This is a genomic window from Polyangium jinanense, assembly GCF_028435365.1.
The window spans coordinates 1-57,671 of sequence record NZ_JAGTJJ010000054.1; the positions used below are offsets into that span (position 1 = coordinate 1).

The 57,671-nt window shown below is 69.2% G+C and carries 46 protein-coding genes and 1 tRNA gene (1 of these 47 running past the window's edge); 26 read left to right on the plus strand and 21 right to left on the minus strand.

Going from position 1 to position 57,671, the window contains the following annotated elements:
* Positions 1 to 308 precede the first annotated feature (308 nt).
* The gene (locus tag KEG57_RS43965; RefSeq protein ID WP_136934646.1) at positions 309 to 944 is read right to left on the minus strand and encodes a response regulator; all 636 of its coding nucleotides are present in this window, start codon (positions 942 to 944) and stop codon (positions 309 to 311) included.
* A gap of 461 nt (positions 945 to 1,405) precedes the next feature.
* On the opposite strand from KEG57_RS43965, the gene KEG57_RS43970 reads away from it, so the two are divergent.
* Positions 1,406 to 2,299 carry a lysophospholipid acyltransferase family protein gene (locus tag KEG57_RS43970; RefSeq protein WP_272426026.1) on the plus strand — a complete coding sequence of 298 codons (894 nt, stop codon included), beginning with the start codon at positions 1,406 to 1,408 and terminating at the stop codon, positions 2,297 to 2,299.
* A 309-nt stretch (positions 2,300 to 2,608) separates the two neighbouring features.
* On the opposite strand, the gene KEG57_RS43975 is transcribed toward KEG57_RS43970, so the two are convergent.
* The 3 genes from KEG57_RS43975 to KEG57_RS43985 form a co-directional block, all read right to left on the minus strand.
* Positions 2,609 to 3,358 carry an ABC transporter ATP-binding protein gene (locus KEG57_RS43975; protein ID WP_272426027.1) on the minus strand — a complete coding sequence of 250 codons (750 nt, stop codon included), beginning with the start codon at positions 3,356 to 3,358 and terminating at the stop codon, positions 2,609 to 2,611.
* A gap of 17 nt (positions 3,359 to 3,375) precedes the next feature.
* Positions 3,376 to 4,938: a serine/threonine-protein kinase gene (locus tag KEG57_RS43980; RefSeq protein ID WP_272426028.1), complete on the minus strand. Its 1,563-nt coding sequence runs from the start codon at positions 4,936 to 4,938 to the stop codon at positions 3,376 to 3,378.
* 126 nt (positions 4,939 to 5,064) lie between these two features.
* Complete coding sequence (locus KEG57_RS43985; RefSeq protein WP_272426029.1) at positions 5,065 to 5,289, minus strand: hypothetical protein; 225 nt, start codon at positions 5,287 to 5,289, stop codon at positions 5,065 to 5,067.
* A gap of 141 nt (positions 5,290 to 5,430) precedes the next feature.
* On the opposite strand from KEG57_RS43985, the gene KEG57_RS43990 reads away from it, so the two are divergent.
* The 9 genes from KEG57_RS43990 (at position 5,431) to KEG57_RS44030 (ending at position 13,596) form a co-directional block, all read left to right on the plus strand.
* The gene (locus KEG57_RS43990) at positions 5,431 to 6,717 is read left to right on the plus strand and encodes an AAA family ATPase (RefSeq protein WP_272426030.1); all 1,287 of its coding nucleotides are present in this window, start codon (positions 5,431 to 5,433) and stop codon (positions 6,715 to 6,717) included.
* A gap of 3 nt (positions 6,718 to 6,720) precedes the next feature.
* On the plus strand, positions 6,721 to 7,257 hold the full coding sequence (locus tag KEG57_RS43995) for a hypothetical protein (RefSeq protein WP_272459620.1): 537 nt from the start codon (positions 6,721 to 6,723) through the stop codon (positions 7,255 to 7,257).
* A 368-nt stretch (positions 7,258 to 7,625) separates the two neighbouring features.
* Positions 7,626 to 8,729, plus strand: a complete 1,104-nt coding sequence (locus KEG57_RS44000) for an alpha/beta hydrolase family protein (protein ID WP_272459621.1) — start codon at positions 7,626 to 7,628, stop codon at positions 8,727 to 8,729.
* 54 nt (positions 8,730 to 8,783) lie between these two features.
* Positions 8,784 to 9,113, plus strand: a complete 330-nt coding sequence (locus tag KEG57_RS44005; RefSeq protein WP_272459622.1) for a hypothetical protein — start codon at positions 8,784 to 8,786, stop codon at positions 9,111 to 9,113.
* Positions 9,092 to 9,745, plus strand: coding sequence for a GGDEF domain-containing protein (locus tag KEG57_RS44010; protein WP_272459623.1), 654 nt, complete (start codon positions 9,092 to 9,094; stop codon positions 9,743 to 9,745). The genes KEG57_RS44005 and KEG57_RS44010 overlap by 22 nt, the downstream gene beginning before the upstream one ends.
* A 50-nt stretch (positions 9,746 to 9,795) precedes the next feature.
* Complete coding sequence (locus tag KEG57_RS44015; protein WP_272459624.1) at positions 9,796 to 11,157, plus strand: glutamine synthetase family protein; 1,362 nt, start codon at positions 9,796 to 9,798, stop codon at positions 11,155 to 11,157.
* A gap of 20 nt (positions 11,158 to 11,177) precedes the next feature.
* The gene (locus tag KEG57_RS44020; RefSeq protein ID WP_272459625.1) at positions 11,178 to 12,320 is read left to right on the plus strand and encodes an iron-containing alcohol dehydrogenase; all 1,143 of its coding nucleotides are present in this window, start codon (positions 11,178 to 11,180) and stop codon (positions 12,318 to 12,320) included.
* Between the two features lie 254 nt (positions 12,321 to 12,574).
* Positions 12,575 to 13,195 carry a sterol desaturase family protein gene (locus tag KEG57_RS44025; protein WP_272426037.1) on the plus strand — a complete coding sequence of 207 codons (621 nt, stop codon included), beginning with the start codon at positions 12,575 to 12,577 and terminating at the stop codon, positions 13,193 to 13,195.
* Between the two features lie 68 nt (positions 13,196 to 13,263).
* Positions 13,264 to 13,596 carry a hypothetical protein gene (locus KEG57_RS44030; protein WP_272426039.1) on the plus strand — a complete coding sequence of 111 codons (333 nt, stop codon included), beginning with the start codon at positions 13,264 to 13,266 and terminating at the stop codon, positions 13,594 to 13,596.
* Here the strand turns inward: KEG57_RS44030 and KEG57_RS44035 are convergent.
* On the minus strand, positions 13,593 to 13,838 hold the full coding sequence (locus tag KEG57_RS44035) for a hypothetical protein (protein WP_272459626.1): 246 nt from the start codon (positions 13,836 to 13,838) through the stop codon (positions 13,593 to 13,595). The genes KEG57_RS44030 and KEG57_RS44035 overlap by 4 nt on opposite strands.
* Before the next feature lie 181 nt (positions 13,839 to 14,019).
* On the opposite strand from KEG57_RS44035, the gene KEG57_RS44040 reads away from it, so the two are divergent.
* Positions 14,020 to 14,496, plus strand: coding sequence for a hypothetical protein (locus KEG57_RS44040; RefSeq protein ID WP_272459627.1), 477 nt, complete (start codon positions 14,020 to 14,022; stop codon positions 14,494 to 14,496).
* A gap of 353 nt (positions 14,497 to 14,849) precedes the next feature.
* Here KEG57_RS44040 and KEG57_RS44045 read toward each other — a convergent pair whose 3' ends face one another.
* Positions 14,850 to 16,190 (minus strand): hypothetical protein, encoded by a 1,341-nt coding sequence (locus tag KEG57_RS44045; protein ID WP_272426045.1) that lies wholly within the window; start codon positions 16,188 to 16,190, stop codon positions 14,850 to 14,852.
* 159 nt (positions 16,191 to 16,349) lie between these two features.
* Between KEG57_RS44045 and KEG57_RS44050 the strand changes: the two genes are divergently transcribed.
* The 3 genes from KEG57_RS44050 (at position 16,350) to KEG57_RS44060 (ending at position 19,775) form a co-directional block, all read left to right on the plus strand.
* Positions 16,350 to 16,425 (plus strand) — tRNA-Gly (locus tag KEG57_RS44050).
* A 208-nt stretch (positions 16,426 to 16,633) separates the two neighbouring features.
* Positions 16,634 to 18,043: an oligosaccharide flippase family protein gene (locus KEG57_RS44055; RefSeq protein WP_272426047.1), complete on the plus strand. Its 1,410-nt coding sequence runs from the start codon at positions 16,634 to 16,636 to the stop codon at positions 18,041 to 18,043.
* Positions 18,044 to 18,326: 283 nt separating this feature from the next.
* Positions 18,327 to 19,775, plus strand: coding sequence for a serine/threonine protein kinase (locus tag KEG57_RS44060; protein ID WP_272426049.1), 1,449 nt, complete (start codon positions 18,327 to 18,329; stop codon positions 19,773 to 19,775).
* 75 nt (positions 19,776 to 19,850) lie between these two features.
* On the opposite strand, the gene KEG57_RS44065 is transcribed toward KEG57_RS44060, so the two are convergent.
* The 3 genes from KEG57_RS44065 to KEG57_RS44075 all read right to left on the minus strand — a co-directional run bounded on the left by KEG57_RS44065 (position 19,851) and on the right by KEG57_RS44075 (position 22,251).
* Entirely contained in the window at positions 19,851 to 20,108 is a 258-nt protein-coding gene (locus KEG57_RS44065; RefSeq protein WP_272426051.1) for a GlsB/YeaQ/YmgE family stress response membrane protein, read from the minus strand.
* 147 nt (positions 20,109 to 20,255) lie between these two features.
* Positions 20,256 to 20,705 carry a hypothetical protein gene (locus KEG57_RS44070; RefSeq protein WP_272459628.1) on the minus strand — a complete coding sequence of 150 codons (450 nt, stop codon included), beginning with the start codon at positions 20,703 to 20,705 and terminating at the stop codon, positions 20,256 to 20,258.
* Between the two features lie 94 nt (positions 20,706 to 20,799).
* Positions 20,800 to 22,251, minus strand: a complete 1,452-nt coding sequence (locus KEG57_RS44075; protein WP_272426054.1) for an alpha,alpha-trehalose-phosphate synthase (UDP-forming) — start codon at positions 22,249 to 22,251, stop codon at positions 20,800 to 20,802.
* A 103-nt stretch (positions 22,252 to 22,354) separates the two neighbouring features.
* Here KEG57_RS44075 and KEG57_RS44080 point away from each other — a divergent pair, with 103 nt between their 5' ends.
* Positions 22,355 to 23,392 (plus strand): peptidase associated/transthyretin-like domain-containing protein, encoded by a 1,038-nt coding sequence (locus KEG57_RS44080; protein WP_272426055.1) that lies wholly within the window; start codon positions 22,355 to 22,357, stop codon positions 23,390 to 23,392.
* A 298-nt stretch (positions 23,393 to 23,690) separates the two neighbouring features.
* Here KEG57_RS44080 and KEG57_RS44085 read toward each other — a convergent pair whose 3' ends face one another.
* Entirely contained in the window at positions 23,691 to 25,181 is a 1,491-nt protein-coding gene (locus KEG57_RS44085; RefSeq protein WP_272422995.1) for a serine/threonine-protein kinase, read from the minus strand.
* Between the two features lie 182 nt (positions 25,182 to 25,363).
* Here KEG57_RS44085 and KEG57_RS44090 point away from each other — a divergent pair, with 182 nt between their 5' ends.
* A complete protein-coding gene (locus KEG57_RS44090; protein ID WP_272422997.1) occupies positions 25,364 to 27,889 on the plus strand; it encodes a hypothetical protein in 2,526 nt (841 codons plus the stop codon).
* Positions 27,890 to 28,246: 357 nt separating this feature from the next.
* Here the strand turns inward: KEG57_RS44090 and KEG57_RS55950 are convergent, their stop codons facing one another.
* The 4 genes from KEG57_RS55950 to KEG57_RS44110 all read right to left on the minus strand — a co-directional run bounded on the left by KEG57_RS55950 (position 28,247) and on the right by KEG57_RS44110 (position 31,162).
* Positions 28,247 to 29,473, minus strand: coding sequence for a phosphodiester glycosidase family protein (locus KEG57_RS55950; RefSeq protein WP_272459629.1), 1,227 nt, complete (start codon positions 29,471 to 29,473; stop codon positions 28,247 to 28,249).
* Positions 29,474 to 29,534: 61 nt separating this feature from the next.
* Positions 29,535 to 30,026, minus strand: a complete 492-nt coding sequence (locus tag KEG57_RS44100; RefSeq protein ID WP_272423000.1) for a hypothetical protein — start codon at positions 30,024 to 30,026, stop codon at positions 29,535 to 29,537.
* Positions 30,023 to 30,583: a hypothetical protein gene (locus KEG57_RS44105; protein WP_272423001.1), complete on the minus strand. Its 561-nt coding sequence runs from the start codon at positions 30,581 to 30,583 to the stop codon at positions 30,023 to 30,025. Before KEG57_RS44105 ends, KEG57_RS44100 begins: the two co-directional genes overlap by 4 nt.
* Positions 30,584 to 30,616: 33 nt before the next feature.
* Positions 30,617 to 31,162: a hypothetical protein gene (locus KEG57_RS44110; protein ID WP_272423003.1), complete on the minus strand. Its 546-nt coding sequence runs from the start codon at positions 31,160 to 31,162 to the stop codon at positions 30,617 to 30,619.
* Positions 31,163 to 31,342: 180 nt separating this feature from the next.
* Between KEG57_RS44110 and KEG57_RS44115 the strand changes: the two genes are divergently transcribed.
* Positions 31,343 to 32,644: an aminopeptidase P N-terminal domain-containing protein gene (locus KEG57_RS44115; RefSeq protein ID WP_272423004.1), complete on the plus strand. Its 1,302-nt coding sequence runs from the start codon at positions 31,343 to 31,345 to the stop codon at positions 32,642 to 32,644.
* An 11-nt stretch (positions 32,645 to 32,655) separates the two neighbouring features.
* Positions 32,656 to 33,777, plus strand: coding sequence for an A/G-specific adenine glycosylase (gene mutY, locus KEG57_RS44120; protein WP_272423006.1), 1,122 nt, complete (start codon positions 32,656 to 32,658; stop codon positions 33,775 to 33,777).
* Between the two features lie 10 nt (positions 33,778 to 33,787).
* Here the strand turns inward: mutY and KEG57_RS44125 are convergent, their stop codons facing one another.
* Entirely contained in the window at positions 33,788 to 34,381 is a 594-nt protein-coding gene (locus KEG57_RS44125; protein WP_272459630.1) for a hypothetical protein, read from the minus strand.
* Between the two features lie 83 nt (positions 34,382 to 34,464).
* Here KEG57_RS44125 and KEG57_RS44130 point away from each other — a divergent pair, with 83 nt between their 5' ends.
* From KEG57_RS44130 to KEG57_RS44150, 5 genes are read left to right on the plus strand one after another with little or no spacing between them, the layout of a single operon-like run.
* Positions 34,465 to 35,139, plus strand: coding sequence for a hypothetical protein (locus tag KEG57_RS44130; RefSeq protein ID WP_272423008.1), 675 nt, complete (start codon positions 34,465 to 34,467; stop codon positions 35,137 to 35,139).
* Positions 35,136 to 35,528 carry a hypothetical protein gene (locus KEG57_RS44135; protein ID WP_272423009.1) on the plus strand — a complete coding sequence of 131 codons (393 nt, stop codon included), beginning with the start codon at positions 35,136 to 35,138 and terminating at the stop codon, positions 35,526 to 35,528. Before KEG57_RS44130 ends, KEG57_RS44135 begins: the two co-directional genes overlap by 4 nt.
* Positions 35,525 to 36,535 carry a hypothetical protein gene (locus KEG57_RS44140; RefSeq protein WP_272423010.1) on the plus strand — a complete coding sequence of 337 codons (1,011 nt, stop codon included), beginning with the start codon at positions 35,525 to 35,527 and terminating at the stop codon, positions 36,533 to 36,535. The genes KEG57_RS44135 and KEG57_RS44140 overlap by 4 nt, the downstream gene beginning before the upstream one ends.
* Positions 36,536 to 36,586: 51 nt before the next feature.
* Positions 36,587 to 37,948, plus strand: coding sequence for a serine/threonine-protein kinase (locus KEG57_RS44145; protein WP_272423011.1), 1,362 nt, complete (start codon positions 36,587 to 36,589; stop codon positions 37,946 to 37,948).
* A gap of 40 nt (positions 37,949 to 37,988) precedes the next feature.
* Positions 37,989 to 39,356: a sigma 54-interacting transcriptional regulator gene (locus tag KEG57_RS44150; protein WP_272423012.1), complete on the plus strand. Its 1,368-nt coding sequence runs from the start codon at positions 37,989 to 37,991 to the stop codon at positions 39,354 to 39,356.
* A gap of 123 nt (positions 39,357 to 39,479) precedes the next feature.
* Here KEG57_RS44150 and KEG57_RS44155 read toward each other — a convergent pair whose 3' ends face one another.
* Genes KEG57_RS44155 through KEG57_RS44165 form a run of 3 tightly spaced genes read right to left on the minus strand, consistent with a single transcriptional unit; the run spans position 39,480 to position 43,188 of the window.
* On the minus strand, positions 39,480 to 41,165 hold the full coding sequence (locus KEG57_RS44155; RefSeq protein WP_272423013.1) for an acyl-CoA mutase large subunit family protein: 1,686 nt from the start codon (positions 41,163 to 41,165) through the stop codon (positions 39,480 to 39,482).
* Between the two features lie 19 nt (positions 41,166 to 41,184).
* On the minus strand, positions 41,185 to 42,840 hold the full coding sequence (locus KEG57_RS44160) for a GspE/PulE/PilB domain-containing protein (RefSeq protein WP_272423014.1): 1,656 nt from the start codon (positions 42,838 to 42,840) through the stop codon (positions 41,185 to 41,187).
* A gap of 48 nt (positions 42,841 to 42,888) precedes the next feature.
* A complete protein-coding gene (locus tag KEG57_RS44165) occupies positions 42,889 to 43,188 on the minus strand; it encodes an FtsB family cell division protein (RefSeq protein WP_272423016.1) in 300 nt (99 codons plus the stop codon).
* Between the two features lie 207 nt (positions 43,189 to 43,395).
* Between KEG57_RS44165 and KEG57_RS44170 the strand changes: the two genes are divergently transcribed.
* The 3 genes from KEG57_RS44170 (at position 43,396) to nth (ending at position 51,743) form a co-directional block, all read left to right on the plus strand.
* Complete coding sequence (locus KEG57_RS44170) at positions 43,396 to 48,732, plus strand: protein kinase domain-containing protein (protein ID WP_272423018.1); 5,337 nt, start codon at positions 43,396 to 43,398, stop codon at positions 48,730 to 48,732.
* Between the two features lie 249 nt (positions 48,733 to 48,981).
* Positions 48,982 to 50,769 (plus strand): Fic family protein, encoded by a 1,788-nt coding sequence (locus KEG57_RS44175; protein WP_272423020.1) that lies wholly within the window; start codon positions 48,982 to 48,984, stop codon positions 50,767 to 50,769.
* Positions 50,770 to 50,891: 122 nt separating this feature from the next.
* Entirely contained in the window at positions 50,892 to 51,743 is an 852-nt protein-coding gene (gene nth, locus KEG57_RS44180) for an endonuclease III (protein ID WP_276073679.1), read from the plus strand.
* Here the strand turns inward: nth and meaB are convergent.
* From meaB to accC, 3 genes are all read right to left on the minus strand, one after another.
* Positions 51,740 to 52,756, minus strand: coding sequence for a methylmalonyl Co-A mutase-associated GTPase MeaB (gene meaB / locus KEG57_RS44185; protein ID WP_272423021.1), 1,017 nt, complete (start codon positions 52,754 to 52,756; stop codon positions 51,740 to 51,742). The two genes, nth and meaB, sit on opposite strands and share 4 nt — an antisense overlap.
* Positions 52,757 to 52,769: 13 nt before the next feature.
* Positions 52,770 to 56,549 (minus strand): FAD-dependent oxidoreductase, encoded by a 3,780-nt coding sequence (locus tag KEG57_RS44190; RefSeq protein ID WP_272423023.1) that lies wholly within the window; start codon positions 56,547 to 56,549, stop codon positions 52,770 to 52,772.
* Positions 56,550 to 56,667: 118 nt separating this feature from the next.
* Positions 56,668 to 57,671, minus strand: the 3' portion of a protein-coding gene (gene accC, locus KEG57_RS44195; protein ID WP_272423025.1) for an acetyl-CoA carboxylase biotin carboxylase subunit. 334 nt of this gene lie beyond the right edge of the window; the window shows 1,004 of its 1,338 coding nt (coding positions 335-1,338); its start codon lies off the right edge, out of view; its stop codon occupies positions 56,668 to 56,670.

Sequence of the window (57,671 nt, forward strand, 5' to 3'; positions counted from 1 at the left end):
GACCCGGACCAGCGCAAGCGCTGGACCCGGGGTCGATGAACTGCGCAACGCGCAGTTCATCGAACAGGCCAGGTCAAGACCGGCGACGGGCTTGCCAGTCAAAACCGCAGCGCTGACGTGTCTGCTTCGGAGGACGGTGCTGCCGCCTCGGCTGGCAACGTGGTCGGTGGTCTTGCCACCTGCCCGTCGGAGAAACCGCGCATCGCGCGGTTTCTCCGCCTTCGGTCCAGGCCGTGCCTGGTCCGGGGTGCAGGGGGCGGACAGCCCCCTGCTGGGGTGCGGGGCAACGCCCCGCTCCGCGCGCCGTCTCAAATATCGATGAGGCCGGCTCGTACGGCGAGGCGGGTCAGGTCGGCGACGCTGTGGGTTGCGACCTTGGCGCAAAGGCGTGCGCGGTGTGTCTCGACTGTTTTTACGCTGATGGCGAGGTGGGCGGCGACCTCCTTTGCGCTGCTGCCCATCGCGAGCAGGCGTAACACCTGACGCTCGCGCTCGCTGAGGGATGCGAGCACGTCTCCGCGGGCGGCGTCGCGCCGCTGGAGGGCGCGTACCATGGCTGCGCTCACGTCGGGTGAGACGGCGGTCCGGCCTTTGGCCACGGTCCGTATTGCGTCGATGAGCTCCTTCATGCGGCAGCGCTTCGACAGATAACCGTCGGCGCCGGCGCGCATCGCCTCGCCTACGCGGAACTCGTCTCGGAAGGTGGAGAGCACGAGCACGCGCGTCTCGCCGAACGACTTGAGCTGCCGGATCAGCTCGGTCCCGCAACGGTCCGCGAGCGACAGCTCGATCACGACGACGTCGAAGGGCTGCCGGTTCTTCTGCGAGAGCGCGTCACGCGCGCTCTCTGCCTCCACGACGAGCGTGACATCGGGCTCGTCCCGCAGGGCCTTGGCCAGCGATTCCCGTACGACATTCTGATCATCGACCAGCAAGAGTTTCATGGTTTTCCCCCTCGCCCCACCATTAGCGTAAGATCCCCCTCGAAATGAACCCGCTTTTAGGGTCGGGTTTGCCCCGTCAGGAGGGAAAAACCCCTATCCGAGCGTGACGGAACGCCCGGACGAACCACCGGGCAAACCCTTTTCCTGTACACATGCGCCGGTTTCACCTGCACACCTGCGCCGGTTTCACCTGTACACATGCGCCGCCCCCCCGGGGCGTTCCGCTCCGGCTGCCGCGCCAGCCTCCGTCTGAGAGGGTGTTCGACTTCCGGACCTCACCCACCCCAACCCTCCCTCTCCACACCGTGGAGAGGGAGGGAGTTTCCGGCTCGCTCCAGCGCCAGTCGCCCCCTCTCCGCCGCGCGGAGAGGGGGTCGGGGGGTAAGGTTCTGGGGCCGACGACGCCTGTGGAACTCCCTCTCACATCTCCCGGCAAACTGCTAATGCAGGGCGAACTCCCCATGCAGAGCGGCATCCGGCACATCGCGGAGGGGCTCCGCTCCGACTCCGCGTTCCTCCGTCGGCTGATGGTCCAGGCCGTGACGCACGGCCCCGAAGCGTTGCTCCGCTACGGCCCGCTGCTCTTCGGCCCCGCCTTCGCCGCAGGCCTGCACGAAAAACGCGCCTGCGTGCGCCGAAACCTGCGCCGCGTGCTCGGCCCGCGCCCCCCGCTCGAAGAGCTCGCCAACGTCGCAGCCGTCTTCACGAACTACGCAAGCTGCATGACCGAAGCGATGCTGCTCGGGTCGCCGCGTGGTCGGGAGCTCGGGCTGCTCTCGAACGCGATCGGCGCCGCCAACTACGAGGCATGCGCCGCCGAGGGGAAGGGGATCGTCATCGCCACCGCACACCTCGGCGGCTGGGAAGTGGCAGGCCCCATGCTGAGCCGCGTGCACGCAAAGAACGTGGTCGTGGTGATGGCCCGCGAGCGCGACGAGCGAGCCCGCGCAATGCAAGACGAGCTGCGCGAGCGCTCAGGCGTCAAGGTCGTCCACATCGGCGAGACGGCGCTCGACGCGCTGCCGCTCCTCAGGCACCTGCAGCAAGACGACGTCGTAGCGATGCAGATCGACCGCGTGCCCCCCGGAATGCGCGCGCGCACGGTCGAGCTCTGCGGCGAGCCCTTCCAGGTGCCCGAAGGCCCGCTGATGATCGCCGCGCTGAGCGGAGCGCCCATCATGCCCGTCTTCACGCGAAGGCTCGGCTTCATGCACTACGAAGCCCACGTGCTCCCGCCGATCCACGTCCCACGCCGCCCAGCCGCGAGCGACCTCGACAAGGCCGCGCAGCGCTTGATGGACGACCTTGGCGCGTTCCTGCGAGACAACCCCACGCAGTGGTTTCACTTCGTGTGAAGCGTAGCGCCGGGGTTTCACCCCGGGCCCGACCAGGGGCTATCCGCCCCTGGACCCGGACCAGGGCAAGCCCTGGACGCGGGGCGACAGCGCGCGATGCGCGCTGTCGACAGCGATGACGTCTCCAGCGGGCGGGGCAGCGCTGCTGTCTCAGCTGGCAAGCCGGTGGCTGGTCTTGCCGCGGGCCCGTCGGAGAAACCGCGCATCGCGCGGTTTCTCCGCCCTCGGTCCAGGCCGTGCCTGGTCCGGGGTGCAGGGGGCGGACAGCCCCCTGCTGGGGTGCGGGGCCACGCCCCGCGCATCCCAGCTTCACAGCGGGCCTTCCGTGAGTCCGTGAACGAACTGGCGGACGTAGGGGTCGTTGCTCGTTTTCGCTTCTTCGGTCGTGCCGTCGAACACGAGTCGGCCGCGGTAGAGCATGCCGACACGATCGGTCACGGTGAGCAGCCGATCGAGATCACTCGACACCATCACCACCGTCGCCCCCGCAGCGCGCTGCTCGTCGCGGAGCATCTCGAAGATGCGCTGCGACGTCACGGGATCGAGCCCCGCCGCAGGCTCGTCGTAGAGCACGATCTCCGCCTTCGTGATCGTCGCCCGCGCCACACCCACGCGCTTCTTCTGCCCGCCCGACAGCCCCGCCGGCAAACGATCCTCGAACCCAGGCAACGACACCACGCGGAGCCGATCCGCCACCCGCTCGGCGATCTCGTCCTCGCGCAAATCGAAGAGCCGGCGCAGCGGAAACGCGATGTTCTCGCCCACGGTCATGTAGTCGAACAGCGCGTTGTTCTGGAACAACATGCCAAAGCGCAGCCGGAACTTCTGGAGCTCCAGCTCGCTCATCTTGTGCACGTCCTGCCCCTCGACGAGGATGCGCCCCGCGTCGGGCCGATAGAGGCCCGTGATGAGCTTGAGCAAGACACTCTTGCCCGACGCACCAGGACCGATGAGGCCGTACAAGCAGCCGCGCGGGATGGAGAGGTTCACCCCGCGCAGCACGGTCCGCGCGCCGAAGCTCTTCGTGATGTCCTCGATGCGGATGAGCGGCTCGGTCATGGGACGGCCGCAGAGAGCTAGTTCGCGGCGAACGTCGTGGTGGTGACGTCGAGACGAGGATGCGCCGGGAACGAGAGCGCGCGCACCTGGCCAGCAACGCAGGAGTTGATGCCCGGGTTCGAAGGCTTCGTCGAGACGGTCACGCCGACCGCGCGGCCATTCTGGATCGCCGCGCAGATGCTCACCTCGGTCGAGGGGGGCACGCTGCACGAGTTGAGGTAATTGCCGCGGTTCAGCACGTTGCCGAACGAGCCCGCGCTGAGATCGGGCGGCGCATCCTTGCTGTAGTCCTCGATGTACTTGGCGCGCGCGCCCTCGCAGCTCATGCCGCCGCCGAGCACCGGGTACTTGCCGCCACCACCGCCGCCAATCGCACCGCCGCCCGCGGGACCCGACTTGCCCTTGCCGAGCCCGGCGTCGATCTCGACCGCGACGACCGTGTCGCCCTGGACCTCTTTGTCGTCCTTCTTCGACCCGCGCTGCGAAAGCAGCCAGCCGGCGAACCCCGCGCCGAGCACGCCGACCACGGCGAGGCCAACGAGCGCCTTGTACTGCGTGCCCTTGCGCTCGGCGACGACGACGGCCTCGAGGTTCTTCTTCTCCTGCTTGATGTCGCGATTCAGCTTCGCCTGCTCGGCGTACGGAGCGAACTGCTCCCAGTCCTTGATGAACTTCTCCTCGTTGAGGATGGAGTCACGCAAGGGGTTGTCGCCGGTGAAGTTGCCCGTGGCGATCTGCTGCAAGACCTCGACCGCGGAGAACGGGCCGTGGTCCATGCCGTCCTTGATGACCACGTAACGAGGGCGAGGATCGGACTCGAGCGCGGCCTTGAGATCGGCGAGGCGCTGGGTGGGATCGTTGGCGTTGCGGACCTGGGGCGCCTGGACGACGGCGATGGGGAAGGGGCCATCGTGCACGGGCGCGGCGGCAGCAACGGGAGCGCCGGCGCCGGGGATGTTCGGAGCCCGCGGCGCGGCGGGAATGGCGACGCCGCCGGTCGCGGTGGCCGGGGGGATGAGGGACATGGCGACGTCGACTTCGACGCCGTCATCGAGGCCCGCGTCCGTGGGCGGCGGCGCGACGGAGGCGCCGGGCGCGACGTTGTGGAGGGCCTGCGCGAGCGCGCCGAGATCGGCGGGGCGATGCTTCGCGTCGGCGACGAGGGCCTTGCCGAGGATCATCTCGAACGCGGCGGGCAGGTCGGGCACGACGTCCGTGGGCCGCTTCATGCCCGGACCAACGCTGCCGCCGGTGAGCATCTCGTAGAGGATGGCTCCGATGCTGAAGACGGTCGCGCGCGCGTCCCCGGGCGTGCCCTTGCGAGACTCGGGCGCGATGCAGGCGCGATCGGCCGGCAGCGTGGGGAGCGCCTCGGCCTTGTCCTCGAGCAGGCTGACGGCGGAGCCCGTGTAGAGGATGGCGGAGGGGTGGACGAAGAGCGCTTTGCCCTCGCGATGCAGCTCCCCGATCTCGGTGCAGAGCGGCACGAGGACGGAGAGCGACTCTTTCAGATCGAAGGTCCGTCCGGAGGCTCGACGCGCCTCCATCTCGGCTCGGAGTGTACCGGGCGTGATGGACATCGGCGCCACCTTAGCGCCGAAGGCCAGCGGCACTCAACATGAGCCGGAGGTGGTGGGGACGTTGGGCGGATCCGACGGAGAATCACGCCGCGCGAAGGAGGGTGGTCGCGGAACTTTCCAGCCAGCTCAGGAGAGCTGAGAGGGAGGCGTCTTGTTGGAGCGCTCTTCCTCGATGAGGATCGTGAAGACAAGCCCGGCGCCGAGGATGGGCAGGAGCCAGATGAGCTGGGACTGAAGGATCTTCTGCTTGCGCTCGAAGAGGCGGCTCTTCCAGACGCGAACCGTGAGCCAGGTCTGGAAAGCAGCAAGAGCAAGGAGAAGGGCGCCGAGGATGCCGTCGAAGAGGTCCATGAGGGTCGGGGGAACCTAGCCAGTCAGCCTGGTCTTTCAAGGAGGGGGGTGGGCGATTTCAGGCACGAGGGCGCGGACGGAGGTGGAAACGGCGGGGGGTACCGTCTTGACCCGGTATCCGGCCGTTGCTCTGCTTCGCGCGTGAATCCCCGCGCCACGCCGTCGCTCCGCATCTCCCGGCTGGTCGTCCAGAACTTCCGCACGTTCCACGGCCCGACCGAGATCCCGCTCGCGCCCGCGGGAGGCGCGGCGGACGAGGTCGCGGTGTTCCACGGGGGGAACGGGAGCGGGAAATCGAACGCGCTGGCGGCGCTGGAGTTGTTCTTTCGGGCGGCGATCTTCTGGCTGCGCAGTCGCGCCAACGAGAAGTCCAGCACGATCACGCGCGGCTGGAACAGCGCGGAAGCGACATCGCTGTTGTTCGTCTCTCCTCGGGATTGGCCCCCCGGCATCCGCGCGCCCATGCGGATCGAAGTGCACTTCAGCCACAGGGACCGGCCGATCACAGTCGAGCTAATCCAGGCTGGGAACGAGTTCCAACTCATCCTGGCCGGCGTCAGGTTCGAGGTTGAGAGCCTTTCTACGGTCCGCACACAACTGGAATCCCCTCTCGGGACCGGCAGCCAACCCTTCTTTCGTCTCGATGCGCGTCGCCGCGAGGCACGCTTCTACAGCGGTTTCGAGCAGCAAAACAGGCCACCGAGGACGAACGCCCCTGACAGCCCTCTGTCTACCGACCTAGCCACGCGCTTGCTCGATCTCGCGACCTCCCTCGACCCGCTCGACACCGAGCGCTGGCGCGCCTTCACGCAGCTCCTGTCACGCTTCGAGACGCTGAAGGGCCGCGAGGTCAACATCCTGCGCCTCCCCGACGGAAGCGCCGATCTCCGCTTCGAGATCCGCGGCAAGCAGATCCTCCGCGTCTCCGAGCTGAGCTCGGGCGAGCAGCAGGTCGTGGCCCTCTGTGCCGCCGTGCTCACCTCGCGTGCGGCCATCGTGGCCATCGAGGAGCCGGAGATCAGCCTGGATCCGAGCTACCAAGAGCTCCTCCGCGACTTGCTGCGCGAGCAGGTACGGAGCGGGCTCGTCGACCAGATCATCCTGGAGAGCCACGTTCCGATCTTCGATGGCCCCGAGGTCGTTCGCTTCAGCCGATCGCCGGAAGGCGTCACCTCCGTCGTGCGGCAGCCATCCGACCTCGTCGGCGCCGACCTCCGCGAGCGTGCACGTGCGCGTGGCGCCGAGGATCAGTGGGTCACGCCGGAGGGCTACACGAAGCTACCGAAACTCATGCTCGACAACCTCGGGCTCCAGGCCGGTGGTCACCTCTGGTTTCTGCGCTCCGAGGAGAAGGGGCGTTGGGAAGCGTGGACCGCTCCAGAGCTCGACCAAATGTTCGGGTTCCCCGGCACGGACGAGACGAAGTAGCCGATGCAGCTCTGGATCGATACGAACTGCGCGCGCAGCGTCGTTGATCTGAGGGAGATCGCCCGTCTCGCCCGCGGGAAGGGCATCACGCTCGTCATCCACCCGCAGGTCTACCTCGAACGACGCCGGCAGATGCGCGTGGAGAAGGGTGCACAGTTCAAGGCAGCCGCCTTCGATGGGTTCCTCGCGCAAGAAGAGATCCGCGTACCACCGTTCGTGCTCGATCAGCCCCTCGCCGCCACCTGGGCTGACGCGCTTTACGAGCGGTACCGGACGATCGAAGCGTGGGAAGGGGCGAAGCAGAGGACGCTCGGCGGTGTGCTCCGGGGAGGATTCGCAGTTCTTCCGGGCGACATGCCCATGACCACCGACTGGCTCATCTCCCTGCTCGTCGCGAGCGATCCCTCCGCGCGGATCGTCACCCATGACGACGGCGAAGAGTGGCGCGCGCTTCGGGAAGCCAAGCAGGTCCTCTCCTGGAACGAGGCCATGACGTGGCTCGAAGCCCTGCCCCCCGCCAGACCAGCCTCCCCGACGTAGAAACGCACCCCGCTTCGTCGCAACGGGCATTCCCCTTTGTCTCAACGACCCCCGGATCCGCATCCGCGAGCGTTCCCCTTTCTCTCAACGCTCCCAGATCCGCATCCGCGAGCGTTCCCCCTTTCTCTGAACGCTTCCGGATCCGCATCCGCGAGCGTTCCTCTTTCTCTCGACGCTCCCGGATCCGAAGCGGGGAGCATTCCCCTTTCTCTCAACGCACCTCGCTCACGGCTCCGGGCACGTTTCCCTTTCTCTCAACGCCCCCGGAGCCAAATCCCGGCACGTTTCCCTTCCGCGCAACGCCCGTTGCTCCGTGTCGCGGTGCGTTGACGCTTCGCGAAGCGCTCTTCTTGGCTAGAGTGTCGCCCGTGCGGCTCCGGATTTTCGCCTGCGCGCTCGCTCTCGCCGCGCCGCTCGCCATCCCAACGCTCTTCGGCGCGGGGTGCTCCTTGCCTTCCTCCGATGTCGACGGCGGCGATCTGCACGGCGTCTTCGATCGCGACGCGGCAGCCGCCGACGCCGCCGCGACCGACGCGGGCGCCAAGAACGCAGGCCGCAAGGATGGCGGGGCCGCGCCGGTTCCCGTGATGACGGCGTCGGCCGCGGCCAAGCCCGTGACGCGCCCGCCCACCGAAGGGAGCTGCGTCGCGGTCGACGGACTGCCCGATCGCGACATCAAGCGCACGATCGGAAGGCCGCCTTGTCCCGGCGCCGAGGTCCTCGAGTGGAAGGACGCCGCAGGCGCGCCGCGTTACGCGTGCGTCATCACGCCCAAGGGCATCGAGACGCGTGCGCCCGTGCCGCTCCTCGTCTTCTTCCACGACGCCGGCGACAACCCGCGCAGCGTCGACAAGGAGACCTCGCTCCGCAAGCTCGCCGCACGCTTCGATCTGACCGGCGACCCGGCGCACGCAGGGTTCATCGTGGTCGCCCCGCAAGGCCGCGCGCTGCACGGCAACCGCGAAGGCGCGATGTTCGACATCGACTACACCGGCGAGGACAACGTCGACGTCGCCACCGCGGATCACTTCGTGTCGGTGCTCACGACACGTGGACACGTCGACCGTCGCAGGATCTACGCCGTCGGCGCCGGGCACGGCGGGCACATGGCCGCGACGTACGCGATGATGCGCGCCGATCGCATCGCCGCGTTCGCCACGTACGGCAGTGACGCACCGCGCGCCGCGTGGTCGTGCCCGGGTCCGCCGCCGCCGGCGTTCGTGATGTACCGCGCGTGTGATCAGATCGCGCCTTGCGCGTCCGTCGAACGATGGCTGCGGGCGCGCGACGCGATCGCGGCCGAGACCACGGGGATGCGGCTCGGCGCGGCGAACGGCGAGGAGCCGTCGTGCGCGATCGACAAGAAGTGCACGAAGATCGTCGGCACGGCGCTGCACGGGCGCTGGCCCAAGGGGCGTGAAGAGGACCTGCTCCGGTTCCTGTCGCGACACACGCTCTCCGTCGCGCCCTGATCCAGCGCCTCGAAGTGGTCCGGAGCGAGCCCCGGGTGGTACCCTTCGAACGCGATGTCGTCACGACCGACCCACCCTTCCGACCTCGCGCTCGAAACGCTGCTCGACGTCCTCGACGAGGCCGTGCTCGTCTTCGATGAAGCCCTCGTGTGCCGCGCCGCGGGACGCCGCGCGGCCGCGCTGCTCGGGCTCGATCCAGGATCGTGCGTGGGAGAAGGTCGCGCGCATCTGCTCGCGCGGATCACGCACGCCGCGCCCGAGCTTGCCGGTCCGCTCGCGGCGCTCGAAGCCTGTGCGCTCTCGCCCGAGCGCGTGGAGATCGACCCGCTGGAGATCACGGGGCCGCCGCCGCGATCGTTCGTGTGGACGAGCGCGCCGTCGTGAAGGACGGCGTGGTGGTGGGGCGGATCGACGTGGTGCGTGATCAGAGCGCGTCCGCGGCGATGGCGCGCAAGCTCGACGAGGTGTCGCTGGTCGACACGCTGACGGGGCTCTCGAACCGGCGTCGCTTCGAGGAGGAGTGCGAGCGCGAGCATCGGCGCGCGCAACGCGTGTGGGACTCGTACGCCGTGGCGCGCGTCGACGTCGACGGCATGGGCGCAGTGAACGAAGCGCTGGGCAGGGAGAAGGGCGACGCGCTCCTGCGGCTGCTCGGCGAGGCGCTCCGCTCGTCGCGGCGTCAGTACGACGTGGTCGCGCGGTGGGGGAACGACGACTTCGTGTTGCTCTTGCCGTGCGTCGACCATGCCGCCGTGAAGAGCGTGCTCGCGCGCGCGGCGACGCACATGGTGTCCGCGGCGAAAGACGCGGGGTACGTGATCACGTTGCGCGTGGGCGTGGCCGTCTGGAGGCCGCCTTCGAGCGACAGCGCTGCGGACGTGCTCGGCCGCGCCGCGGCCGCCCTCGACGCAGCCAAGCGTCGAGAGCCCGGCGCGATCCTCGTCGATCTCGGCGGGACGAACATCAAGAGCGACCTCGAGCACGCCGCGGACGAACCTCCCGAGCGCATCGAATGAGCCCGTAGCGCCGCGCGCCTGTGCCGCGAACTCGTGGTACGAACTGCGGCATGGGTGGGGCATCGTATGACGAGCTCTTGGGAGAGCTCGAAGGGCGAGGTGTTCGGCGGGCGAAGATCGGCGGGTTCGACGTCGATGGCGTGCTTCGAGGCAAGTACGTGTCGATGGAGAAGCTGCGCTCGGCGCTCTCCGGCGGCTTCGGGTTTTGCGACGTCATCTTCGGCTGGGACATCGGCGACGTCCTCTACGACAACGCGCGCGTGACCGGCTGGCACACGGGGTATCCCGACGCGCACGCCGTGCTGGATCCCTCGACGAGGCGGCTCGTGCCGTGGGAGCCCGGCACGGTCGCGATGCTCGCGGACTTCCGTGACGCGGAGGGCGGCGCGCATCCGGCGTGTCCACGCTCGGCGCTGAAGCGCGTCATCGCGCACGCGGAGTCGCTCGGGTATTACCCGAAGCTCTCGGCCGAGTACGAATTCTTTCTGTTCAAAGAAACGCCGGCGTCGCTTCACGAAAAACGGTTCCAGAAGCTCGAGTCGCTCTCGCCGGGGATGTTCGGCTACTCGTGGGTGCGCGAGGGCCAGCACAAGGATCTGATGGCCGCGATCTTCGACGGCATGCGCGCCTTCGACATCGAGCTCGAAGGGCTGCACACGGAGACGGGGCCGGGCGTGTACGAGGCCGCGATCCGGTACGACGACGCCCTGCGCGCGGCGGACAAGGCGGCGCTCTTCAAGGCCGCGATGAAGCAGCTCGCCTACGAGCACGGGCTCAGCGTGACGTTCATGGCGAAGTGGAACGCGAAGCTGCCGGGCTCGTCCGGGCACCTGCACCAGAGCCTCTGGAAGGACGGGGAGAACGTGTTCCAGGGGCCGCCGTCGGAGGGCGGGATCTCGCGGCAGATGCGCCACTACATCGGCGGGCAGCTCGCGTGCATGCGCGAGATGACGGCGCTCGTGTCGCCGACAGTGAACTCGTACAAGCGGTACGTGCCCGGCGTGTGGGCGCCGCTCACGGCGACGTGGGGCTTCGAGAACCGCACGGCAGCGCTACGGATCGTGGGCGCGGGGACGAAGTCCGCGCGGGTCGAGGTGCGGCAAGGGGCGGCCGACATCAACCCGTACATCGCGATGGCCGCGACGCTCGGCGCCGGGATCTACGGCATCGAGAACGCGATCGATCCAGGCGCGCCGATCACGGGCGACGCGGGCGAAGGCGGCGAGGGGCGCGAGCGTCTGCCACGCACGCTGACCGAGGCGACGGCGCTGCTCGCGGAGAGCCAGCGCATGCGGAAGATCCTCGGCGAGGGGTTCGTCGATCACTACGTGCGCACCCGGCAGTGGGAGGTGCGCCAGTACGAGCGCGCGGTCACGGACTGGGAGCTCGCGCGGTATTTCGAGGCGATCTGAGACGGTGGAGGGGGACACGCATGGGACATCTGTCGATCTGGAGCTTCCCGACGCGCATCGTGTTCGGGGCAGGGGCCGCGAAGCAGACGGGCGCCGAGGCCGCACGGCTCGGCAGCAAGCACGCGCTCGTCGTGACGGACAAAGGCGTCATGGGGGCGGGGCTCTTCGCGCCGATCGAAGCGTCGCTGCGCGAGGCGGGGATCACGTGGACGATCTTCGATGGCGTGCTCGGCAACCCCATCGAGGCGAACGTGCACGACGGCGTGCGCGCGTTCCAGGAGTCGGGCGCGGACCTCGTGATCGCGATCGGCGGTGGCTCGCCACTCGACGTGGGCAAGCTCGTGCGCCTCGGCATCCACCACCACCGGCCGCTCGCCGAGTACGACGACGCGATCGGCGGCGATCGGTACATCACGGCGAACGTGCCGCCCATGCTCGCGCTGCCGACCACGGCGGGCACGGGCAGCGAGGTCGGGCGATCTGGCGTGGTGACGCTCGACGTGAATCATCGGAAGACCGTCATCTTCTCGCCGCACCTGCTCGCGAACGCGGCGATCCTCGATCCCGAGCTCACGCGCTCGATGCCGGCGTTCCTCACGGCGGCGACGGGCATGGACGCGCTCACGCACTGCCTCGAAGCGTACGTGGCGAAGGGTGATCACCCGATGGCGGACGGCATCGCGCTCGAAGGGATCCGGCACGTCGGGCGCTACCTCGAGCGGGCCGTGAAACACGGCGTCGACCTCGAGGCGCGCGGCGGGATGATGAAGGCGGCGATGATGGGCGCGGTCGCGTTCCAGAAGGGGCTCGGCGCGTGCCACTCGCTCGCGCATCCGCTGTCGAGCGAACACGGGACGCACCACGGCCTGGCGAACGCGCTCTGCCTGCCGGCGGTGTGTGCGTTCAACGCCGAGGTCGCGGGGGCGCGCCTTGCGGAGGTCTCGGCCCTGCTCGGCGGCGAGGCGAGCCCGGCCGGCTGCGTCGAGGCCGTGCGCCGGCTGCGCGAGCGGATCGGGCTTCCGGGGACGCTCACGCAGGCGGGCGTGCCGCGCGGGAACCTCGATCGACTCGCCGACCTCGCCTTCCAGGACGCCTGCCATCAGTCGAACCCGCGGCCCTGCACCCGGGACGACCTCCGCGCGCTCTACGAGGCGTGTTTCTGAGCCTTTGCCCCGTGCCCCTCAGGCAGGACGCGAGGGATGTTCCGCTTGCCGCGTTCCTCGCGTCCCACCTCGACTCCGCAGCACAAGCTCCTGAAATCGTTCCTTGAATCGCCGACGTGACGTCCGCGCGGCTCGAACCTCGCCGTGCGCTGTCACGGCGCCCAGGTGGAGGTGTCCTGCCTCTCCATTCGCCAGGGTTTGCGCGCCTTGCGTACTCTGGCGATTCTTTCCGGAATGCGTTAGGAGTCGGGTCGATGGTAGCCACGGCCCCGGATCGCGTCGGATCGTCGAAGCCTGCCACCTGCCGGATGTTCGAAACCCCGCTCATCGAGCGGTTTTCCCGCATCCACCCCGCGACGCCGTTCGTGTTCTGGGTCCCGATCTACGGCTACCTCGCGTTCCGTGCTTACGAGAACGGCGTCGGGCTCGGCACCGGTTTGGGGCTCGGCTTCCTCGGTCTGTTCCTGTGGACGCTCGCCGAGTACGTGCTGCACCGCTGGGTCTTCCACTACGTGGGGCCGCGGCTCTGGCAGCGCCGGGTGCATTTCGTCCTGCACGGCGTCCACCACGACTTCCCCCAGGACGCCGATCGCCTCGTGTTTCCGCTCGGGGCGAGCATCCCGCTCGGCGTGGTGTTCTACCTGCTGTTCCGCGCGATCGTCGGCCCGGTGCTCGTGGATCCGCTCTTCGCAGGCTTCGGGCTCGGCTACCTCGCGTACGACGGGACGCACTACGCGATCCACCACTTCCGGATGAGCTCGCGCTGGGGCAAGTGGATCAAGCGCCACCACATGATCCACCACCACACCGGCACCCCCGCGCGCTGGGGCGTGTCCTCGCCGCTCTGGGACTACGTGTTCCGGACGATGAACTGATCGTCGCGCCGCCGGCTGGAACGGGCCCTGCTGGAAGGCCCGTCATGAGCCGGAGAGGTGGGCGAAGTGTGCGCGCCAATCTGGGCGTGCGTGAAGAACGGACGGTTCATCGGCCGGAAGGAGAGCTCGATCCAATCGAGGGGCTCATCTACCGGGCGCGGAAGCTACGTCGGCGCGGCGATACGCGGGGCGCGATCGTGCTGCTCCGGCAAGCGTGCTCGCAGGACGAGTGGCGCGCGCGGACGTTCACGCTGCTCGGAGCGCTGCTATCGGAGGTAGGACGCCACGACGAGGCAGCGGTGGCGCTGGCACACGCGCGCTGGCTGAGGCAGAGGGCCGGCGAAGGGCCGCGCGCAGAGGTGACGGCGCGGCTGCTCGAGGCAGAGCTGCGGTCCTGTTAGGACGCAACGCGGATGGGGCGCAGGGCGCCGACGTGGAAGGTGCGCAGGGTGTTGCGGCCGCAGAAGGGGCAGGCCCACCCGATGTCGAAGCGCTCGCCCGAGGCCCCGATGCTATGGGCCGGCGCGACCTCCCGCGCTCGCCCGCGCGACGCCGTCCCGGCAACGACGTGACGTTTCTCGTCGAGCGTCGCAGACAGGATCGCCTGGCACTCGCATCGGCTCTGCACGCTGAACTGGCTCATGGATCTCCCGCATGGGCGAGCCGTCCCGGACATCTGGGACCTCGACTCGGCCGCTGATTTCGCTCGCGGCGCTTATAAAGCGTGGAGTGATCAGGCTCAAGAGGGATACGCTCGGCCCTGAAGTCGATCGCTTCTCGGGAGGGTCGGGAATATGCGGGCACGTGGGGGGTTCCGAGCGACGATGATCGAAACACGAACGGACGCCGAGGCGCGGAGCCGTCGGATCCTGGTGGCACGAGATCCACGCCTGTCGACGTGTGATGCGCTCGTCCAGGGGCTCGAGCCGCTGATCGAGGGAGTCGAGCTGGTCGAGGCATACTCCGTGGAGGCAGCGCGGTCGTGGGCGAAGGGCAAACCCTTCGATCTCTGCCTCGTTTGTCTAGATCTTCCGCCCGCGCCGCGCGGCGCAGCCAAGCTCGCAAAGGAGCTCTGCGCACGGGGGCAGCGGGTCGTGCTGATCACGCGGAGCCTGCGGTGGCTGCCCGCGGAGGACCTGGAGCTGCGCGCGCTGCCGTGGATCGTGCCCGAAGCAGATCCGACGAGCGTGCTCCCGTTCCTCCAGAAGGACGCGCCACCAGTCGCCTCGCAGCCGCGCGCACGCGCGAAGACGCTGCCGCCCATGACGTCGCGCGAGCGGCCCGCGGCGAACGAGAGCTAGCGTCTGTTCTTGGGGCCGCCGCGCCGGGGCGCTGCCCCGGACCCCGCGGGGGCTGTTCGCCCCTCGACCCGAACCAGGGCAAGCCCTGGACTCGTGGTGGAAGAACTGCGCGATGCGCAGTTCTTCCAACGGGCCCGTTGGAAGACCAGGGACAACGTTGCCGGTTGAAAGGGCAGAGCGGCGGTCTTGGTTGGCGGGCCGCTTGCCGGTCTTGCCTCGGCCTGTTCGATGAACTGCGCATCGCGCAGTTCATCGACCCCGGGTCCAGCCCCTGGCTGGTCCGGGTCCAGGGGCGGACAGCCCCTGGTGGGGCCTGGGGCAACGCCCCAGCTCAACGCCTCACGATGAGACGACTAGTCGCCGCCGACGGGCAGAAGCTCGATCGATTGGATCGTGGCCGAGCCTGGTCCTTCGAGACCGATCACGAGCTCGGTGTCTTCCTTCCCGTTCAGATCGAGAGAGCGTCCACCTTCGAGGGAGAGGGTGCGGATGCGCGCGCGTTCGCCTGCGGGCGTCTTGAGTGCGAGGTAGAGGTGGCCCTTGGGTTGGCCGAGGATGAGTTTGTCACCGTCGCCTGACTCGCAGAGGAAGGATGCCTTGCCGGCGAGTGGCTTCGTCTTGCTGAGGGTGCAGTTCGACGCGAGGTTTGCCTCGTTTGCGGACTCGGCGCGGGCTGCGGCGATCACGGCGTTTTGACGCACGAGCTCCACGTCGTCGAACTCGACGTTGCCGGCGCCGCGCGCGCTGATGCCCACGTAAAACCCGCTCGACCCGGGCGTGGCTGTGAGCGTCGTGCTCTCTGTCCCGGTGCCTGCGGCGACGCGGAAGACGATCGTGCTCTCCACCGCGTCGGGATCCTCGAGCGAACGCATGGCGACGTGGAGCTCGCTCGCCTGCGCTGCGCGGTACTTGAAGCGGATGGTGAGGTCCTCGCCGGGTGCGATGATCGGAGGCGCTGACGGCGTGTACGAGCCGAAGATGCGCACGCGCATGCGACCGCCTGTGCCGCGAAGCTCCTCGGCCGCGGCGCGGAGTGCGTCGTGCGTGCCTGCGGTCGTCGAGGTGATCGTGACGTTGCCGCCGGACGGCGCGAAGGTGAGACCCGCGCCCTCGATCCGCGCGAGTGCCTCGCCACGCACGGTCTTCTTGCCGGGTTTGCCCACGGTAGGCGCGGCGCCGTCGGGGCTCGGGATCGCGATCGTCCCGTCGAGCTTCACGGCGATCTTCGTGACGCCTTCGCGGAAGCGAGCGACGTCATCCGCGTTCAGGAACTTGCGCGCGTCCCAGAGATCGATGAGCTCCTTCATGAGGCCCGCGAGGCGTTGATCCTCGGCGGCGTGCTCGGCGGGTTTCGTTTTGCACGTGTTGTACGATTCGCAGAGCGCGACGCGGCGCTCTTTGAGCTTGGCGGCGAGATCGGCGGCGGCGCGGATTGCCTCGATGCGTGGTTCGGCGCCGCGGCTTGCGCCTGCGAGCTTGAGGGAGCTCGAGACGTCGAAGGAGCCGAAGTCGTCGGCGATCTCGGCGCAGCTCTCCCGAGGGATGGTGCCGATCGGATCCGGGCACTCGATCTCAGGACTCTGCGCGGGTGCGCCACCGGCGTTCGTCTGAGGGCCGCCGCAGCTCGCGGTTGCGAGGGCGAGGGCGGGGACGAACAGCGCTGCCGCGAGGAAACGGGGACGAGCGGGAAGCACGGAGAGCGAAGGTAATACAGGTCGGAACGGCGAGGGGAATCCGGGCGCGTCGGATCGAGGAGGGCTTGGACGTCCCGCCGTCGGCCGGGGCGGAAACGTCACGAGCGCACAGGGTCTTGCCAAGCTCCGCGGAATTGGCTAGACATGCGTTCGCAGTTCGCGGGACTAGCTCAGTTGGTAGAGCATCAGCTTCCCAAGCTGAGGGTCGCGAGTTCGAGCCTCGTGTCCCGCTCCAAAGCAGAAGTCGCGGCGTTCCGGGAAAACGCTGCGCAAGCAGCGAAAGTGGCGGCTACGGCCGCCACGCTGCTTTTGTGCTCCTGAAGAGCTCGGGCGCGCCCGACGCGCGGAGCAGGGTTCGAGCATCCAAGCGTCTGTCCGCTGTCGCGGAGCGGGGGCGCGGGAGGATGCACCAGGGACAACGGGTGGCGTGGAACGCCACCTTGATGATCGCAAAGCAGGCCATCATGGCCGTCCTGAGCGTCATCTACGTCGGCTACCTGGCGCGTCGGCTGGGCGTGGCCGCGTGGGGGGAGCTGCAGGCGTCGCTGGCGATCACCTCGATGGCCGCCGTGATCGCGGGCCTCGGTGTGCGTGGTTATCTCGCGCGCGAGATCGCGGTGACGCCGGAGCTCGGGCCGAGCCACCTGGGATCGGCGCTCGTCGTGCGCGGCGCGATGGGCGCGACGACGCTGCTCTGCGCGGCGTTGTTCACGGTCGCGACGCGCTCGGGCGAAGGCGCGACGCTCGTCGTGATCGCAGCCGCGTCCCAGCTCGCCACGATCCTCTACACGACGATGTGGCTGAGCTTCGAGGCGCACGAGCGCTTCCAGTACATCCTGTACGTCGAGCTCGGCGCGCGTCTCTTCGTGATCGCGCTGTCGGTCGCGCTCGTTGCGTCGGGGCTCGGCGTGCTCGCGGCGGCGGGCGCGCTCGCGCTCGGCAACGCGATCGAGCTTGCGCTCACGTATCACTTCCTGCGGACGCGGCTCTACCAGCCGCGGCTCGAAGTGGGCCTGCGCGAGCTCGTGGCCATCGCGAAGAAGAGCATCCCGCTCGGGCTCATCGGCGCGCTGCTCGGCGTGATCCGGCAAGCCGATCGCGTGATCCTGCGCTGGCTCGACGGCGAGGCGGCGGTCGGCGTGTTCAGCGCGGCGTGGGTGCTCGTGGAGCAGCTCGAGCTGATCTCCGATCTCGTGCTCGGCGCCGCGTTCGCAGCAGGCATGCGGCTCTACGCGCACGATCAGCCCGGCTTCGTAAAACTCTTCCGGACGGCGCTCGTGGTGGCGACGGCGCTCGGGCTGCCGCTCGCGGCGGGCGTGACCATCGTCGCGCCGGACGTGGTCGCGCTCGTGTACGAAGGACGCGACTTCGCAGGTGCGTCGCACGTGCTCCGGGTGCTCGCGTGGCACGTGCCGGCGACGTTCGCGTTCCAGGTGGCGGCGCTGCCGCTGGTCGCTTCGAAGCGCGAGAGGCAGCTCGGCGCGGTGCTCGCGCCGACGCTCGCGGCGAACGTGGCGCTCGACATGTGGCTCGTGCCGCAGCACGGCGCGCTCGGGGCCGCGTTCGCGGCGCTCGTGGCCTCCGTGGGCATGCTCGTCGCGACGGGGATCCTCGCGCTGCGGTACATGCGCGAGGCGCCGATCGGGCGGCTCGGCGGGGCCACACTCGCGACGGTGCTCATGACGCTCGTCGCGTTCTTCGCGCTGAAGACGGTGGGGCTCTGGGCCGCGGTGATCGCCGGCGCGATCACGCACGCGGCGCTGCTGCTCGCGCTGCGCGTGGTGACGATCGCGGAGGTCCGCGCGCTCGCGCGGCGCAAGCCGGAGAAGAGCCGCGAAGCCGCAGCGACGTGAGGCGCGGAGGCGCGGACGGACCTCGTTCGTTCGCGTGGAACCTGCGTGCTTCGCATGCGCGATGCACTCCGCGGACGGCACGTGCATCAGCACGAACATCGCGCGCCGTCCCGCTTCGCCATCGCACGTGGATCGCGCAAGCGAGCCAACGAATGCCGCTGGCGAGCGAGGGAGCTTGCGCCATGATGGTCTCGTGGCGGAGGGGGGTGAGTTCAAGGTGCGACCAAGGCGGAGGCGCGATCGCGGTCCGAGCCGAGCGCGCACGCTGGACAGGCGATCGCGCATGGCGACGTCGACCTCGGCGAGGTGGCCCTTCCCCGCGCCTTCGCCTGGTTCGCGCGGGAGCTTGCCGGAGCGGCTGCCGATGGGCGCCGGGGGCTACGAGCTCGTCGAGCAGCTCGGGAGCGGCGGGATGGCGGAGGTGTTCCTCGCGCGACGTCGAGGGCGCTACGCCATCGAGCACACGGTGGTCGTGAAGCGGCTGCGCGACGAGTTCCGCGCCGCGACGTCGGTGGTGAAGATGTTCGCGTGGGAGGCGTGGATCTCGGCGCGCCTCTGTCACCCGAACATCGTGCGGTTCTACGACTTCGTGTCGTACCGCGGGCGTGATCACCTGGTGCTCGAGCACGTGCGTGGCCCTGACCTCGCGACGCTCGGACGCGCGCTGCAGGCGAGTGGGCGATCGTTTCCGTTCCGCGCGGTGATCGAGGTCGGCGCCGCGGCCGCGCGCGCGCTCGCGCACGCCCATGCGCTCGAGGACGACGACGGCGTTCCGATCGGTCTCGTCCATCGCGACGTGAGCCCGCAGAACATCCTCGTGTCCGTCGACGGCGAGATCAAATTGATCGATTTCGGCGTGGCGAAGACGACGAGCGCGCACGTGCCGCGCGACACGGCGCCGGGGCTGGTGAAGGGGAAAATGGGGTACATCGCGCCGGAACATCTGCGCGGGCAGCCGCTCGACGCGCGCGGAGACGTGTACGCGCTCGGCGTGGTGCTCTTCGAGATGCTGACGGGGCGGCCGCTCTTCCGGCGCGGCGCGGACGTGGAGATGATCCGGCAGGCGCTCGACGCGGAGATCCCGCCGCTCGTGACGCTGCGATCGGACTGCCCGCCCGCGCTCGAAGCGGTGGTGCGGCGCGCGCTGGCGCAGGATCCGCGGGATCGGTTCGAGAGCGCGGCGGCGATGGAGCAGGCGCTCCGCGCCGTCGGTGCCGAGCTCTCGGTCGAGGGCGGGCCGGCGGCGCTCGCGGAGCTCGCGGAGCTCGCGCGCGAGGTGTACGAGGGCGAGCAAGCATGCGCGCCGGACACGTGGCCGGAGGCGAGGTCGTGGCGGCCGTCGACGTCGCCCGCGAGGTCGGCGCCGGTGGAGGATCCCGCCGCGGAGGACACGCGGCCCGAAGGGTTCCGCGCGCGTGCGCTCTTGCGCGAAGGCGGGGAGAACATCGCGGATGCGAGCGCGCCGTGCGGCGACGTGACGCGGCCCGAGGTGCCTCTGCCCATCGACGAGGCCGCAACGATCATCGCGGCGCCGCCACTGCTTCGGCACCGCTTCACATCGCCGCGTGTCGTGCCGATCGTGGTCGCGTTCGTGGTGGGTGTGCTCGTCGCCGCGGCCTCGCGTGGCAGCACGCTGCACGAGGGGAGCGGCCCGGCGCGCGATGCGGCTGCGGGATCGAGGTCGACGTCGCAGACCGATCCGGACGCGAAAGGTTCGTGCTCCAAAGAATGAACGAAACGCGCCCCGCGCGGGACTCCTCCCGCCGCGGGGCGCGCCTCCGAGCCACGTACGATGCTGGACGCGGCTCTAGGCGGTGCGACGACTCGTGACGATGTTGTAGATCGCGAGGATCAGGATCGCGCCGATGATCGACATGATGAAACCACCGGTCGATTGGTACGTCGGGTAGATCCCGAGCACGCGTCCGAGGAAGCCGCCGAGAAGCGCGCCGCCGATGCCGAGCAGCACCGTGATGAGGAACCCTCCGGGCTCACGACCCGGCGTCAAGAGCTTCGCGATGACGCCAACGACGAGACCGAACAGAATCCAGAGCAGAATCGACATGCTCTCCTACCTCCCTCTCGCGCGGCACGCGCGGCGCACTCGTCGTGCCGCGCAGGCGGGGTTACGCCGCGAGGACGTCCGCCCGCATTCATCCGATGCACCCTGCGTGCCGGGCAGAGCGTGCACGCCACCGGAGCAAGGCGAATCTCAGGTTTTTTCCGGATCACCCGCGATGTCCAAGGGCGTCTGATCGCAAGAGGGCGTGCCCTCGGCCCCGCACGCAGGCGCGTCGCCCGGGCTCGTGGGTCCGCCGTGCCCAGGGCCGTAGCCGTGCGAGGAGCCGTAGCCTTGATCGATCTCCTCACCATGCGGGCGCGCGCGGCGCGAAGCGCGATGGCGCTTGGCATGCGCGCGCATCTGGATCTCGTGCGCGCCCGCGGGCAACGTGCCGGCGACGAGCTCGACGCCGCACGCGCATCGCGGCGCGGCCGTCGCGCCCTCCGCAGCCACGACGAGAAACACGCGGCTGCACGCGGGGCAACGGAACACGTGCCCCACCGTGGGGCTGGGCGGAGCCTCGACGAGGGCTCGAGGCGCAGTTCGTCCGGGGGCTTTGCCCTCCGGCGCCGGGTTCGATGGGCGTGTAGTGCTGGACATGAGGCCCGCAGGTTCAGCACGTCCGGTGCCACCCGTCCTCGTGCGTCCCGATCACGGCAACTCCGTCTGCGCGCGACGCGCGCGAGCGCCCTCGTCAACGCGCACGTGTGACACGCGCGGACGCAGCGAGGCGCGTCTCTTGTGCGCGCACGGGCACCCGCTCCTCGGTGACCTGTTCCAGCCGCGCGAGGAAGCCCGAGGCCCACGTTTCGACGGAGAGTTGGGAGACCCTGGCCTGCAGCGCGGCCATCCGCGCGATGTCGCTCGCCGTCTCCGGCGCGAGCGCCACGTCCTCGATCGCCGACGTGAGGCCCTCTTCGTCGTAGGGGTTGACGAGGTGCGCCTCGGTCAGCACGTCGGCCGCGCCCGCGGTCGTGCTCAGCAAGAGCCGGCCGTTCGGCCTCGGCCGCGTCGCGACGTACTCGAAGGCGACGAGGTTCATGCCGTCGCGCTTGGGCGTGACGATCGCGGCGTCGGCCGCGAGGTAATACGCGGCGAGCTCGGTCGAGTCGAAGGTCCGCGCGAAGAGGTGCACGGGCTTTCGGCGCGGTCCACCGAAGCGCCCCTGGATGCGTCCGACCGTGGCCTCGATCCGCTGCCGGAGCTCACGATACGCCGGCACCGTCTCGCGGCTCGGTACGCCGATCTGGACGAGCGTCACGCGCTCGCGAGCTTCAGCGTTCTGTTCGAGCAGCCGCTCGAAGGCCTCGAGCCGCTCGACGATGCCCTTCGCGTAGTCCATGCGATCGACCGAGAGGAGCACGCGGCCGCCGCCGAGATCGGCGGTGATGCGCGCGGCCTCCGCGGCCACGGTCTCGTCGCGTCCGAGCGAGGCCCAGCCGTCGACGTCGACGCCGATCGGCCAAGCCTCGATCCGCGTGTGGCGCGCGCCGCGCGGGACGACGATGCTCTCGCCGTCGTTCACGTACGCGATGCCGAGCTCGTCGAGCGCGTCGCGGAAGGCGCGCACGTACCGCGGGACGTGGAGGCCCACGAGATCCGCGCCGAGCACTCCCTCGATGAGCTCGGAGGCCCAAGGCAAGACCCGCAAGCTGTCGCTGGCGGGCCAGGGGATGTGCCAGAAGAAGCCGATCGTGAGGTCGGGCCTGCGCGCCCGGAGCAGGGCAGGGACGAGCGCGAGCTGGTAGTCGTGAACCCAGACGACGCCGCCCGGGAGTGCGTACTCGGCGGCAGCGTCCGCGGCCGCGCGGCACACCTCGAAGTAAGCGCGTGCTTGCTCGGCGCGGAAACGACACACCTCGCCGAAGCCGTGCGAAAGCGGCCAGAGCGCGCCGTTCGAGGCGCCCGCATACCAGGCCGAGCGGATCTCCGAGGGGAGGGCGAGGGCACGCACGCGAAAAGGGAGCTCGCTCGTGTCGCAAGCCTCCCGGTCCGCGCCCGTCGCGATCCAGGTGCCGCGCGACCTGCGCATGAGCGGCAAAAGCGCGGAGATGAGGCCGCCCGGCGCGCGAACGATGCCGCTTCCCGTACGCACGAACGGCGCGCGCGCGCTCACGATGACCAGGCGGGGGGAGCGGGTTTTCATGGGTTCCGCCCATGCGAAAGCAATGCCGTTGCGGGCGGTCTCGCGGATTTGCTCGATGCGCCTGCTCGTGTGGTAGGTTCGGAGATCGAGGAGATACCGTCCCGTGGCCCTCCATCGTCTCGCTCCGCTCGCCGCCGCCGCCACCGTCGCGCTCGCGCTCCTTTCGCCCACGCCTGCGTCATCGCAGACGGCCGAGGAGAAGGCAGCCGCGCGCTCCCTGGCGCAGCAAGGCGCCGAAGCCCTCCAAAACAAGAACTACGCAGAGGCGATCGATCTCCTCGGCCGCGCCGAGGCAATCATCCACGCGCCAACGCATCTCTTGCTGATCGGGCGCGGGCAGGTCGGTCTCGGCAAGCTGGTTGCCGCCCGCGAGTCGTTCCTCAAGATCATCCGCGAGGAGCTGCCCGCAAACGCGCCCGCCGCATTCAAGCGAGCCCAGGAAGACGCAAAGGCCGAGCTTTCCGCGATCGAACCACGCATCGGCTCGCTGCGCATCGTGCTGACAGGCCCAGGCGCAGCCGATCCCTCGAAGGTGACGGTCAAACTCGACGAGCAGGGCGTCACGTCCGCGCTCATCGGTGTGCACCGCCCGATCGATCCGGGCAAACACGTGGTCACCGCAACCGCGGCAGGGCGCAATCCCGTCACGCAGGAAGTCTCGCTCGGCGACGGCGAGAAGAAGGAAGTGTCGCTCGAAGTGGAGGCGCCCACGGCAGGCGCAGCAGCCCCGGACGGGGGCGGACAAACCGGCGGGGCCGACGGGCCGACGCCCCCGGACAAGCCGCAGGGCAAGAGCCCACTGAAGTACATCGGCATCGCCGGCATGGGCCTCGGCGGCGCAGGGATCATCGCCGGGACGATCCTCACGGTGATGTTCGTGAACAAGTCGAAGGAAGCCGACGACGCGTTCACCGCCTGCCCGAAGCCGTGCCCCACGGACAAACAAGCGCAGATCACCGCGCTCGACGAGGCAGCAGCCTCACGCGGGACGGGCGCGGTCGTGGGCTTCGCGGCAGGCGCAGCACTGGCCGGCGCGGGCGTCGCGTTGTTCCTGATCGGAAGCAAGCAGGACAAACCAGCAGGCGCGATGGTCATGCCGTACGTCGCGCCGAACGGCGCCGGGCTCGTCGGCCGGTTTTAATTGCAGCGTAGCGCCGGGGTTTCACCCCGGACCCGACCAGGGGTTGTCCACCCCTGGACCCGGACCAGCGCAAGCGCTGGACCCGGGGTCGATGAACTGCGCATCGCGCAGTTCATCGAACAGGCCGAGGCAAAGCCGGCGACGTGCTTCGTGGTCTTGCCACGGGCCCGTCGGAAAAACTGCGCATCGCGCAGTTTTTCCGCCCTCGGTCCAGGCCGTGCCTGGTCCGGGGTGCAGGGGGCGGACAGCCCCCTGCTGGGGTGCGGGGCAACGCCCCGCTCCGCGCATCGCTACGCGGCTAGTAGCCGAAGTCGCCGCCCGTCGTCCCGCCCTTGTTCGTCTTGTTTGTCGACGTCGCGGAGGGCTTGGGGAGTGGACCGCCGAGCTTCGTCGATGCCGTGCCGAGCGGCGCGGTCGAGACTGTCGGGGTCGGCGCTGCGCTCGTGGTGGGCTCGGTCGGCTTCGTGTCCTGCGACGGGGGATTGACGACTTCTGCGGCGCTCGGCGTCGGCGCCGTGTTCGGCGTGGCGGCGGTCGTCGGGACGGGCGGGGCGACGCTCGTGGTTGGGATTGAGCCGCCGGCCGGCGCTGGATCTTTTTTGCCGAGCATCAGGTAGCCGGCGACGCCGAGGCCTGAGAGCAGAACGAGCCCGACGAGCCCGCCCACGATCGCGTTCGCGCGCGACGGCTTCGGTGCGGCGGCGCCTGAGGTGTGGCCCCACGCGTTCGCTGTGCCCTGCGATCCGTCGAGTGACGTGCCGGTTTGTCCCGTCATGCCCATGCCGGGCACGCCGGGCGGCGGCGTCGCCATTCCGACGCCCGGGATCACGCCGGGCAGCGGCGTCGCCGTCAGCGGCCCCGGTGCCATGAGCACTCCGGGCGGCTGCGTCGGCAGACGCGCGCCGGGGACGATGCTCGGATTGCCCCCACGCGCGGCTTGCCAGGCGAGAAGCGCCTCCTTGAACTCGGCGCAGGACTGGAAGCGGTGCACCTGCTCGCGGGCCATCGCGCGCTGGATGATCAGGGAGAACTCGGGATCGAGATCTGGGACGAACTGCTGTGGCGGAGGCGGGAGCTCGAGCGCGATCTTGAAGAGCAGCTCGTTGAACGTCTCGGCGCGGAAGGGGACTTGACCGGTCGTCGCCTGGTAGAGCACGACGCCGAGCGCGTAGATGTCGCTGCGCGCGTCGACGACGTTCATGCCGCGCGCTTGCTCGGGGGACATGTAGTACGGCGTGCCCACGACCGAGCCGGCCCGCGTCACGTTCATCTCCTCGCCGCCGATCTGCGAGAACTTCGAGACGCCGAAGTCGAGGATCTTGATGAAGTCGGCGCGGCCCGCCTTGTTTGGCAGGATGAAGATGTTGTCGGGCTTCAGATCGCGATGGATGATCCCCGCGGCGTGCGCGGCGCCGAGCGCGTCGAGGACCTGCGACATGAGCGGGATGCTTTGCGCCGGCGGGAGGCGCCCCGAGCGCTTGATCCGCGCGCTCAAGGTCTCGCCGTCGAGGTACTCCATGACCATGTAGCGCGACTGGTCGGGGAGAACGCCGAGATCGAGCACCTCGCAGATGTGCTCCGAGCCGATCCTTCCTGCGGCCTGGGCCTCGCGTTCGAAGCGCGCGACGGTCTCGCCCGAGCCGGAGACGCTCGCGTGCAGGACCTTGATGGCGACGCGGCGCTTGATCCGCGTGTTTTCGCCCTCGAAGACCGCGCCCATCCCTCCCGTGCCGAGGAGCCGGACGATGCGGTACTTTTCGTCGATGACTTGGCCGGGGGTGAGGGTCATCGGATCGTCGCTCGCGAGAAGCGGAAGGAATCCAACACGTCTCGAGCTTACCACGGGTGCCGGGCGCGAGCCCAGGAGGCGGGTGGGGGAAAAGGCGGGGGCGCCGGCAGGACGTGGGGGTCACGGATGCCCCACAGGGCCTTTGCCGACCGGAAGCGTGTTCGTGTTAAGGTCGCCCCCGTATGTCGCTCTACGAGCTGTCGATCGACGACGCCCACCTTCGCGAGGCCGAGAGGCTCACTTCGCTCGAGGGGAGGGGCTTTCCGACGCTGGTGACACGGTGGGAGTCGCGCCTGTTCGATCAGCCCTGGTCCACGACGCTGGTGCTCGATTACACGATCCCGCTGCCTCCGCTGCCAGCCTCGCAGTCGTTCATCGAGGTGCGGATCGCGGCGTTCGTGGGCGGTGCGCCGACGAAGTTCCTCTACTTCGGCACCGAGATGAATGCGAGCGTGCCCCGCATCGGTCCCGAGATGGAGAACCAGATCGGGTGGGCGAAGCAGTACCAGGAGTACCGGCTCGACGAACACACCTCGCCCGTCCCGTACCTCAAGCTGATCCAGACGACGCCGCGCATCTACGGCGCCGGCGCGCAGGACTATTACAGCCCCGCGATCAAGGTGGAGCGCTACGACGGGGTCGCGTCGAGTGATCACCTCGCCGATCTGTTCCCGACGGCCGTGGCGAACCTGCCCTGCGTGAAGGGGCACCTGCTCACGGATCCTTCGGCCGGTCTCTGGAACGGCGCGCGGTACGTGGGGCAGACGGCGATCGCGATCCTGCGCCAAGGCAAGGTCGTCGGCATCCATCGGCGGATCGGGCGCACGGACAAGGACGCGGTGCCGCCGGAGATCAAGCGGCGTGATCCGAAGCTCGACGTACTCAAGGAGTGGGTGTCGATCGATCTCGGTTCGAGCACGACGGTCGTCGCCCTGCGCGGCGATCGCAGCGCGCCGGAGCTCGTGCGTATCGGCGCGACGAGCGCGCCCGTGGTCTCGGCCGACTACGAGAACCCGAGCGAGATCTCGTTCGAGCAGCTCGGGCGCACGCTGAAGGCGTGGCGCGATCGCGTGATCCTGCCGATGACGCGCTGGGGCGAGGTGTCGATCGGGCACGCGGCACGCGCCCTGCGCAGGAAGGGCGGCGAGGAGTCGCTCGCGCTCGGCGCGGCGACGCTGACGCACCTGCCGATGCTGCGCGAACGCGTGGATCGCAAGGAGAAGATCTCGCTGCGCGGCCGCGGCGATCCCGAGACGCAGGAGACGCTCAAGAAGCCGGCGCCGCCGATCATCGACGAGGACGGGATCGGCGCGCACGATCCGTTCGATCCGATCGAGCTCTACGCCTACTACATCGGCCTGCACGTCAACCACAGGACGCGTGGTATCCACACGCGTTACCTCGTGGCGATGCCCTCGGGCTGGAACGACGATCGGCGCAAGAGCGCGCTCGTCGCCGTGCGTCGTGGCCTCTTCCGCAGCCTGCCCGCCGGCATGCTCGAGTTCCACGACATGGACATGCTGAACGTGGTCGACGCGGGCCCCGCAGCGATCCCGTTCGCGGCGTTCGCATTCCGCGCGTTCGCAGTGCAGCCGAAGCCCGATCCGGTGCCCTTCGTGGCCATCGACGCGGGCGCGAGCGAGACGGGCGTGGTGTTCGGCCTGTTCCGCAACGCCAAACCCGAGGAGCAACTGGAGGGCGGCTACGAGCGGATGATCGAGTACCTCGAGCCGACGAGCATCCCGTGGTTCGGCGGGGAGCGGCTCTTGCACCGGCTCGCGTACCGGCTCTACGTCGCTGCGGAGGCGAGCGTGGGCGCAGCGCGCGTGCCCTTCGATCGCCCGAGCGAGGAGACACCCGTGGGCGCGCTCGAGCACCTGCTCGTCGCGAGCCCCGAGGGCCGCGCAAACGCCGAGGTCTTGAAGGACGCCATCCGGCCGCTGCTCGAAGGCGGCGACACGCGCCTGCCAAAGTCCATCAAGCTCGCCACGCTCGACGGTCCGTTCTTCGACTTCCCACTCGAGGTGGATCGGCAAGCGGTCGCCGCGGAGATCGACGGCTGGTTCTCCGAGGCAGTGGAGGAGGTGCGCGTGGGCCTGGAGAAGGCGCTCGAGAAGATCGGGCGTGATCCGGATCCCTACGACGGCCTGCGCGTGATGCTCGGCGGTCGCATGAGCATGCACCCGGCGCTGCTCGACAAACTCACGGCGACGCTCCCGAAGAACGTGAAGATCCACCGCTTCATCGAGCCCGATCGGCTGAACCTCGGCGCACCAACCGTGAAGACGGCATGCGCGCTCGGCGCCCTCGCGATGAAGTTCGAACGCATCGGCGCGAACGTGCGCGCCGAGAAGCGCGACGCCTTCAAGTATCGCGTGGGCCGCAACCGTCACGGCCAGCTCGCCGACGTGCTCGATCCTTCGGTCGAGTACGACGTGTGGCGTGAGGTCGGCGCGTGCACGAAGCCAAACGTCGAGGTGCTGTACATGCGCGCCGAGGACGACGGCGAGGTCGCCGCAGACGATCCGCGCGTGGAGGTGGCAATCTGCAAGCTCGGCGCGACGGCCGTCGGGCAGCGAATCTACATGCGCGCGGTCGGTCCGATCCGCGTCGAGGTGAGCGTCGGGCCTCCCGGCGGCGAGCCCGCGGCAGGCGCGCCGGTGTGGTGGATCGATCTGAAGGAAAACCTCGCGCGGCCGAAGGCGTAGGGATGCGCGGCGGGGCTTTGCCCCGCACCCCAGCAGGGGGCTGTCCGCCCCCTGCACCCCGGACCAGGCACGGCCTGGACCGAGGGCCGAGAAACCGCGCGATGCGCGGTTTCTCGGACGGGCCTGTGGCAAGACCCGAGGCCGCGTTGCCAGCCAAGACGGCAGCGCTGCGCTTGCAGCGAGCAGACACGTCAGCGCTGCGGTCTTGACGGGCAAGCCCGTCGCCAGTCTTGCCTCGGCCTGTTCGATGAACTGCGCATCGCGCAGTTCATCGACCCCGGGTCCAGCGCTTGCGCTGGTCCGGGTCCAGGGGTGGACAACCCCTGGTCGGGTCCGGGGTGAAACCCCGGCGCTACGCTACGGCGCGCGGCGCGTGATGTAGAAGAAGTCGCGCGGGGACGGCTCCTTCACGTAATCGTGCGTGCGGTAGTCGACGTGCGGCACGAGTGACGAGACGACGCGGCGCTCGGCGGCGGGCGGGTGCTCGAAGAGCAGGAAGCGCGGGTAGGCGTAGTTCACGTCGAGCTGCGCTGCGTCGCGCGCGCCGGCAGCCTTCATTGCGCGCGCGAGTGATTGCGCCGTCACGGCTTCGCCGAGTGCGTAGAAGAGCGTGCGTCCTGCGGCGTCGATGCCGATCGCGGAGCGGCGGATCACGGTTTCGCCGCTGACGGTCGCGCCCCAGTTCTTGTTGTACTCGGTCAGCTTCGTGTTGAGCTCGCCGCCCTCGACGAGACATGCGGGGGTTTGCCGGTATGCCGCCATCTGGGCCTCCGTCGGCGCGAGCGTCGGCCAGGTGCCGATGCGGATTGCTCCGTCGCGGTAGAGACCCACGGTGCAGGCGATGTCGCGCGGGGGCAGGAACGTCTTGCCCTCGATCATCATCCCGTACTGCCCGTGCAGCGCCTTGAAGCCTCCGTTGAAGGCTGCGATCAGGGCCGCGTGCTCCGTCGCCGGGACGAGGCCGGGACGCTCGGAGAGCGGCACGTTTTGCGAGACGGGCTCGGTCGTACCCGCGACGAGACGGATTGCGACGCGCTGGAGATCCATGGCTACGACGGCCACCGCGGCGAAGCCACGCTTCGGATCGGGGTGGACCACGGCCTTGACCAGCACGGGCGGCTCGCCTTCGCGGCTGCCCTCCTGCATCACGAGCCATGTCCCGTCGCCCGTCGCCGCGACGTTCGTGAACGGCGCATCGAAGCGCGGCGGGGGGAAACTTGGGGCCTCGGGCGTGGAGGCGTCGGCCACGTCGACCTTCGCGGGCACGACTTCGGGCGCGGGGGCGGCGGACAGGGCGGCCGAGGACGAGGCTGGGGTCTCCCAGAACGTCGTGGGGGCCTCGTCGCCGTGACGCCAGACGTTCACGCGGTCGGCCAGCCCGTAGGCCGTGTCCTCGATCCATGCGACCACGGAGGGGCCGAGCACTGCGCGCAGGCCGTCGGCGAGCGCGGGGCCGAAGCCTGGGACGTTGTGGATGGCCCACCACGTCGCGCCTCCCGCGACGAACGTGACGCCGAGGCCAATGGCTGCGCGCCGTCGCCAGCGCCGTGGCTTCTTCTTCTTGTCTGTCTCGGGGCCGGTCACGGGGCCGGGAGGGTACCCCAGGACGGCCTGGGGACCCAAGCGGAGGCGTGTGTGCGGAGCGTCAAACGACCTGGCCGTGGGCCATCGTTTTTGGTCCGTCCTTGAACAGGATCTCGACCTTGCCGCGATCGATCACGCGGGCGACGACGCCGTCGCCGAACTTCGGGTGACGGACGAGCTCGCCTGGGCCGAGCGTGAGCGTGACGCGGTAGGGCTTGAAGGCGCCCATGGGCTGGCCGGCGATCGCGTGCTCCCACTGGATCGTTTGGTCACGCTCGCGTTGCGCGGCGGCGCTCGCGCGGGCGCCTGAGGTCTTGCGCTCCTCGCCCGAGCCCTCGCGCTTCGTCGCGGACGCGGCCTTGGTCTTTGGCGCCAGCGGCGCGAGCTTCTCGCTCTTCGGGCGGCGGTAGAGGTGATGGGAGCCGCACGTCTTGCACTCGACCTTCTTCACCTCGTCGCCGACCATGGCGATGATGCGGTGAGTCAGGTCAAGCTTGCATTTCGTGCAATAAGAATCGATCTCGCCACCGGTCTTCGGCTTCTTCGTGATCACGTACCCTCGCGTCTTCTGCGCTCGCGCCGCGTCTCTTTTCCTCGATCCTTGACCGTCACCTGCGCGGAGACGGACGGCTTCGGCAGACCTTTCTGGCCTTCCGCTGCCGCTGACTCTCCCTCCTCCGACTCCTCAGCGTCCGACTCCTCGGCCGGAGTTTTTTCGGCGGAACGCGCGTCGTTCGGGACGAAGCGGATCTCCGTCTTGATCTCGAACGAGAGCTTCGTGAGCACCTTCGTCAGCTCGTCGGCGAACTGCGTGTGCTCGAGGACGTCGCGAATTTCCTTCGCGACGACGCGGTAAAGCCCGGTCTTGGTGTCGTCGATCTGCTGGTAGAGGTAGTTCAACACCTCCTTCGGCAGCTTCATGTCCCCCACAAAATGCCGAAGGGTGTCGGGGCCTTCGCTCAGCTTCCCGACGCCGGTCTCGACAGCGCGCTCGACGGCGCGCTTGAGCAGGTCTGGAATGGCACGGTCGAACGTGCGCCGCCGCTCCGTCTCCGGCTTCTCCCCCTCGGGCGGCTCTTCGCGGCTCGGAAGATCATCGATGTCGCCCATCCGCCGGCTCACTAGCCATGAAGGGGGCCTTCGTCAATCGGACATCGACACCCGCAGCGCCCAAACCTCGGCGACGACCTTTCCCTTTCCGCGCCGGGCGGCAAGCTCCACCGTCAGGGTATCGTCTTCCAGCGGACAGAACGGCCGATCGGGCTGGACGATGGGCCACCGATCCTCGCCGTGATCCGCGGCGATCGAGGCGCCTCGGCTCGATCGGACCACGACGTCGAGGTCCGTCACCGTGGGCTCGGCGACCGCAAAGATTCGATAACACTCGCCTTTCTTGGCTTCGAGCGGGAACGGGACCGGCGCGCCTCCCTCGGCGACCTCCGCCTCGACCGGCTCCTTCGTGAGCCGTCGCATCCCGTTTTCCGGACCACACAACATGGTCAGGCGCGTGAGGTCCTTCCGCAGATCCCCTTCCAGGCGAAAGTTACCGTAACAACGAATCCAGGGACCACCCACACGAACGGGCGAGGCGAGGGGGTCCTCGTCGCGCGCGACCGGGCCGGCTTCGGCGACGCCTCCGTCGGCGTCGGCCGGGACCTCGCCGAGCATCGAGGGGGGGAGCTTGGGCAAGGGCGGGGTCGGGGGCGGGGAGTCGGGGGCGGAGGCGGCGCCGCCGGCTTGCTCCCAGGGGCGCGGGCGGTCGCGGCAGCCGGTGAGGAGGGCGAGGCTTGCGAGCGCGGCCAGGACGAGGCGCGCGCGGGCGCGTCGTGGGTTTGGCCGGCCAAGGTTCTGCGCTAGAGTCCCGGCCCGATGAACATCTTCGCCGAACGCCGCAGGCAATTGCTCGAGCGACTTCCGGGTGTGCTCGTCCTTCCGGCGGCGCCGGAGCTCATCCGCAACAACAGCGTCCACCACGAGTACCGCCAGGACTCCGACTTCCACTACCTCACGGGCTTCGGCGAGCCCGACGCCGTGCTCCTTCTGGCCCCGAAGCACCCGGAGCACAAGATGGTTCTGTTCGTCCGCAAGCGGGACCCGGAGCGGGAGAAGTACGACGGGGCCCGCGCGGGCGTGGAGGGCGCGAAGGCGGAGTTCGGCGCGGACGCGGCGTTCACCATCGACGAGCTCGACGACAAGCTCATCGACTACCTGCAGGGCAACCACAGGCTCTACTACAAGCTCGGCCAGAACCGATCGCTCGACGAACGCGTGCTCCGCGCGCGGGAGCTCCTCCGGCTGAAGGGGACGCGGACCAAGAAGACGTGGCCGACGGAGATCGTGGAGCCGGGCGACGTGCTGCACGAGATGCGCGCGGTGAAGTCGGAGGCGGAGCTCGGCTTCATGCGGCGCGCCGCGGCGATCACGCGCGAGGCGCACCTCGGATCGATGCGGCTCGCGGCGCCGGGTCGCTACGAGTACGAGGTCGATGCGCACATCCGCGAGGTCTTCCGGCGGAACGGCGCCGAGCGCACGGCGTACACGCCCATCGTGGGAGCAGGGCCGAACGCGACGATCCTGCATTACCACGCGAACCGGAAGAAGCTCGAAGGCGGCGAGCTCCTGCTCATCGATGCTGGCTGCGAGTACGAGTACTACGCGTCCGACGTGACGCGGACGTTCCCCGTGAACGGGACGTTTTCGCCGGTGCAGCGGCGGCTTTACGAGATCGTGCTCGCCGCGCAGATGGCCGCGATCGAGGCCGTGAAGCCGGGCGTGACGGTGGACGCGTTGCACGACATCACGGTGCGGACGCTGGTCGAGGGGTTTGTCCGCGAGGGGCTGCTCTCGGGCGACGTGAACGAGATCATCGAGAAAGAGACGTACAAGCGGCTCTACCCGCACCGCACGAGCCACTGGCTCGGCATGGATGTGCACGACGTGGGGCACTACTACCGCGACGGCGAGGCGAGGCAGCTCGAGCCGGGGATGGTGTTCACGATCGAGCCGGGGATCTACGTGGCGCCGGACGACGAGAAGGCGCCGGCGGAGTACCGCGGGATCGGCATCCGCATCGAGGACGACATCCTGGTCACGGCCACGGGCTACGAGAACCTGACGGCCGACATCCCGAAGGCGCCGGACGAGGTCGAGCGCGCCTGCCGAGACGCTTGAAGCAAAAAGCGATGGGTCGCGCGGCGAAATCCGCGTCGCGCGAGGCGACGCTCGCCATCGAGCTCAAGGGCTGGTTCCGGAAGAGCGCGCGGGATCTCCCGTGGCGCAGGACGCGGGATCCGTACGCGATCTGGCTGTCCGAGGTGATGCTGCAGCAGACGCGCGTGGAGACGGTGATCCCGTACTACGAGCGGTTCTTGCAGCGGTTTCCGGACGTGCGTGCGCTCGCGTCCGCCGAGCTCGACGAGGTGCTCTCGCTCTGGAGCGGGCTCGGCTACTACCGTCGCGCGCGCGAGCTTCATCGCTGCGCGCAGGAGGTCGCCGAGAAGCACGGCGGCGTGTTCCCCGCGGAGGCCGCGGAGCTACGCAAGCTCCGCGGGATCGGCCCGTACACCGCCGGTGCGGTGTCGAGCATCGCGTTCGATCGTCCCGCGGCGCTCGTGGACGGCAACGTCGCGCGGGTGCTCGCGCGCCTCGAGGTGATCGAGGACGACGTGAAGAGCACCGCGGGCCTGAAGCGGATCTGGAGCGTCGCGGAGAAGCTCGTCCCCGAGGAGGAGCCCGGCGCGTGGAACCAGGCGCTCATGGAGCTCGGCGCGACGATCTGCACGCCGCAAAACCCTGCATGCCTCATCTGCCCGGTGCGCGACGCGTGCGCGGCGCGGGCGCAGGGCAGGGAGCGCGAGCTGCCGATCGTGGGCGAGAAAAAGGCATCGCCGCGCGTGGCGATGGTCGCTGTCGTGGTGGAGCACGAGGGGCGCTTTCTGTTCGCGCGGCGCAGAGAAGGCGGACTGTTCGGCGGGCTGTGGGAGCCGCCGATGGTCGAGGCGCGGACGGCCGAGGACGCGAAGAGCTCGCTCCATGGCGCGGGCGTCGCGGCGGAGGCGAAGCTCACGGAGGTGGGACGCGTCGAGCACGTGCTCACGCACCGCGAGCTCGACGTGCTCGTGCTGCGCGCGCGGGCGGATCGGCCCTGGCCGCTCGAAGCGCCGACGACGGCGCCGTACGAGCGACTCGCGTGGCTCGAGCAAACCGCCGAGGGCGTCGGCGTCTCCACGCTGGCGCGCAAGATCCTCGCGGCGGCGAAGCCTGAGAAGAAGGGCGCAGCGCGCAAGAAGAAGGCTCGCGCGTAGCGCCCTCGGCTCACTCCGTGGGGCCTGCGCGCTTGCGCGAGGCGGGCTTGGTCCGCTCGCGCAGTGCGTCCTCCATCGTTCCGCGCTCTTCCTCCGAGAAGTACACGTCCTCGGCCTCGGCGCCGATCTCCTCGACGAGGAACGGCGTTTCGAGATCCTGCCCTTCGTCCGACAGGATCACGTCGCTCATGTCGCGGCCGCGCGTCGCGCCTTCGAGGAACTCAGCGCCGAGATCGCCGGCGAGATCCGCGGCCGCGTCGGCGTTGTCGGGATCGAAGGAAAAACCCTCGCTCACCTGATCGTTCGGGTGATGGCGGAAGACACGATCGCTGTCGTCGAGCGTGTGCACGGGCTCGTCCATCGCGTCGGGCGGGTGCACCTTTCCGGGCAGAGGCGGCGCGGCGAACTCGTCGAGATCTTCGAGCACGGGCCGCGGGGGCCTCTCCTCGAACGACATCCCCGGGCGCCGCGCGTGGGTGACGCCGTGGCGGTGTTCGCTGCTGCGTACGCTCGATGCGGGGGGCGGAGCCTGGGTGGACGGGGCGGCCGCCCGCGCGTGTTTCGCCCCGGTTCGGGCCGGCTTGAGGGGTTTGTTGCTGTTCACGCGCCACCCCGAATGCAAGAGTCGCGCGCGTGATTTGACGTGCGAAGAACGCACGTTACGCGGTAAGATCCAGGGGCCCCAGCATGCGCGAAAAACGCCCGCGGCCCCGCCGTTCGACGGCCCTCGTGACGACGTTCACCACGGGGTGCGTCCTCGCCTGCGCAGGGACCGCGATCGCCGCGGAAGGCGTGCCGAACGCGCAGGGAGAGGACGCAGCCGAAGCGAGGCGCGCGCTTTACGAGGCTCTGTCGGCACCGCCCAAGGGTTACGTACGTACGCTCGCTGGCCTCTCGTTCGGCGGCGGGCTCCGCTTCAACAATCCGTATCGACTCGCCACGCAGCTCGGCGCGTCGGCGGAGTCGCCGAGCGCGACCGCGCCCTTCACGACGCTCATGGGCGCGCTCGCGTTCGGGCCGCCCGATGGCTTGCAGCATGGAGGGATGCTCGGGGTCACCTTCGCGCTCCGCGGCGTCGGGCAAACCGTGCTCACCCCCGGGTACGTCCTGATGTACCGCGGACCGGGTCGACTGCTCGCGTACGGGCGAGTCGGCCCGGAGATCCTGCTCTCGCCGGATCTCAACGTGGGCCTCACGGCCGCAGGCGGCGGCGCGTTTTTCGTGACGGGCGGGCTCGGGCTCGTGCTCGATGTGGCAGGCAGCCTGTTCTACGGCGCGAGCACGTGGGAGAAGAAATACCCGGCGTATCCCGTGCTGTCGGCGTCGCTCGGCCTCATCGTCGACGTGGAGTTTTTACCGTGACGCGTCGGGCGATCGGCCGCGCCGAGCTCGTGCGCCTCGCCGCGATGCTCGTCCTCGTCGTCGCCGCGCCGACCGTTGGCGACATCGGGAGCTGCGGCGAAGCCCCCGCGGATCTCGACGCCGCCGCGTTCTTCCGCGAGAAGGCCTCGGTCGACTGCGCGCGTTGCAAGGAGTGCGTTTTCTCCACGGCGGCGTGCGCGCGCGCCTGTGATCCGACGCAGCCGACGCAATCGTTCCCCGAGGGCTGTTACCCCATCGTGCACGACGGCGAGGTTTGTCTCCGCGCACTCGAAGCGGCCTCGTGCGACACGTACGCGAGCTTCGTCGCGGATCAAGGCTCGACGATCTCGACCGAGTGCAACTTCTGTCCGCCGGAGGCGAAGCCGTGACGAGATCACGGCGCCTCGAAGCCCGATGGCTCGTCCTCGCGTCAGCGCTCGTCGCCCTCGCCTCGGGATGCGCTGTGCTGCGCCCCGTCACGACGTCCGCGGCCGAGTACAGCGCGTTCCGCAAGACGCGCATCTCGCCGACGCTCGAAGGCCGCATCGTCGCGGCGGCGCGGTACCTCGCGCAGTACCCCGACGGCACGTTCGCAACGGAGGTGCGCGCGTTCTACACGATGGCCGAGCCGCTCTACTTCGAGGAGCACCGAGGCACCGCCGCAGGCCTTCACGTCTACCTCGCGGCGCTCCCGCGCGGCCCGCACGCCGCCGAGGCAAGGCAACGGCTCGATCGGCTCGCCGAGAAGGGACCGAGCGCGGAAGACGGCTTCGATCGAACCGTCATGGGCACGAACGATCGCCTCGCGAGGCTCGCCGGCAAGCGCGGCGCCGCGCGCGAGCAGATCCTGACGTCGCTCCGCGCGTGGCTCGACCCGGACGCCTTCGCGCGCCCGATCGCAGAGGCGAAAGCGGAGCTCCTCGTCCCGTGGAGCCTCTCGCTCCCGTGGCCCCGGTGCGCGTGGAACGACGAGGCGCGCGGCGGAGAGATGCGCTGCGCAAAGCTTTTCGAGCTGCCGTACGAGGTCACGAAGGGGGAGGGCACGGAGGAGCGTCAAGCCACCGTCGAAGTCGTGGTCGTCGAGGACGCGCGTGGCAAGCCGCGGAGCGTCACGATCGGCGGGCCGGATCTCTTCGTGCGCCTCGAAGAGACGGTCAGCGGTCGGGCGATCGATCTCGGAGATCCGAGCGGACGAGCCGCGGGCGTGTCCCGCGCGACGGAACTCGTGCGGCGAGAATTTTCCGCGCGAATCTCGGACGATCCCGCATGCCGGAAGCGCACCCGCGCCCCCAGGGTCCTCGAGCTCGCCTGCGGCGGCATCCGTGTCGTCGTGGAGGCGGCCCTCGACAGCACCGAGGACGATCGCATCGTGATCGCCCCGATGCCCTCCGACTGAACCCGAGGCGCGATTCCGGAGAGCACGCGTCTCCCCGGAAACGAGCCTCGTATGATACTTCTTACGGAAGTGGAGATCGGCCGCGTCCTCGCCGAGCGTTACGCGCTGGTTCGCCCCCTCGCGGAGGGAGCGATGGCCACGGTGTGGGTCGCGGAGGATCGCGTCTCCAGCGGCGAGGTCGCGATCAAGGCGATCTCACTCGACGCGGCCGGATGGCGCACCGAGGTGCGCGATCGCTTCATGAAAGAGGCGCGCCTGCTCGCGCTCGCCCAGCACGAGCACCTCGTCGGCGTGCATGACGTGGGCGAGACCGAGGACGGCTTCCTCTACCTCGTCCTCGATCTGCTCGACGGCGAGACGCTCGCCGATCGCATCGCCCGCGATCCGCCCCTCGACTGGAAGGAAGCCGGCGCGATCTCACTCGCGATCACGCGCGGCGTCGCGGCCCTGCACCGCGCGGGGATCGTCCATCGTGATCTCAAGCCCGCCAACATCGTCCTGCATCGTACGAACGGCAGCACGGTGCCGAAGATCATCGATCTCGGCATCAGCAAGGTGCGCGCGGCGGCGGCGGATCCCGAGCTCTGCGCGACGCTGACGGCAACGGGGCAGGTGCTCGGCACGCCGCAGTACATGAGCTACGAGCAGGCGCTCGGAGATCCGGACGTGGACGCGCGCAGCGACGTGTGGGCACTCGGTGTGATCCTCTACGAGATGCTCGCGCGCAGGCGTCCGTTCGAAGCACCGAACGCGAACGCGGTGCTCACCGCGATCCGCCGCAAGGACGCGCCCGCGCTCGCCGAGGTCGCGCGCGACGTGCCCGGCGCGCTCGCGAAGCTCGTCGATCGTTGTCTGCTCACCGATCGCACCGAGCGCTTCAAGGACGCCGGCGAGATGGCCGAAGCCCTGCAAACCGCGCTCTGCTCGGCCGCAGCAGATCCGACGCCCGCCGAGCCGCCGCCCCCCGAGACGAAAAAACCCGCGAGCACGGCGGTCGCAAAACCTTCTCCCGCGCCGATCCCCACGCCCATCCTCGCGGAGACGAAAGCGCCGAAGCCGCAGCGATCCCGCGCCCTCGCCAGCGTCGTCCTGATGGCCGGCGCGGCCCTCCTTGGCGGGACGATCGCCACGTTCTTGACGCGGGATCCCGCCCCGGCCCCCCAGGTCGCCCCCACGAAGGCAACGAGCGGCGCCGCCGCGCCGACCCCAGAGGAGCACGATCCTCGAACGAAGCCCGCGTCGAGCCCCACGCAAGCCCCCGTAACCACGTCTCCCGCAGCCGAGGTGCGCCCGGTAGTGCAAGCAACGAGCGCAGCAGCCTCTTCGGCCTCGGTTCCGCCCACACGGCCGGCGGTGACGACGACGCGGGGCGGCACCAAGCCCCTGACGCAAGTGAACGAAGCCGGTTTCTAGAGTACGCGTCGCCCGTTCATGATACCCCTCCGAGCTGACCGTGAGCGACACTGCTTCCCCTAAGCTTCCCGCGACCGAAATCGCGCCCCGCCAGGCCAAACCAGGCGGCGGCGTCGCGCGTCTCGTCGTCACCCAGGGACCGGGTGCCGGCAAGACGCTCCTCGTGACCCGCGCCCGCGCCACCGTGGGCCGGCACCAAACCAACGACCTCGTCATCCCCGATCCGCGCATCTCCGCGACGCACCTCGAGCTCGAACGCAGGCCCGAAGGTCGCGTGCTCGTGCGGGATCTCGGCACGACGAACGGCACATGGCTCGGCCCGCACCGCCTCAATGAGGTCGAGCTCGGCCCAGGCGCGCTGCTCAAGATCGGCGACTCGCTCGTCCGCGTCGAGGTCGACGATCGCGCCGAGCCCGAGCGCGGCAGCGAAGGCGGCCGATTCGGCGGGCTCATCGGCGTCTCGGCCGAGATGCGCGAGCTCTTCGCGACGCTCGAACGCGTGGCGCCGAGCCAGCTCACCGTGCTCGCGCAAGGCGAGACCGGCACGGGCAAGGAGGAGCTCGCACGCGCGATCCACAAGCACTCGCCGCGGAGCGAGGGCCCGTTCGTGGTGCTCGACGCAGCCACGATCCCGCCGACGCTCGCGGAGAGCGTGCTCTTCGGCCACGAGCGCGGCGCATTCACCGGCGCCGACGCGCGGCACATCGGCACGTTCGAGCGCGCGCACGGCGGCACACTCTTCATCGACGAGATCGGCGAGCTGCCGATGGACCTGCAGCCGAAGCTCCTGCGTGTGCTCGAGAGCCGCACATTTTCGCGCGTAGGCGGCCACGAGATCATCCCGGTCGACTTCCGCCTGATCGCCGCGACGCACCGCGATCTACGCGCCGAGATCGAGGCACACCGCTTCCGCGAGGACCTCTACTTCCGCCTCGCCGAGGCGCGCGTCTTCTTGCCGCCGCTCCGCGCGCGCCCAGCAGACATCCCGCTGCTCGCGCGTCACTTCCTCGAGGAGCTCTCCACGTCGGAGCGCCCGCTTTCGATCACGGAGGAGGCGCTGCGAAGCCTCACGCTGCGCAAGTGGCCGGGCAACGTGCGCGAGCTGCGCAACGTGATCGCGCGCGCGGCAGCGCTCTGCCAGGACGGGACGATCACGGAGAACGATCTCGCCGGCGAGGGTTTCGGTTTCCGCGGGAGCGAGGCCGAGCGCGAGCCGTTGGACCTCCAAGGAACGTTCGCCGAAGCCAAGGCCCGCGCGATCGATCGTTTCGAGCGCGCCTACCTCGACGCCCTCGTTCGTCGCTGCGGCGGCAACCTCTCGAAGGCTTCGCGTCAGGCCGACGTCGCGCGGAACCATCTCCGCGCGTTGCTGAAGAAGCGCGGTTTGTACGATCCCGGCGATACGTGATTGTAGGGGACAGCGTGGCGCCGGGGTTTCACCCCGGACCCGACCAGGGGCAGTTCGCCCCTGGACCCGAACCAGGGCAAGCCCTGGACGTTTGATGCATCGACCGCGGTGCGGTCGATGCACTCAGATGGTGAGGATTTCCGTGTGCTCGCCCCAGGCGGCACGTAGCACGTCGCTGATCTCGCCCACGGTCGCGCCGGCCTTCACCGCCGCAAGGATCGGCGGCAAGAGGTTTTCCCTCCCGTCCTTCGCGACGCGATCGATCACGGCAAGGGATTCCGCCTTCGCCGGCGTGTCGTGCTCGGCGCGCCACGCGCGCGTCCGCTCAGCCTGCTCGCGCTCGATACGCGGATCGATCTTCATCACCGGCACGGGCGGGCTCTCCGAGGCGAACTCGTTCAAGCCCACGATGATCCGCTTTTTCTCCTCGATCTCGAGCTGATAGCGATACGCCGCCGCCTGGATCTCGCGCTGCACGTAGCCCTGCTCGATCGCCGAGACCATCCCGCCAAGCTCGTCGACACGCCGGATGTACTCACGCGCCGCCTGTTCGAGCCGTGTCGTCAGCGCCTCGACCGCGTAGCTGCCGCCGAGCGGATCCACGAAGTCCGTCACGCCCGACTCGTAGCCGATCACCTGCTGCGTCCGGAGCGCCAGCGTCGCCGCCTCCGCCGTCGGCAGTCCGAGCGCCTCATCGAATCCGTTGGTGTGCAAACTTTGGCAACCGCCGAGCACCGCGGCGAGCGCCTGCATCGCCACGCGCACCACGTTCACCATCGGCTGCTGCGCGAGCAGCGTCATCCCCGCCGTCTGACAGTGGAACTTGAGCGCCCGCGCCCGGTCCGTCTTCGCGCCGAACCGCTCCTGCATGATCGACGACCAGAGCCTGCGCGCCGCCCGGAACTTCGCGATCTCCTCGAGCAGGTTGTTGTGCCCGTTGAAGAAGAACGAGAGCTGCCCGCCGAAGTCGTCCACGTCGAGCCCGGCCTCGACGGCGGCCTTCACGTACGCGATCCCGTCGGCCAGCGTGAACGCGATCTCCTGGGCCGCATCGCAGCCCGCCTCGCGCATGTGGTAGCCGCTGATCGAGATCGTGTTCCAGTTCGGCGCGTCCTTCGAGCAGAAGGCGAAGATGTCGCTGATGAGCCGAATCGAAGGCCGCGGCGGGTAGATGTACGTCCCGCGCGCGATGTACTCCTTCAAGATGTCGTTCTGGATCGTGCCGCGAAGTTTGTCCCTCGGAACCCCGGCCTCATCCGCGACCGCGATGTAGAGCGAGAGCAGGATCGCCGCCGTCGCGTTGATCGTCATCGACGTGGAGATCGTGTCGAGCGGCAGACCCGCGAGCAGCCGTCGCATGTCGCCGAGCGAGTCGATCGCCACGCCCACGCGCCCCACCTCGCCGGCCGCGAGCGCGTGATCCGAGTCGCGCCCCATCTGCGTCGGCAGATCGAACGCGACCGAAAGACCGGTTTGTCCCTGCGAGAGCAGGTAGTGGTAGCGCGCGTTCGACTCCTCCGCGGTGCCGAAGCCGGCGTACTGCCGCATCGTCCAGAGGCGCCCGCGGTACATGTTCGGCTGCACGCCGCGCGTGAACGGCGGCATCCCCGGGAAGCCGAGATCACGCGCGGGCTCGAAGCCGAGGCGCTCGAGCGTCTCCTCGTCGTAGAGATCGTCCGCGCCTTCGCCGACCGATCCGGGCGGCCCCGAGAGCAGCGGCGCGCGTGGCCTCGCCGCCTTGCGCGCCTTCGCGAGCCGCTTCTCGAACTCTTCCTTCGCCTGGCCTTCCGCTCGGTCGTCGCTCTTCATCGTTCGTCGTCCTCGACGTTCAACCTCGCGCCGACAAGAGCCGCGCGAGCGCCTCGCCCACAGCGCGAGCGAGCTCGTCCATCCTGCGCGTGCCGGTGAGCGTGTCGCCGAGATCGTCGACCATGAGCACCGCCGCCGGCCGCCCCGCGACGCGCACCGCCACGACGGCCACGTCCGTGCTCGCGCGCTCCATCACCGCGAGCAGCCCCGCGTGCGCCTCCGTCTCGGGCACGGGCCCGAGGTAGATCGACGTCGCCGTCGCCGTCGCGAACACGCTCGGCACGTCGTGCGGGATCGAGAGCGCTCGCAGCGCCTCTTCGTCCCCGAAGTCTTCGTTGCACGTCCAACCGTGGAACCCATCGCGCTTGACCGCGAAGAGCGCCACGCGTCGCGCGAAGAGCGCCGCGCCTCCGAGCGCGAGCGAGACGATCTCGTCGCGTGTCGCGGCGCGCGCGAGCGCTCCGAGGATCGCGCTCGGATCCGGGAAGGGCAGGGGAGGCGGACCGACGAACGTCTGGCGTTGCGGCTCCTCTTCGGAATCCGGAGCGGGCGTCGGCGCAGGCGCGATCACCTGGCCTTTCACGGGCACCGGAAGCGACATCGCGGGCGGCGGCACCGACACACCACCACGACGCGCCGACGGCGCAGGCGCGAACGAGTTCGGCCCTGCAGGCGGCTCCGCGATCGGGGCCCCGAGCGCCGGCGCGAGCGCATGCGAGACGGGCGCGTCATGCGTCGTCCACATCGCCGCCGCTCGCTCGGCCTTCTCCGCGCTCGCCGCGTCGCCCACGACGCGCGGCGCCGTGCCTCCGTCGCTCGACGGCGAACGCGAGAACACCGATGGATCGAGGGTCGGACGTGTCGCGCCGCGCCACGCTGTGAGCTCGGGCGGCGCCACGGCGAGCGGCGAGGGAACCGAGGCCGGGCCCGGCGGCGGCGTCGAAGGAAACGACACGCGCGGCGGATCGTCCCCGCTCGCCGGAGCCGCTGCCGCGGCCTTCGTCGCGGGCAACGCGGAACGAACGGGCCGCTCGATCGGCGCCGCTCCACGCAACGTCCCCGGCGCGCCGCGTCGCGTGGCCGGCGTGGCTGCGTTCGTCGGATCTGCGTCACCGCCCTCCGGCACGCGTTTCACGAGCGGGATCGGCGTGCTGATCGTGGGCGGCGGCGGGATCGACGACTGCGGCGCGCCGAAAGGCGAGGGCGGCGTGATGCGGCGACCTCGTGGCTTCTTCGGAGCCTCGGGTTGCGCGGCCGTGAGCTCGATCCGCCGGATCGCCTCTTCCACGGCGCCGATCGGCGCGCGCAGCACGCGCACCGGCGCGCCGAGGTGGAACGACATCTCCGACTCGATGTGCGTGTCGAGCGGATCGGCCGCGGCCACGTCCACCGTCCCCGTGAACGGATCGAGCCGCGTCGGAAGCGCGCAGAGCCTCCGGCACATCGCGCGCGGCAACTTCGCTACGAGGTCCGGCGCGCCTTGCACGTGGCGCAGCCCGGGACCCGCGTACCGCGCGATCTCCTCGTCGAGCTCGGCCTCCGTGATCGCCCCGCGATCTACGAGCGCGCGCGTGAAGGGAATTCCCCGCACGACCGACAGGAGCAGCGCCGCCTGCACCTTCTCCCGCGTCACCAGGTTCGCCGCGATCAGGCGTCGCCCCAACTCCACCGACACGGCGCGAACGATATCACTCTTTATGTTGGCGAGGGGCGCCTTGGGCCCTCAGCGCGACGCGGGAAACTGGAAGACGACCTCGGTCTGTCGCACGAGCCCGAGGTTGTCCCGCGCGATGCGCTCGACCGCCGTCGGATCGTCCCGCAGCCGCTCGACCCGACCGCGCAGTGCGTCGATCTCGCGGTGCATCTCCGCACTCTCCTCTTCCACCTGCTCGAGCTCCCGTTCGAGCCCCCGCAGCCGCGGCAGACCCTCCGGGGAAAGGATCATCACCGGCACCCCGATGACCGCCACGATCAGGATTCCGACCGGCAGCACCCGCTCGATCGCCAAGGTGAGTCGACGCACGTCTATCTCCCTGCCACGGCCGCGGGCGCCCGGTCAACTTTCCGGGCTCGCGTCCTTCGTAAAGATCCGTGCTTTTGCGTCAGTTGTTCTTCGCGAACGACCGGACCTTTGGCTAGCATACGCCCGCCCGCGGACGCCCTGGTCGGTTCGGCTGGACCGAACCATGACCAGACGAGGACGCCCGCGCGAAGGATCCGAGGAGATTGCATGTCGATCGATATCGTCCGAGGTGAGCTCGAGCGCCTCTTCTCGCTCGATGAAATGACCGCGCTGTCGAGCGAGCTGCTCGGGCTCGATCCGGCCCAGGTTGGAGGCGCCGTCTCGAAGGCATCCTTCGCACGCGCGCTCACGGATCGCTGCTTCGAGAACGACGCCGAAGGCGCGCTGCTCGACGCGATCTTCGCCGTGAGGCCCGAGGCCGACGCGAAACTGCGCGAGCTCGCGAAGAAGGGCACGAGCGCAGACACCGAGATCAAGGCCGGCGAGGCGTTCGGCGCGTTCACGATCACGCGCAAGATCGGCGAGGGCCCGCGCGCCGTCGTCTACGCCGCGACCCGAAAGGTCGAGGGCGAGGACAAGCCCGAGGAGCGGAGCCTCAAGGTCTTTCGCAAGGACGCCGCTTCCGGGCCGCGCGCTCTCCAGCGATTCCTCACGGCCGTTCGTCTCGCCGCGAAGGTGCAGCATGAAGGCCTGCCTGCGTCGCTCGAAGCTGGCGTCGTCTCGGGCCACGCGTACGTCGCGTACGCGCCCATCGACGGCCAGCCGCTCGCCGCGCGCGTGACGCGCACGGGCGCGCTGCACATGAACGAGGCGCGCGAGATCGTCCGCGCCGTCCTCTCGGCCCTGACCGCGCTGCACGAGGCGCGCGTCGTGCACGGCAACATCAAGCTCGAGAACGTGCTCGTCGGCCGCGGCGAAGGCGGCAAGGTCCGCGCGTACCTCGTAGACGCGGGATGCGATCGCCTCGGCGCCGGCGTGGGTGGTCCCTTCGGCGTCCCCACGCTCGCCCGCGCGCTCTCGCCCGAGCAGATCCGCGCCGGCGCGATCGACGCGCAGAGCGACATCTACGGCTTCGGCGCGATGCTCTTCGAGCTCCTCGCGGGCAAGCCTCCGTTCAACGCCGAGACCGGCGCCGACATCGCCGCCGCGCACCTCGTCCGCGAGGCGCCTGCTGCTTCCTCGATCGCGCCGAAGGGCTGGGTCAACAAGGAGCTCGACGAGATCATCGCGCGCCTGCTCGACAAGAACCCGAGTGCGCGCCCCAAGGGTGTGAGCGGCGCGCTCGATCTCGTCGATCCCACGGCCAAGAGCGCGGAGGAAGCGCCCAAGGGCAAGACCTTCACCGACGACGAGATCAACGACCTCGCTGATCTGCTCCTGGCCGATCCCATGGATCACGACTCGGCCCTCGCGCTGGAGAGCGCCGCGCGTGACGGCGCGGATCCGCACAAGGTCGCCGAGGCCTTCGTCATCGCGGCCTCCGAGGTCGACGAGGGCGAGAGCGCGGGCGAGAAGATCAAGGCTGCGGAGACGAAGAAGCAGCTCCTCTTCCGCGCCGCCCGCACCTACGAGAACGTCGCGAAGGATCTGGAGAAGGCCGAGGGCGTGCTCCAGCAGATCGTCGAGCTCGACGAGGACGACGACGTCGCGTTCAGCGCGCTCGAGGACGTGCGCAGGCAGCTCAAGAAGCACGAGGAGGTCGTCGAGATGCTCCTCGAGCGCAGCGAGAAGGCGCAGGATCCGCCGGCGCGGGCGCGCGCGCTGAACGAGATCGGCCGCCTCTACGTGCGCGAGCTCGAAGACGTCGAGCAAGGCGTCTTCGCCTTCGCGCAGGCGCTCTCCATCCTCCCGCAGAACCAGGACTACGCGAAGGATCTCGAGCGCTCGGCCGGCAGCGACATGAAGGTCTGGGCCGAGGCGCTCCAGATCTTGAGCACCGCGACGACCAGCGCGGAGATGTCGACCGAGGCCAAGATCGCGCTCTTCAACCTGCTCGGGCGCTGGTACTCCGAGAAGATCGCGCGGCCCGACATGGGCCTTCCTTGCTTCCAGGCCGTGCTCTCGGCCGAGCCTGGGCACGACGGCGCGCTCGACGGCATGGCGCAGCTCTACCGCCGCGCGCAGCAGTGGCAGGAGCTCTGCCAGATCCTTCAGACCCGCGCCGATCGCGCCGCGACGCCGGAGCGCTCCCGCGAGATCCGCGCCGAGGCCGCCGACGTCCTCGAGACGCGGCTCAACGACGCCTCGCGCGCTCGTGATCTCTTCGAGCACATCTTCCAGGAGGATCCGAGCAACGACAAAGCCGCCGAGGCGCTCGGCCGCATCTACCACCGCCTGGAGGACTGGGCCGGTTACGCGAAGATCCTCGAGCGCCGCGCCGACGCGCTCCGCGGCGAGGCCCGCGTCGAGGCCATCTGCAAGGTCGCCGAGCTCTACGAGGATCAGCTGAACGACCTCGGCGAGGCCACGCGCCGCTACGAGGCCGCGCTCGACGTCGACCCGCACGGCCTCACCGCGCTGCGGGGCCTCGATCGCATCTACAACCGCACGGGCCGCTACAAGGAGCTCGTCGGCAACCTGGAGAAGCAGATCGCGATCAGCGCGACGCCGCGCCAGAAGATCAACCTCTACGAGCGGCTCGCCGGCATCCACGACGAGCAGTTCCTCGATCACGGCAAGGCCGCCGAGGCGTACGAGGCGATCCTCCAGATCGATCCGGCGCACGAGGGAACGCTCACCGCGCTCATGCGGCATTACCGCGCGCTCGAGCGCTGGGAGGACGTCGTCTCGCTCTACGAGCGCCTCCTCCGCATCGTCATCGACGACAAGCGCCGCATCGAGCTGCTTCTCGCGATGGGCCGCGTGCTCGTCGAGCAGGTCGGCTCGCCCGAGCGCGCCTCGAAGACGTACGAGAAGGTCATCGAGATCGATCCGCAGCACGGCGGCGCGCTCGAATCCCTCGCGAACGTCCGCGCCGCGAGCGGCGACGCGCTCGCCGCGCTCTCCGCGATCGAGTCGCTCGCCGTCAAGGCGACGACGCCCGAGACGCGCGCCGATCTCTGGATCCGCGCCGCCAAGCTGCTCGACGACAAGGGCGATCGCGACGGCGCGATCGAGCGATACAAGAAGGCCCTCGACGCGCAGCCCGGCAACGTCGCGGCCTCCACCGCGCTCCGCGCCTCCTACCTCGCGCGCGGCGACGCGACCAGCGCCGTCGAGCTCCTCGGCCGCGAGATCGAAGCGGCGGAGGGCAACCTCGCGAAGGCGCGCCACTACGGCGAGATGGCCTTCCTCCTGCACGAGAAGCTCAAGGATACCGATCGCGCCCAGGCGGCTGCGACGAAGGCGATCGACCTCGATCCGACGAACATGAAGGCGCTCTACGTCTCGGGCGAGATCGCCTTCAACGCCTCTCGCTTCGTCGAGGCGGCCAAGCACTTCGAGTCGCTGGCGAACCGCTCCGACGCGATGCCGAAGGACCTCGCGCTCGACGTGGTCAGCCACTACATCGACGCGCTCAGCAAGATCGGCTCGACCGAAAAGGCCGTCTCCGTCCTCCCGACGTTGCTCGCGCTCGCGCCCGACGTCCCGCAGGCGATCCGCCGCGCGGCGAAGGTCCGCTACGACGCCAAGCAGTACAAGGAGAGCGCCGCGCTCTACGTCGATCTCTCGAACCGCTTCGCCGACAAGCTCGATCCGGTCGATCGCGCCGAGGCGATGCTCTACCTCGGCCAGGCGCGACTCTCGCTCGGCGAGGTCGAGGAGGCGGTCTTGCCGCTGCTCGACGCAGCCGACCTCATGCCCGAGGCGCCCGAGCCGATCGCGGCGCTCGTGCGGCTCTACGAGGCGAAGAAGGACTGGGAGGAGGTCATCCGCCTCAAGATGCGCCGCATCGACGTCGTCAGCGGCGACGAGCGCGTCGCGTTGCTCCTCGACGTCGGCGACATCATGGCCGCGCAGCTCGGCGATCGCACCCGCGCCGCGAAGAGCTACGTCGCCGCGCTCGACGAGCGCCCGGACGATCGGAAGATCCTGACCAAGCTGATGCAGCTCTACAGCGAGGAGAAGGACTGGTCGAAGCTCATCGAGGTCGTGCTCAAGCTCGCGAGCAAGATCGACGACAAGCGGCAAAAGGCGAAGTACATGCACACTGCCGCGATCGTGAGCTGGCGTCAGCTCGGCGACTCGGACAAGGCGATCGAGTACTACGACCAGGTCCTCGAGCTCGATCCCTCGCTCGACAAGGCGCTCGCCGAGGCGATCGAGGTCCGCGAGCAGAAGGGCGACTGGGAGGGCGTCGAGCGCCTCGTGCGTGTCGATCTCGAGCGAGCGACCGAGCGCAACGACACGTCGAAGGTGCTCGCCACGATGGAGAAGCTCGGCGCGCTCTACAAGGACAAGCTCGGCGCGATCGCGGACGCGATCGACGCGTACGAAGCCGCGCAGACGCTCGATCCCGAGAACCACGAGCGCGAGGAGCTGCTCGCCAAGCTCTACGCGAGCGACCCTGCGCAGTACCTCGACAAGGCCGTGGCGGCGCAGGCGATCCTGCTCCGTCGCAACCCCTACCGCCCCGAGCCGTACAAGCTCCTGCGCAAGCTCTACACCGAGTCGAAGCGCGCTGACTCCGCGTACTGCCTCTGCCAGGCCCTCACGCTGATGAGCTTCGCCGAGCCTGACGAGGAGCGCTTCTTCAAGCGCATGCGCTCGGACACGGCGGCCGCGGCGCAGGTCCCGCTCGGTGAGGACGACTGGTTCACGAACCTCACGCACCCGGACGCCGACCCGCTCCTGACGAACGTCTTCGCCGTCATCCAGCCGGCCGTGATCATGAAGAACGGCCAGCCCTTGGAGGCGCTCGGCTACCAGATGGCCTACGCCATCGACCTCATGCGGCACCCGTACCCGCTCTCGCAGACGATCGTCTTCGCGGCCGGCGTGCTGGGCCTCGAGTTGCCCATCTGCTTCCAGAATCCCATGGATCCTGGGGGGCTCTCGTTCCTCCACGCCCACAACCCCGCGATCGTGCTCGGCGCTGCCGCGCTCGCCACGGAGGTCCCCCCGCAGATGGGCGCGTTCATCGCGAGCCGCCACCTCACGTACTACCGGCCGGGCATGTACCTCCGCTACCTCGTCCCCACGGGCACGGGGCTCCGGGCGTGGCTCTTCGCCGCGATCAAGCTCATTTCCCCGAACTTCCCGATCTCCAAGGACATCGAGGGTCCGGTGAAGGAGAACCTCGCGGTCATCGAGGCGGTGATCACGGGCGCGCGGCGCGACGAGCTCGCGAGCGCCGTCACGAAGCTCCTCCAGGCCGGCGCGATCGACCTCAAGAAGTGGGTCGCGGGCGTCGACCTCACGGCCGACCGCGCGGGCTTCGTCGTGGCGAACGACCTCGAGATTGCACAGGAAATCATCAAGGCCGCCGACGACTCCGCGAGCGCCGTGCCGCAGAAGGAGCGCCTGAAGGAGCTCGTTCTGTTCTCGGTCGGCGAGGATTATTTCGCGATCCGTCGTAAGCTAGGCATCAACATCGACGCCTGAACGACATCGTCTGGACCGCGCGAAGGGGCCGATCTCGGAGATCCGAGCGGCCCTTTTGCGCGCTTCTGGGCCGAGGGGGTACGAATTGGGGCGACGCGGCCGCGCCGTTCGTGCAAGAACAGCGGTTGACGGGCAAAATCCTTGGTTGCTACCCTCACGCCCCGTCGCACGGGCCTCGAGGGGCCCGACAGACTCATCGTGCCGTGTCGCCGCGGGGGGTTCTCCGAGCGACCGCTGGAATCACGCTCCATGGCGGCTAAAAAGACCCGTAAATTGGCCAAAAACACCAAGAAGAAGGCAGCTACCCGAGCCAAGGCGAGTCGGCGCGCAGCCCCGCCGCGAAAAACCGCGGCGGCGAAGCTCAAGAAAAAGCCGCGTGCGCAGGCCACGAAGCGAGCGAAGCCAGCCGCCAAGAAGGCCGTCCGCAAGGCCGCCGCCGCGCGCGCGACGAAGCGCGTGGCCGTGGTGAAAAAGCGCGCGGCCGCGAAGAAGGCAAAGGCGGCGAAGCCGAAGAAAAAGGTAGCGGTCGTCCGGGCCAAACGCGCGCCGGTCCGCAAGGCGCAAAGCCCGACGAAAAAGAGGGTCAAGCGCGCCATCGCGAAGAAGAAGTCGAAGAAGGTCGCGCGCAAACCCGCCCGCGCGGCCGAGCGCCAGAAGGCGCGCGCGATCTCGCGCAAGAAGAAGGCCGCGCTCCCGAAGGTCAAACGCACCGCGCGCCCGGTCGCGAAGGCCCGCCCGGCCAAGCGCGTCGCCAAGCCGGCCCGCCCGAAGCGCCCGGCTCGCCCGGCCGCGAAGGTCCGCCCCGCCGAGAAGGCCCGCAAGAAGTCCGCCGAGGCCCGGGAGGCGAGGGAAGCGCGGGAGGCGAAGGAGGCCAAGGAGGCCCGCAAGTCCGAGGCCGCCGCCAAGGCCCGCGCCGCGCGTGAGGCGGAGGAGGCCGAGCGGCTCGCCGCCAAGGAAGCGCTCCGGAAGGCGAAGGCGGCGAAGAAGGACAAGGAAGCCCGCAAGGAGAAGGAGGCCGAAAAGGCCCCGGCTCCGAAGGAAAAGGCCAAGGCCCTCCCGCTCAAGGAGAAGGGCAAGGTCGCCAAGGAGAGGCCGGTCGAGGAGCGAGAGCCGGTCGCCAAGGAAAAGGGCGGCAAGGACAAGAAGGACAAGAAGAAGGGCAAGGAGGGCAAGCTCCTCAAGGCCGACAAGCCGCGCGAGGGCCGCCTCATCGCGGTGCGCGAGCCTGCGCCGCGCGTCGTGGCGCTCCCGCTGCCGCTCCTTCCCCCGCAGCGCCGCGCGACCATCGAGGAGCGCTCCGAGGTCATCGAAAAGCGCTTGACCTCGCAGAGCGAGGAGTTCCAGAAGAACTACACGGACCGCTTCGACATGTCGTGGATCTTCCACGACAGCGCGCTCGAAGGCGTCGTGTACACGTTCGAGGAGCTACGCACGGCGCTCTCCGGTTATGCGCCGCCGGTCTCGGACACGAACCTTCAGCCGACGTACGACGACATCCGCCGCCACAAGGAGGCGATCGAGTTCGTCCGCGACTACGGCAAGAAGAAGCTGCCCATTACGATCGACGTGATCAAGAAGATCTACCTCATCCTCCATCCGGAAGAGGGAGACATCAAGACCGTCAAGTATCGGAAGGACATCCCGCAGCACCGGCTGTATTTCCACGAGTATGCGCCGCCGGACAAGATCGCCTACAAGGTGCGGCAGATCGTGGATTGGCTGAACGATCCCGAGACGCGCAAGACCCGCAATGGCCTGCGCATCGCGGCCCGCGCCCACTACGACCTCCTGCGCGTCTATCCCTTCCAGTCGGACAGCGGCAAGGTCGCGCGGCTGTTCATGAACCTCTTGCTCATCCGCTCGGGCCTGCCGCCGTCGATCATCCACTCGACCGAGCGCCAGCGTTACTACGAGGCGCTCAAGGGCTCGGCCACGACCGTGCTCCAGATGGTGCAGGAGGCCGTCGAGAACGCGCTCTCCAGCGTGGAGAAGCTCCTCGACGAGTACGAGACGCGAAAGCGCGCGTTCGTGAGCTGATCCCCAGACAAACACGACCCCTTTGCACGAGGGGTTCCAGAAGGTAAAACCATCGCCCCGAGATGACGCTCGCAGCCGAGCGAGATCGCGGGGCGATGGCCATTTCTACCGGGACCCGAGGCATGACCGCGACGAACCAGCCGCGCGCGCTCGCGCAGGAGACCTTCAGGCGCCTGCGCGTGATCCACCCGGACGCGCATTGCGAGCTCGACCATGTGAACCCATTCCAGCTCCTCGTCGCCACGGTGCTGAGCGCCCAGACGACGGACGTGCTGGTCAATCAGATCACGCCGAAGCTGTTCGCTCGCTGGCCCGACGCGCCCTCACTCGCGAACGCGCCGGTCGCCGAGGTCGCGGCGCTCCTGCGCGAGCGGCTCGGGATGTTCAACCAGAAGGGGAAGAACATCGTCGGGCTCGCGAAAAAGCTCGTGGAGAAGCACGGCGGCGAGGTGCCGCGCACGCTCGCCGAGCTCGTGGAGCTGCCCGGTGTCGGGCGAAAAACGGCGAACGTGGTGCTCGGCGTTGCGTTTGGCCGGCCCGAGGGCGTCGTGGTGGACACGCACGTGCAGCGGCTATCGCAGCGGCTCGGCTGGACCACGGAGCAGAAGCCCGAGACCATCGAGAAGGCGCTCTGCGCGCTGTTTCCGCCCGAAGACTGGAACATGCTGTCGCTCGTCCTGATCTTCCACGGGCGGCGGGTCTGCTTCGCGAAGAAGCCCGCGTGCGCCGCGTGCGGGGTGAACGACGCGTGCCCGAGCGCGTTCGCGGCAGAGAACGTGGGGCGCAAGCCGCCGAAGAAGCGGCCGGCCGTGGTCATCGAGGCGGCGCCGAGGAAGGCCGCGAAGAAGGCGGCCACGAAGAAGGTCGCGGCGACGAAGACCGCAGCGAAGAAGGTCGTCGTGAAGAAGGGCGTGGCGACGCGGATCGCGCCGAAGAAAGCGGCTGCAAAAGGGAAGGGGAGCGGGCGGGCTTAACGGCCGCGGAACGCGGTCACGAGCTGCTCGGCGGCCGTGTACGGATCGGTCTGCCGATGCGCCACGGCTTGCGCGGCGTCGTCGAGCGCGCTGCCGAGCTCGCCCATCGCCGCGTCGAGCAGCGCCTCGCGGAGCTGCGTGCGCATCGCCTCGCGGAGCCGCTCGAACCGCCGTGCCGCGCCGGACTCCGTGCCCGTGAGCCATGCGTAGTGCGCTTCGAGCTGCGTCACCAGCGCGGCCACGCCCTCGTCCCGTGTCGACACGGTCCGCGCCACGGGCGGCACCCACTTGTTCGCGTCGTGCCGCACCACCTGCTTCTGGATGTCGAGTGTCCCCGCCGCGTGCCCGCGGCTGTGCACGCCCGCTTTCACGACCTCACCACCGAGCGCGATCATGAGCTCGAGGTCCCGCACCGCGGCGTCCGCGCCCTCGCGATCCGCCTTGTTCACGGCGAACACGTCTGCGCATTCGAGCAGGCCTGCCTTGATCGCCTGCACGTCGTCGCCGAGCCCCGGCGCCATCACGACGAGCGTCGTGTCTGCGGTGCGCGTGATCTCGAGCTCGTCCTGACCGACCCCGACCGTCTCCACGAGGATCACGTCGGCGCCCCACGCGTCGAGCACGCGGATCACGTCCGCGGCCGACCTGGACAAACCGCCGAGCGCGCCGCGCGTCGCGAGCGATCGGATGAACACGTCGGGATCGCTGAAATGCGCCTGCATCCGGATGCGATCGCCGAGGATCGCGCCGCCGGAGAACGGGCTCGTCGGATCGATCGCGACCACGGCGACGCGCTTGCCTTGCTTGCGGAAGACCGCGATCAGCCGATCCGTCAGCGTGCTCTTGCCCGCGCCGGGGTTCCCGGTGACGCCGATCGTCCAGGCGCGGCCCGTGTGCGGGAACAGATCCTTCAGGACCGTAAGATAGTCCCCGGTGCGATCGTCGGCCCAACGGCAGGCCCGGGCCGTGCCACGCATGTCCCGGGCGAGCACCTTCTCCGCGAGCGGATGCACGGCGCGTTTGCTCCTAGATCCGCTTGAGATCGGGCTTCTTCGCGAGGAGCCGATCCAGCCACATGTTCGTGAGCTTCTCCTGCGCGCTGTTCGCGCGGAGGCGCGCCGACAGGTTCTTGAAGTCCACGCGATCGATGGGTTGGTCCTGGTTGTAGCAGGTGAAGACGAACTGCTCTTTGCCCGTCTCCGGATCCACCCAGCGCTGCAAGCACTGCGCGCAGACCTCTTTCATCATGCACTGCATCGGCGAGTTGATGCTCACGATGCCCACGTGCTTCGGGTTCAGGTGCGGCGCGAGCACGCCGTGCCGCGCCTCGCGCACCGCGTTCATCATGCGATCGGAACCGATCGCGATGATGCGGCTCACCTGCGAGAGCTTGAACATCTCGCCGCCGAGCGCGCCCTCCGCGTAGGCCTTCATCGCCTGCACGATGTTGCCGCGGAAGTGCCGATCCGCGGGCCTGCGCGGCGCGATCTCCACGCCGGCGTCCGTGCACCACACGACCTGGTCCGTTGCGGCCTCGATCTCCTCCTGCTTGAAGAGATCCTCGCCGTTTTTGTAGCCCGCGAAGTACACGACGTTCGCGCCGCTCGCCTTGAGCGCTTTCGCGATCGAAAAGAGCACCGCGTTGCCGAGGCCGCCGCCCGCGAGCAGCACCGTCTCGCCCGTGGGGATCTCGGTCGGCGTGCCGGTCGGGCCCATGACCACGACCTCCTCGCCCACGCGGAGGGAGGAGAGCAGGCGCGTCGACGTGCCCATCTCCAGCGCGATCAGCGAGAGCAGGCCCTTCTCCTTGTCGACCCACGCGCCCGTGAGCGCGATGCCCTCCATGGCGAGGCGCGTGTCTTCGACGACCTTCGAGAAGACCTCGTAGTTCTGCAGCCGGTAGAACTGGCCAGGCTCGAACTTCCGCGCCGCGGCAGGCGCGCGCACGACGACGTCGATGATCGTCGGCGTCAGGCGCTCGACCTTCACCACGACGGCCTTGAAGTCGTCGTCGAGCTTCGTGTAGAGCGCGCGCCGCCGCTCATCACGCGCGGCCTGCGGCTCCTCGCCGAGGCGCTCAATGTCCTTCGCGAAGAGCGAGACCACGTGCGGGTACGCGTCCTTCGCGCTCGCCATCGCCTTGACCACACTGCCGGCGTAGTGCGGGTGGTTGTCGCCGTAGAAGCTCACCGCGTGCGCGCCGTCATTGAAGCTCGTGAAGAAGCCCTCGCGCGCATCCGCGACGGCCTCGACGTGGAGCTTGCCCGCCTCGTCGACGAACGCCTTGTGCGGCTGGAAGTACTGCTTCCTCTTGTCGAACGCGAACGTGCCGGGTTTTTCCTTCTCGTACATCACGTTCGGGCTCGTGCCCGCCGCGACGCACACGCTGCGCGCCGGTAGCTCCACCATCTCGCCGCTCGAGGTCCACTTGCCGGCCTCGTCGACCTTCTGGCGCTCGAAGATCATGGCGCGCACGTGCCCGCGCTCGTCAAGGACCGCCTCGACCGGCGCCATGTTCTCGATGTAGCGCACGCCCTCCTCGAGCGATTTCGCGACCTCTTCGTGGTTCAGGCGGTAGGCCGGCGAGTCGATCACGCGCTTGCGGTAGACGAGCGAGACGCCGCCCCACGCGTCGAGCAACTTCTGCAGGTTCGGCGCGCGGCCCTCGCGTTGCGCCTTCTCGCGCTCCTCGCGGATCTGCGCCGCGTGCGCGCGTTGCTCCAGGACGAACTCGCGCTCCTCTTCGTCGAAGGAGGCCATCGTGGCGGCCTCGCCACGCTCGGCGATGAGCTTCGCCACGCGCGCGTCCGTTTTCTCCGCCTGGATCATGTAGTAGGCGATGAGCTCGGTCGCGGTGTCGATCGCCGTGAGGCCACCGCCGATCACGATCGCGGGCAGGCGCACCTGCAGGTTCGCGAGCGACGAGCGCTTGTAAGCGCCCGTGAGCTGCAGGGCCATGAGGAAGTCGCTCGCCTTGCGGATGCCACGCGCGACGTTGTTCTTGAGCGGGATGATCGTCGGCCGGCCCGCGCCCGCCGCGATCGCGACATGGTCGAAGCCGAGCTTCCACGCGTCGTCGAGATCGAGCGTCCCGCCGAACCGCACGCCGCCGTAGGCGCGGAAGTTCTGGTGACGCGCGAGCGTGATGTAGAGGACCGTCAGGAAGTTCTTGTCCCAACGAACCGTGATGCCGTACTCGCTCACGCCGCCGAACCCGAGCAGGATGCGCTCGTCGAGCTCGGTGTAGAGTTTTTTGTAGTCCTTCACGGGCCGCGGCGCGCGCGTGGCATCACCCGTCAGCTCGACGGGGAGCGGCTCGATCTTGAGCCCATCGACGGCCGCCACCGCAAAACCTTCGAGCGCGAGGTGATGCGAGAGCGTGTAACCCGCGGGCCCGAGGCCCACGACGAGCACGTTCTTGCCGATGTACGGGCGCGGGTGCGGCCGCTTCACGTTGAGCGGGTTCCAGCGCGAGAGCAGGCCGTAGATCTCGAAGCCCCAGGGCAAACCGAGCACGTCCGTGAGCACGCTCGTCTCGATCTGCGGGATGTTGACCGGCTCCTGCTTCTGGAAGACGCACGCCTTCATGCAGTCGTTGCAGATGCGGTGACCGGTGCCGGGCAGCATCGGGTTGTCGATGCACACGAGCGCAAGCGACGCGATGGAGTCGCCGCTCCGCCGCATCACGTGCATCTCGCTGATCTTCTCGTGCAGCGGGCAGCCGTTCAGCGTCACGCCGATCGGGTTCGGCTTGATCGCGCCGGTCTTGTTGTCGCGCAGGCCCTTCGAGCACGAGTCCTTGTCGCGATCGTGGCAGTAGAGGCAGTAGTCGACCTCGCTCTCGACCTCGCGCGCGGTCCCGCGCCGATCGGTGAGCGCGAAGCCGTCGCGGTGGCGCCGCTCGTGCTCGGGCCCGACGAAGAGCTCGGGCAGTTTGTCGTCCGCGCGGCGGAGCTGGACGAGCTGGTTGTGATCGAGCGTCGCCGGAGCCTTGAGCGAGGACCAGCGCCGCGCCGGATCGTGGTGATCGACGCGCCGCGCCGCGAGCCACGCCTCCACCGCGTCGAGGGCGAACGCGACGACCGCAGCGTCCTCCGCGTCCGCGGGCGTATCCCCCGCGACGGCCACCGCGCCCGCAGCGACCTGCGTGAGCATCGGATCCGCGGCGATCGCGGCCCGCACCTTCGCGGCCTTCTCGTGGAGCTCGGGCGTCCACGAGGCGCCGCCTGCCTTCGCGGCCTTGCGCGCGACATCATCGATCGTGACGAGCACGATCGTCGCCGCCGCGACCGCGAGCTCCTCCGCTTCGGATCCGCAGTCCAGCCGGCTCGCGTCCGCGCCGACCGCCGCGAGCGCGCGCCGTGCTGCATGCGCGGCCTCGACGGCCGTGCCTTTCCACGCCTTGCCCGCGCCCGGCTTGAAGAGGCGCTTCTTCGCAAAATCCTTCTTGAAGGCCCAGAGCGGCGAGCGCTCCTCGGCGCCCGCGGCGAGCGCCTCCGCCTCGCGCTCCACGCCGAAGAGGCGCACGACGAAGCGGGACAGGTGCGGCGCGCCGGCCAGCAAGGCCTCCGAGATCTCCTCGGCGGTCATGCCGCTCCCCTGGCACGCGCGGTACTTCGAGAACCGCTCGTACCCCGTGGGATCCGCTGCCTCGAAGTACGCATAAAACCGCCCCGTGAGCTCGGCCAGGCGACCGGCGTCGAAGAGATCGGCGTACACGAACCCGGGCTCGCCGAGCACGAGCTCGGAAGGTTCGGAGGTGGCGTTCACCCAGGAGGAGAAGTCGACTTGCAGACCGTCTTGCATCACCAGCGTTCCTGTCGTGACTGCTGTCTTTAGCGATGAAATATGGGGAAGCCACCCCGACGATTGAAGGGGACTCGTCGAGATTCGCTCAAGCCTGTCCGGCTCGTTCGTACTTTTCCTAGAATCGTAGTCGTTCGATCGTGCGCGTAGACATCTTGCCGGCGACCACGTCCGGATCCCGCAGGAGAGCCTGGTGGAGCGGGATGTTCGTGCGGATGCCGCCGATGATGAACTCGTCGAGGGCCGACCGCATGCGAGCGATCGCTTCCGCGCGGGTCGCGCCGTGCGTGATCACCTTCGCGAGCATGGGGTCGTAGTTGTTCGGCACGCGGAAGCCCCCGTAGACGCCCGACTCGACGCGCACGCCGCCGCCGCCCGGCGGGAGGTACTCGGTGATGAGGCCCGGCCAGGGGACGAACGTGCGTGGATCTTCCGCGTTGATCCGGCACTCCATCGCGTGGCCGCGTAAGCCGAGCGCGCGCCCGCTCGGGAGGTTGAGCGATTCCCCCACGGCGGCGCGGATCTGGTTCTCCACGAGATCGATGCCCGTCACCATCTCCGTGACCGGATGCTCGACCTGGACGCGGGTGTTCATCTCCATGAAGTAGAGATTTCCCCGCTCATCCATCAGGAACTCGAGCGTCCCGAGCGAGGTGTACCCCGTCTCGACGAGCGCGCGCGTGCACGCCGCGGAGAGCTCGGCCCGTTTCTCCGGCGTCATGGCCGGGCTCGGAGCTTCTTCGATGATCTTCTGGTGCCGGCGCTGCAAGGAGCACTCGCGCTCGCCGAACGTGAAGATGTGCCCGTGGTTGTCACCGAGCACCTGCAGCTCGATGTGCCGCGGCTCCTCGACGAACTTCTCGAGGTAGACGTCGGGGTTCTTGAAGCCCGCCAGCGCCTCGCTCGTCGCCGTCTCGAAGGCGCGGCGGATCTCGCTCTCGTCGCGCACGACACGCATGCCGCGACCGCCGCCGCCGCCCGCAGCCTTGAGGATCACGGGGTAGCCGACGACCGCCGCTTGCGCCGCGGCGTCGTCGCCGTCGCGGAGCACCGTCGTGCCCGGCAAGAGCGGCAAGCCGAACCTCTTCGCGGCTTCCCGCGCACGGACCTTGTCGCCCCAGA

What these genes read in the sequence shown, in the direction of transcription:
- KEG57_RS44115 (WP_272423004.1), top strand. Translation starts at nt 31,343, where the DNA reads ATGAACATCTTCGCCGAACGCCGCAGGCAATTGCTCGAGCGACTTCCG.
- KEG57_RS44075 (WP_272426054.1), bottom strand. Translation starts at nt 22,251, where the DNA reads ATGAAAACCCGCTCCCCCCGCCTGGTCATCGTGAGCGCGCGCGCGCCG.
- KEG57_RS44155 (WP_272423013.1), bottom strand. Translation starts at nt 41,165, where the DNA reads ATGAAGAGCGACGACCGAGCGGAAGGCCAGGCGAAGGAAGAGTTCGAG.
- KEG57_RS43965 (WP_136934646.1), bottom strand. Translation starts at nt 944, where the DNA reads ATGAAACTCTTGCTGGTCGATGATCAGAATGTCGTACGGGAATCGCTG.
- KEG57_RS44065 (WP_272426051.1), bottom strand. Translation starts at nt 20,108, where the DNA reads ATGTCGATTCTGCTCTGGATTCTGTTCGGTCTCGTCGTTGGCGTCATC.
- KEG57_RS44035 (WP_272459626.1), bottom strand. Translation starts at nt 13,838, where the DNA reads ATGAGCCAGTTCAGCGTGCAGAGCCGATGCGAGTGCCAGGCGATCCTG.
- KEG57_RS44090 (WP_272422997.1), top strand. Translation starts at nt 25,364, where the DNA reads ATGTCGCTCTACGAGCTGTCGATCGACGACGCCCACCTTCGCGAGGCC.
- KEG57_RS44005 (WP_272459622.1), top strand. Translation starts at nt 8,784, where the DNA reads ATGTCGTCACGACCGACCCACCCTTCCGACCTCGCGCTCGAAACGCTG.
- KEG57_RS44175 (WP_272423020.1), top strand. Translation starts at nt 48,982, where the DNA reads ATGGCGGCTAAAAAGACCCGTAAATTGGCCAAAAACACCAAGAAGAAG.
- KEG57_RS44085 (WP_272422995.1), bottom strand. Translation starts at nt 25,181, where the DNA reads ATGACCCTCACCCCCGGCCAAGTCATCGACGAAAAGTACCGCATCGTC.
- KEG57_RS44025 (WP_272426037.1), top strand. Translation starts at nt 12,575, where the DNA reads ATGGTAGCCACGGCCCCGGATCGCGTCGGATCGTCGAAGCCTGCCACC.
- KEG57_RS44020 (WP_272459625.1), top strand. Translation starts at nt 11,178, where the DNA reads ATGGGACATCTGTCGATCTGGAGCTTCCCGACGCGCATCGTGTTCGGG.
- KEG57_RS44070 (WP_272459628.1), bottom strand. Translation starts at nt 20,705, where the DNA reads ATGTCCAGCACTACACGCCCATCGAACCCGGCGCCGGAGGGCAAAGCC.
- KEG57_RS44170 (WP_272423018.1), top strand. Translation starts at nt 43,396, where the DNA reads ATGTCGATCGATATCGTCCGAGGTGAGCTCGAGCGCCTCTTCTCGCTC.
- KEG57_RS43980 (WP_272426028.1), bottom strand. Translation starts at nt 4,938, where the DNA reads ATGTCCATCACGCCCGGTACACTCCGAGCCGAGATGGAGGCGCGTCGA.
- KEG57_RS44130 (WP_272423008.1), top strand. Translation starts at nt 34,465, where the DNA reads ATGCGCGAAAAACGCCCGCGGCCCCGCCGTTCGACGGCCCTCGTGACG.
- nth (WP_276073679.1), top strand. Translation starts at nt 50,892, where the DNA reads ATGACCGCGACGAACCAGCCGCGCGCGCTCGCGCAGGAGACCTTCAGG.
- KEG57_RS43985 (WP_272426029.1), bottom strand. Translation starts at nt 5,289, where the DNA reads ATGGACCTCTTCGACGGCATCCTCGGCGCCCTTCTCCTTGCTCTTGCT.
- mutY (WP_272423006.1), top strand. Translation starts at nt 32,656, where the DNA reads ATGGGTCGCGCGGCGAAATCCGCGTCGCGCGAGGCGACGCTCGCCATC.
- KEG57_RS43970 (WP_272426026.1), top strand. Translation starts at nt 1,406, where the DNA reads ATGCAGAGCGGCATCCGGCACATCGCGGAGGGGCTCCGCTCCGACTCC.
- KEG57_RS43995 (WP_272459620.1), top strand. Translation starts at nt 6,721, where the DNA reads ATGCAGCTCTGGATCGATACGAACTGCGCGCGCAGCGTCGTTGATCTG.
- KEG57_RS44190 (WP_272423023.1), bottom strand. Translation starts at nt 56,549, where the DNA reads ATGCAAGACGGTCTGCAAGTCGACTTCTCCTCCTGGGTGAACGCCACC.
- KEG57_RS44060 (WP_272426049.1), top strand. Translation starts at nt 18,327, where the DNA reads ATGGCGACGTCGACCTCGGCGAGGTGGCCCTTCCCCGCGCCTTCGCCT.
- KEG57_RS44105 (WP_272423001.1), bottom strand. Translation starts at nt 30,583, where the DNA reads ATGGGCGACATCGATGATCTTCCGAGCCGCGAAGAGCCGCCCGAGGGG.
- KEG57_RS44145 (WP_272423011.1), top strand. Translation starts at nt 36,587, where the DNA reads ATGATACTTCTTACGGAAGTGGAGATCGGCCGCGTCCTCGCCGAGCGT.
- KEG57_RS44040 (WP_272459627.1), top strand. Translation starts at nt 14,020, where the DNA reads ATGATCGAAACACGAACGGACGCCGAGGCGCGGAGCCGTCGGATCCTG.
- KEG57_RS44015 (WP_272459624.1), top strand. Translation starts at nt 9,796, where the DNA reads ATGGGTGGGGCATCGTATGACGAGCTCTTGGGAGAGCTCGAAGGGCGA.
- KEG57_RS44055 (WP_272426047.1), top strand. Translation starts at nt 16,634, where the DNA reads ATGATCGCAAAGCAGGCCATCATGGCCGTCCTGAGCGTCATCTACGTC.
- KEG57_RS43975 (WP_272426027.1), bottom strand. Translation starts at nt 3,358, where the DNA reads ATGACCGAGCCGCTCATCCGCATCGAGGACATCACGAAGAGCTTCGGC.